The 57,671-nt window shown below is 43.4% G+C and carries 51 protein-coding genes and 1 tRNA gene (1 of these 52 running past the window's edge); 29 read left to right on the plus strand and 23 right to left on the minus strand.

Annotated elements, in window-relative coordinates; translation table 11 throughout:
• Positions 1–351: 351 nt before the first annotated feature.
• Both B0E43_RS01055 and B0E43_RS01060 read right to left on the minus strand, forming a co-directional pair.
• Positions 352–427 (minus strand) — tRNA-His (locus B0E43_RS01055).
• 77 nt (positions 428–504) lie between these two features.
• Positions 505–1,848: a dihydroorotase gene (locus tag B0E43_RS01060; RefSeq protein ID WP_077346213.1), complete on the minus strand. Its 1,344-nt coding sequence runs from the start codon at positions 1,846–1,848 to the stop codon at positions 505–507.
• 47 nt (positions 1,849–1,895) lie between these two features.
• Between B0E43_RS01060 and B0E43_RS01065 the strand changes: the two genes are divergently transcribed.
• On the plus strand, positions 1,896–3,257 hold the full coding sequence (locus tag B0E43_RS01065; protein ID WP_077346214.1) for a DEAD/DEAH box helicase: 1,362 nt from the start codon (positions 1,896–1,898) through the stop codon (positions 3,255–3,257).
• Positions 3,258–3,290: 33 nt separating this feature from the next.
• On the opposite strand, the gene B0E43_RS01070 is transcribed toward B0E43_RS01065, so the two are convergent.
• Positions 3,291–4,787 (minus strand): M28 family peptidase, encoded by a 1,497-nt coding sequence (locus tag B0E43_RS01070; RefSeq protein ID WP_077346215.1) that lies wholly within the window; start codon positions 4,785–4,787, stop codon positions 3,291–3,293.
• 191 nt (positions 4,788–4,978) lie between these two features.
• Here B0E43_RS01070 and gcvP point away from each other — a divergent pair, with 191 nt between their 5' ends.
• Entirely contained in the window at positions 4,979–7,876 is a 2,898-nt protein-coding gene (gene gcvP, locus B0E43_RS01075) for an aminomethyl-transferring glycine dehydrogenase (protein WP_077346216.1), read from the plus strand.
• A gap of 48 nt (positions 7,877–7,924) precedes the next feature.
• Here gcvP and lipA read toward each other — a convergent pair whose 3' ends face one another.
• Both lipA and B0E43_RS01085 read right to left on the minus strand, forming a co-directional pair.
• Entirely contained in the window at positions 7,925–8,803 is an 879-nt protein-coding gene (lipA, locus tag B0E43_RS01080) for a lipoyl synthase (protein WP_077346217.1), read from the minus strand.
• Between the two features lie 55 nt (positions 8,804–8,858).
• The gene (locus tag B0E43_RS01085; protein WP_077346218.1) at positions 8,859–9,587 is read right to left on the minus strand and encodes a hypothetical protein; all 729 of its coding nucleotides are present in this window, start codon (positions 9,585–9,587) and stop codon (positions 8,859–8,861) included.
• Between the two features lie 70 nt (positions 9,588–9,657).
• Between B0E43_RS01085 and B0E43_RS01090 the strand changes: the two genes are divergently transcribed.
• Positions 9,658–10,062 (plus strand): OsmC family protein, encoded by a 405-nt coding sequence (locus B0E43_RS01090; protein WP_077346219.1) that lies wholly within the window; start codon positions 9,658–9,660, stop codon positions 10,060–10,062.
• 52 nt (positions 10,063–10,114) lie between these two features.
• Complete coding sequence (gene sdaAA / locus B0E43_RS01095) at positions 10,115–11,023, plus strand: L-serine ammonia-lyase, iron-sulfur-dependent, subunit alpha (protein ID WP_077346220.1); 909 nt, start codon at positions 10,115–10,117, stop codon at positions 11,021–11,023.
• Here sdaAA and B0E43_RS01100 read toward each other — a convergent pair.
• The 4 genes from B0E43_RS01100 to B0E43_RS01120 form a co-directional block, all read right to left on the minus strand.
• Positions 11,012–11,470, minus strand: a complete 459-nt coding sequence (locus tag B0E43_RS01100) for a hypothetical protein (RefSeq protein WP_077346221.1) — start codon at positions 11,468–11,470, stop codon at positions 11,012–11,014. The genes sdaAA and B0E43_RS01100 overlap by 12 nt on opposite strands.
• Positions 11,471–11,693: 223 nt before the next feature.
• Positions 11,694–12,335 (minus strand): uracil phosphoribosyltransferase, encoded by a 642-nt coding sequence (gene upp / locus B0E43_RS01110; RefSeq protein ID WP_077346223.1) that lies wholly within the window; start codon positions 12,333–12,335, stop codon positions 11,694–11,696.
• 55 nt (positions 12,336–12,390) lie between these two features.
• Complete coding sequence (locus B0E43_RS01115; protein ID WP_077346224.1) at positions 12,391–13,686, minus strand: OmpA family protein; 1,296 nt, start codon at positions 13,684–13,686, stop codon at positions 12,391–12,393.
• A 123-nt stretch (positions 13,687–13,809) separates the two neighbouring features.
• Positions 13,810–15,072 (minus strand): OmpA family protein, encoded by a 1,263-nt coding sequence (locus B0E43_RS01120; protein ID WP_077346225.1) that lies wholly within the window; start codon positions 15,070–15,072, stop codon positions 13,810–13,812.
• A 173-nt stretch (positions 15,073–15,245) separates the two neighbouring features.
• On the opposite strand from B0E43_RS01120, the gene B0E43_RS01125 reads away from it, so the two are divergent.
• The 9 genes from B0E43_RS01125 to B0E43_RS01165 all read left to right on the plus strand — a co-directional run bounded on the left by B0E43_RS01125 (position 15,246) and on the right by B0E43_RS01165 (position 23,295).
• The gene (locus tag B0E43_RS01125) at positions 15,246–16,154 is read left to right on the plus strand and encodes an aminopeptidase (RefSeq protein ID WP_077346226.1); all 909 of its coding nucleotides are present in this window, start codon (positions 15,246–15,248) and stop codon (positions 16,152–16,154) included.
• A gap of 9 nt (positions 16,155–16,163) precedes the next feature.
• Positions 16,164–16,703: a hypoxanthine phosphoribosyltransferase gene (gene hpt / locus B0E43_RS01130; RefSeq protein ID WP_077346227.1), complete on the plus strand. Its 540-nt coding sequence runs from the start codon at positions 16,164–16,166 to the stop codon at positions 16,701–16,703.
• A 15-nt stretch (positions 16,704–16,718) separates the two neighbouring features.
• On the plus strand, positions 16,719–17,291 hold the full coding sequence (locus tag B0E43_RS01135; protein ID WP_077346228.1) for an adenylate kinase: 573 nt from the start codon (positions 16,719–16,721) through the stop codon (positions 17,289–17,291).
• Between the two features lie 75 nt (positions 17,292–17,366).
• A complete protein-coding gene (gene obgE / locus B0E43_RS01140; protein WP_077346229.1) occupies positions 17,367–18,359 on the plus strand; it encodes a GTPase ObgE in 993 nt (330 codons plus the stop codon).
• A gap of 77 nt (positions 18,360–18,436) precedes the next feature.
• Entirely contained in the window at positions 18,437–19,015 is a 579-nt protein-coding gene (locus tag B0E43_RS01145; RefSeq protein WP_077346230.1) for a nucleotide exchange factor GrpE, read from the plus strand.
• Between the two features lie 7 nt (positions 19,016–19,022).
• A complete protein-coding gene (gene dnaJ / locus B0E43_RS01150) occupies positions 19,023–20,126 on the plus strand; it encodes a molecular chaperone DnaJ (protein WP_077346231.1) in 1,104 nt (367 codons plus the stop codon).
• Between the two features lie 80 nt (positions 20,127–20,206).
• On the plus strand, positions 20,207–21,091 hold the full coding sequence (locus B0E43_RS01155; protein ID WP_254423337.1) for a hypothetical protein: 885 nt from the start codon (positions 20,207–20,209) through the stop codon (positions 21,089–21,091).
• 7 nt (positions 21,092–21,098) lie between these two features.
• Positions 21,099–21,992 carry an ABC transporter ATP-binding protein gene (locus B0E43_RS01160; protein WP_077346232.1) on the plus strand — a complete coding sequence of 298 codons (894 nt, stop codon included), beginning with the start codon at positions 21,099–21,101 and terminating at the stop codon, positions 21,990–21,992.
• Entirely contained in the window at positions 21,985–23,295 is a 1,311-nt protein-coding gene (locus B0E43_RS01165) for an ABC transporter permease (RefSeq protein WP_077346233.1), read from the plus strand. The genes B0E43_RS01160 and B0E43_RS01165 overlap by 8 nt, the downstream gene beginning before the upstream one ends.
• A 42-nt stretch (positions 23,296–23,337) precedes the next feature.
• Here the strand turns inward: B0E43_RS01165 and B0E43_RS01170 are convergent, their stop codons facing one another.
• A complete protein-coding gene (locus B0E43_RS01170; protein WP_077346234.1) occupies positions 23,338–23,808 on the minus strand; it encodes a Dps family protein in 471 nt (156 codons plus the stop codon).
• Between the two features lie 155 nt (positions 23,809–23,963).
• Between B0E43_RS01170 and B0E43_RS01175 the strand changes: the two genes are divergently transcribed.
• From B0E43_RS01175 to B0E43_RS01185, 3 genes are all read left to right on the plus strand, one after another.
• Positions 23,964–25,199: a HAMP domain-containing sensor histidine kinase gene (locus B0E43_RS01175; protein ID WP_077346235.1), complete on the plus strand. Its 1,236-nt coding sequence runs from the start codon at positions 23,964–23,966 to the stop codon at positions 25,197–25,199.
• 172 nt (positions 25,200–25,371) lie between these two features.
• Positions 25,372–26,952 carry a peptide chain release factor 3 gene (locus B0E43_RS01180; RefSeq protein WP_077346236.1) on the plus strand — a complete coding sequence of 527 codons (1,581 nt, stop codon included), beginning with the start codon at positions 25,372–25,374 and terminating at the stop codon, positions 26,950–26,952.
• Positions 26,953–27,062: 110 nt separating this feature from the next.
• The gene (locus B0E43_RS01185) at positions 27,063–28,220 is read left to right on the plus strand and encodes an ATP-binding protein (RefSeq protein WP_077346289.1); all 1,158 of its coding nucleotides are present in this window, start codon (positions 27,063–27,065) and stop codon (positions 28,218–28,220) included.
• Positions 28,221–28,360: 140 nt separating this feature from the next.
• Here the strand turns inward: B0E43_RS01185 and B0E43_RS01190 are convergent, their stop codons facing one another.
• Together B0E43_RS01190 and ade are read right to left on the minus strand one after the other, a co-directional pair.
• The gene (locus B0E43_RS01190; protein WP_077346237.1) at positions 28,361–29,335 is read right to left on the minus strand and encodes a metallophosphoesterase; all 975 of its coding nucleotides are present in this window, start codon (positions 29,333–29,335) and stop codon (positions 28,361–28,363) included.
• 218 nt (positions 29,336–29,553) lie between these two features.
• A complete protein-coding gene (gene ade, locus B0E43_RS01195; RefSeq protein WP_077346238.1) occupies positions 29,554–31,176 on the minus strand; it encodes an adenine deaminase in 1,623 nt (540 codons plus the stop codon).
• Positions 31,177–31,307: 131 nt separating this feature from the next.
• On the opposite strand from ade, the gene cmk reads away from it, so the two are divergent.
• The 9 genes from cmk to B0E43_RS01240 all read left to right on the plus strand — a co-directional run bounded on the left by cmk (position 31,308) and on the right by B0E43_RS01240 (position 39,071).
• Positions 31,308–32,015 carry a (d)CMP kinase gene (gene cmk, locus B0E43_RS01200; protein WP_077346239.1) on the plus strand — a complete coding sequence of 236 codons (708 nt, stop codon included), beginning with the start codon at positions 31,308–31,310 and terminating at the stop codon, positions 32,013–32,015.
• On the plus strand, positions 31,996–32,892 hold the full coding sequence (locus tag B0E43_RS01205) for a 4-hydroxy-3-methylbut-2-enyl diphosphate reductase (protein ID WP_077346240.1): 897 nt from the start codon (positions 31,996–31,998) through the stop codon (positions 32,890–32,892). Before cmk ends, B0E43_RS01205 begins: the two co-directional genes overlap by 20 nt.
• 133 nt (positions 32,893–33,025) lie before the next feature.
• Positions 33,026–34,378: a Na(+)-translocating NADH-quinone reductase subunit A gene (locus tag B0E43_RS01210; protein WP_077346241.1), complete on the plus strand. Its 1,353-nt coding sequence runs from the start codon at positions 33,026–33,028 to the stop codon at positions 34,376–34,378.
• A 5-nt stretch (positions 34,379–34,383) separates the two neighbouring features.
• Entirely contained in the window at positions 34,384–35,598 is a 1,215-nt protein-coding gene (locus tag B0E43_RS01215; RefSeq protein ID WP_077346242.1) for an NADH:ubiquinone reductase (Na(+)-transporting) subunit B, read from the plus strand.
• Positions 35,585–36,340, plus strand: coding sequence for an NADH:ubiquinone reductase (Na(+)-transporting) subunit C (gene nqrC / locus B0E43_RS01220; RefSeq protein ID WP_077346243.1), 756 nt, complete (start codon positions 35,585–35,587; stop codon positions 36,338–36,340). The genes B0E43_RS01215 and nqrC overlap by 14 nt, the downstream gene beginning before the upstream one ends.
• Positions 36,341–36,370: 30 nt before the next feature.
• Positions 36,371–37,054: an NADH:ubiquinone reductase (Na(+)-transporting) subunit D gene (locus B0E43_RS01225; RefSeq protein ID WP_077346244.1), complete on the plus strand. Its 684-nt coding sequence runs from the start codon at positions 36,371–36,373 to the stop codon at positions 37,052–37,054.
• 15 nt (positions 37,055–37,069) lie between these two features.
• The gene (nqrE, locus tag B0E43_RS01230; RefSeq protein ID WP_077346245.1) at positions 37,070–37,681 is read left to right on the plus strand and encodes an NADH:ubiquinone reductase (Na(+)-transporting) subunit E; all 612 of its coding nucleotides are present in this window, start codon (positions 37,070–37,072) and stop codon (positions 37,679–37,681) included.
• A gap of 124 nt (positions 37,682–37,805) precedes the next feature.
• Positions 37,806–38,435: a DUF1080 domain-containing protein gene (locus tag B0E43_RS01235; RefSeq protein WP_077346246.1), complete on the plus strand. Its 630-nt coding sequence runs from the start codon at positions 37,806–37,808 to the stop codon at positions 38,433–38,435.
• Between the two features lie 78 nt (positions 38,436–38,513).
• The gene (locus B0E43_RS01240) at positions 38,514–39,071 is read left to right on the plus strand and encodes a DUF502 domain-containing protein (protein ID WP_077346247.1); all 558 of its coding nucleotides are present in this window, start codon (positions 38,514–38,516) and stop codon (positions 39,069–39,071) included.
• Here the strand turns inward: B0E43_RS01240 and selD are convergent.
• The 8 genes from selD to B0E43_RS01280 all read right to left on the minus strand — a co-directional run bounded on the left by selD (position 39,068) and on the right by B0E43_RS01280 (position 52,158).
• Entirely contained in the window at positions 39,068–40,108 is a 1,041-nt protein-coding gene (gene selD, locus B0E43_RS01245) for a selenide, water dikinase SelD (RefSeq protein ID WP_077346248.1), read from the minus strand. The two genes, B0E43_RS01240 and selD, sit on opposite strands and share 4 nt — an antisense overlap.
• Entirely contained in the window at positions 40,080–41,135 is a 1,056-nt protein-coding gene (mnmH, locus tag B0E43_RS01250; protein ID WP_077346249.1) for a tRNA 2-selenouridine(34) synthase MnmH, read from the minus strand. The genes selD and mnmH overlap by 29 nt, the downstream gene beginning before the upstream one ends.
• A 68-nt stretch (positions 41,136–41,203) precedes the next feature.
• On the minus strand, positions 41,204–41,524 hold the full coding sequence (gene trxA, locus B0E43_RS01255; RefSeq protein ID WP_077346250.1) for a thioredoxin: 321 nt from the start codon (positions 41,522–41,524) through the stop codon (positions 41,204–41,206).
• 129 nt (positions 41,525–41,653) lie between these two features.
• The gene (locus B0E43_RS01260; protein WP_077346251.1) at positions 41,654–42,433 is read right to left on the minus strand and encodes a hypothetical protein; all 780 of its coding nucleotides are present in this window, start codon (positions 42,431–42,433) and stop codon (positions 41,654–41,656) included.
• 88 nt (positions 42,434–42,521) lie between these two features.
• Positions 42,522–46,814 (minus strand): DNA polymerase III subunit alpha, encoded by a 4,293-nt coding sequence (gene dnaE, locus B0E43_RS01265; protein ID WP_077346252.1) that lies wholly within the window; start codon positions 46,812–46,814, stop codon positions 42,522–42,524.
• A 132-nt stretch (positions 46,815–46,946) separates the two neighbouring features.
• The gene (locus tag B0E43_RS01270; RefSeq protein ID WP_077346253.1) at positions 46,947–48,113 is read right to left on the minus strand and encodes an ATP-binding protein; all 1,167 of its coding nucleotides are present in this window, start codon (positions 48,111–48,113) and stop codon (positions 46,947–46,949) included.
• A gap of 459 nt (positions 48,114–48,572) precedes the next feature.
• Positions 48,573–49,316: a GLPGLI family protein gene (locus B0E43_RS01275; RefSeq protein WP_077346254.1), complete on the minus strand. Its 744-nt coding sequence runs from the start codon at positions 49,314–49,316 to the stop codon at positions 48,573–48,575.
• Positions 49,317–49,344: 28 nt separating this feature from the next.
• Positions 49,345–52,158, minus strand: a complete 2,814-nt coding sequence (locus B0E43_RS01280) for an outer membrane beta-barrel protein (RefSeq protein WP_077346255.1) — start codon at positions 52,156–52,158, stop codon at positions 49,345–49,347.
• 35 nt (positions 52,159–52,193) lie between these two features.
• On the opposite strand from B0E43_RS01280, the gene B0E43_RS22890 reads away from it, so the two are divergent.
• Entirely contained in the window at positions 52,194–52,349 is a 156-nt protein-coding gene (locus B0E43_RS22890; RefSeq protein ID WP_168171873.1) for a hypothetical protein, read from the plus strand.
• A gap of 413 nt (positions 52,350–52,762) precedes the next feature.
• Here the strand turns inward: B0E43_RS22890 and rsmG are convergent, their stop codons facing one another.
• The 3 genes from rsmG to B0E43_RS01295 are packed head-to-tail and all read right to left on the minus strand — an operon-like array spanning position 52,763 to position 55,148.
• The gene (gene rsmG, locus B0E43_RS01285; protein WP_077346256.1) at positions 52,763–53,407 is read right to left on the minus strand and encodes a 16S rRNA (guanine(527)-N(7))-methyltransferase RsmG; all 645 of its coding nucleotides are present in this window, start codon (positions 53,405–53,407) and stop codon (positions 52,763–52,765) included.
• Entirely contained in the window at positions 53,407–54,018 is a 612-nt protein-coding gene (locus tag B0E43_RS01290; protein ID WP_077346257.1) for an RNA polymerase sigma factor, read from the minus strand. Before B0E43_RS01290 ends, rsmG begins: the two co-directional genes overlap by 1 nt.
• Complete coding sequence (locus B0E43_RS01295) at positions 54,009–55,148, minus strand: glycosyltransferase (RefSeq protein ID WP_077346258.1); 1,140 nt, start codon at positions 55,146–55,148, stop codon at positions 54,009–54,011. The genes B0E43_RS01290 and B0E43_RS01295 overlap by 10 nt, the downstream gene beginning before the upstream one ends.
• 120 nt (positions 55,149–55,268) lie before the next feature.
• Between B0E43_RS01295 and tgt the strand changes: the two genes are divergently transcribed.
• The 3 genes in view from tgt to B0E43_RS01310 are tightly spaced (at most 2 nt apart) and all read left to right on the plus strand, a layout consistent with a single transcriptional unit that may run on beyond the window.
• Positions 55,269–56,399, plus strand: coding sequence for a tRNA guanosine(34) transglycosylase Tgt (tgt, locus tag B0E43_RS01300; RefSeq protein WP_077346259.1), 1,131 nt, complete (start codon positions 55,269–55,271; stop codon positions 56,397–56,399).
• A gap of 2 nt (positions 56,400–56,401) precedes the next feature.
• Positions 56,402–57,475 (plus strand): LptF/LptG family permease, encoded by a 1,074-nt coding sequence (locus B0E43_RS01305; RefSeq protein ID WP_077346260.1) that lies wholly within the window; start codon positions 56,402–56,404, stop codon positions 57,473–57,475.
• Positions 57,476–57,671, plus strand: the beginning of a protein-coding gene (locus B0E43_RS01310; protein ID WP_077346261.1) for a DMT family transporter. The gene runs 722 nt beyond the window's last position; the window shows 196 of its 918 coding nt (coding positions 1–196); it begins with the start codon at positions 57,476–57,478; its stop codon lies beyond the right edge, outside the window.

The raw sequence follows: 57,671 nt of genomic DNA on the forward strand, positions 1-57,671 counted from the left end.
TAACTCATAAGGGAAAAATTGTAAGAATTTAAAAATAGAGTTTTGATTTGATAAGAAAAATTATAGGCAAAAAATAAAAGGTTATGTTTCCATAACCTTCCTTAACGTGGTTGAAAATGATCAGGAATGAATCGCTTCTCTTTGGATTTCCTCAAAAATTCTTAGCGATTCTTCAAATTTCACGAAGTAGTTGTGAACCAATCTAATATTAACAGGTTTGACCACCGGAAATTTTGGAGAGGACTTGTACAAAGTAAACATCTGAGTGTGGTTTAGTTTCGTCTCATTTTGTCAAATGTTGTGCCAACTCGCACTACTATAAAAAGCAAAACCCCTCTAAAAGAGGGGTTTGGGTGAAAGACCGGGTTCGAACCGGCGACCTCTGGATCCACAAACCAGCGCTCTAACCAGCTGAGCTACAATCACCATGTGGACTATTTGAAAAGGTTATTCTCAAATGGTCTGCAAAAGTAATAATTAAGTCCTCTTAGCGCAAGCCGGGTCTCAATTATTTCTCAAAAAAGTGATTCGCTCCCCTTTCTTTGCTTCATGAAACTTCCCTTGCTCGTACGCCAAATGACCGGATACGATCGTATGGGTGACTTTTGACCGGAAAGTATGGCCTTCAAAAGGTGACCAGCCGCATTTCGAGAGGACATTTTCTTTGGAAACAGTCCAAGGAGAATCAAGGTCTACTAATACCAGATCCGCAAAGTAATTTTCCCGGATAAATCCCCTTTCCCTGATTTGGAAGAGGATGGCCAAGTTGTGAGACATTTTTTGAGCGATTTTTCCCAAGCTGATTTTACCCTGATGGTAAAAATCGAGCATCGCTACCAAGCTGTGTTGATTTAATGGACCTCCGGATGGCGCCTTTAAATAGGAGAGTGATTTTTCCTCCAACGTATGCGGAGCATGATCGGTGGCAATAACATCGATCCGATCATCAAGCATTGCTTTGAAAATCTGGTCCCGGTCATTTGCCGTTTTTACAGCGGGATTCCATTTGATCAGGTTGCCCTTGGTTGCATAATCTTCTTCCGAAAACCACATGTGGTGAATGCAAGCCTCAGCGGTTACGCGTTTTTCTTCTAATGGAATCGAATTGTCAAACAACTCCAATTCCTTGGCTGTGCTGATATGGAGGATATGAAGTTTGGTGCCATACTTTTTGGCCATAGCGACTGCACGGCTGGACGCATCGTAGCAAGCCTCTTCCGATCTGATTTTTGGATGGAATTTGACAGGAATATCATCACCGTATATGGCCTTGAATTCCTCCAGGTTAGCTTTTATGATGTTATCATTTTCGCTGTGGATAGCGATCAGGGTTTTACATTCTTTGAAAATCTGTTCCAAAACTTCCGGATTGTCCACCAGCATATTTCCAGTCGAAGAGCCTTGAAAGATTTTTACACCGCAGACGGTTTGGGGATCCACTTTCAGGATTTCTTCCAAATTGTCGTTTGTTGCACCAAAAAAGAAAGAATAATTCGCTAGGGAAACTTCCGATGCCCGTTTGTATTTTTCCTCCAAAAGCTCAATTGTGACGGTCTGGGGATTAGTATTTGGCATCTCCATGTATGTCGTTGTTCCGCCTGCCACTCCGGCTTTGGCTTCTGTATAAATTTCCGCTTTGTGGGTCAATCCTGGCTCCCGAAAGTGAACCTGATCATCGATTACCCCGGGAAACAGGTGTTTTCCACGACCATCAATGTGAATATCAGCAAGCTCTGAGCTTAGATCCGTTCCGATTTTGGCTATCCGGCCGTCTTTGATCAAAACATCCCCCGGACTAATCCGGCCTTCATTGACTATATTTGCACCGGTGATCAGGATACTTTTCATCGTTTCTTTCTTTTTCGATTACAGAATTCTCTCCAAAAATAACAATCATGAGTGATGAGGCCCTAGGTTTTGACGCATTTAAGCTAAATAAGCAATTATTAGATGCAGTGGCTTCTGCTGGTTACACCCAGCCGACCCCGATCCAGCAAAAAGCGATTCCATTGGCTTTGGCCGGACACGATGTGTTGGGCATCGCCCAAACAGGGACTGGAAAAACAGCGGCCTATATGCTTCCGCTTTTGATGAAGGTAAAGTATGCCCAGGGATTCCATGCCCGGGCGCTTGTATTGGCTCCGACCAGGGAATTGGTGATGCAGATCGAAGAGGTCGCCAAGCAACTAGCGCAAAACACCGATCTCAGGATCGTAAGTTTATATGGAGGGCTGGGCCCAAAGACACAGATTGAAAATATCACAGCCGGGGTAGATATCATCATTTCCACTCCAGGCAGATTTATGGATTTGTACCGAAAGGGAACCATCCTACCCAAGGAAATCAAAACCATGGTTTTGGATGAGGCGGACAAAATCATGGATATGGGATTTATGCCGCAAATCCGGTCGATTTTGGAAATTATTCCCTCCAAAAGACAAAACCTGCTTTTTTCTGCCACTTTTAGTGCTAGGGTTGAAGTGTTGTCAACGGAGTTTTTAGAATTTCCAGAAAAAGTAGAAGTGACTCCTTCTGCCACCACGGCGGAAACGATCGCACAGGTCAAGTACCATGTGCCCAATATCAAAACCAAGATCAATTTGCTGGCTCATTTACTCGAAAACGAGGAGATCAACCGAGCGATAATTTTTACCCGAAGCCGGAAAAATGCTGAATCGGTGTTTAGCTTTTTGGATCGGAAACACATGGGTGAGATTCGTGTCATCCACGCCAATAAAGGTCAAAATACCCGAATCAATTCAATGGAAGATTTCAAGGGAGGTGAAGTGAGAATCTTGGTAGCCACCGACGTAGCTTCCCGTGGATTGGACGTGACGATGGTTTCTCACGTGATTAACTTTGATGTGCCTTTGATCTATGAGGATTATGTGCATCGAATTGGTCGAACAGGAAGAGCTGAAAATGAAGGAAAGGCGATCACCTTCGTCAACCCGGCTGAACTTTACCATTTTGATTGCATTGAGGACATGATTCGCATGAAAGTGGAGTTGTTGCCGATACCGGGCAAAGTTGAAGTGCCTGAAACTCCCTTTGAGGAAAAGCAGGGGTACGCCAGAGAACTGGACAGATTAAAGCAGCGAGACAATCCGGACTACAAAGGCGCCTTTCATGAGAAGAAAGCAATCCCGCCAAAGGTCAATATCGGTAAGGGAGAAAAGGTCAAGGCCAAAAAACATATGAAGAAGCCTAACCGAAATCAACTGAAAACCAAGAATCAGAAGAATAGAGGCAAATAAAAAAGGATCCCGATTTTTCGGGATCCTTTTTTATTATCTATCAGTTCGGGTGTTGCTTCCGTCCACCGGAGTTCGGTTTTCACGGTTGGCAAGGTCCCAAGCCGTGTGGAAGATCAAGTGGGCGCGCTTGTTCATCAGCGGGAATTCGATTTTGTCCACCGTATCGGTTACTTGGTGGTAGTCATCATGTACACCATTGAAGAAGAAAATCACCGGGATATTGTGCTTGGCGAAGTTGTAGTGATCCGATCTGTAGTAGAATCTGTTTGGGTCGTCTGCAGCATCGTATCGGTAATCCAGCACCAAGTTGGTATAAGTGATGTTGTTGTATTCGTTGATTTTCTTCAGTTGTGAAGAAAGCATCTCAGAGCCGATCACATAGACGTAATCTTTGTTGGCTTCTTTTTGGTATTCGTAATCGATACGACCGACCATGTCAATGTTGATGTTGTTCACCGTATTTGCCAATGGGTACACAGGATTCTCTGAATAATACTCAGAACCCAAAAGCCCTTTTTCTTCACCTGTTACATTCAGGAAAAGAATGCTTCTTCTTGGCTTGATTCCGTCTTTTGCCGCCAAGGCGAAAGCCTCAGCAATTTCCATGACAGAAACAGTACCCGAACCGTCGTCATCGGCACCGTTGAACGCGTCGCCTTCGCTGCTCACACCCACGTGGTCATAGTGAGAGGAGATAACCAATACTTCTTCTTTTTTGTCAGTTCCTTCCAAAAAGCCCATCACGTTGAAAGCTTCAACCGGAGTTTTGGTTTTTACTACTTGGTAGCTTGCTTTTTGGGGAGCGATAGTTTCAGGAGTAGCTTTTGCAGCTTCTTTCAAGGTTTCCACGGGAGCTCCGAAAAGCTGTCCCATTTTGTCAGAACTAACCATGAAGATTGGTCTTTGCTTGGTCTCCACATCAAATCCGATTCTGCCTTTTCCAGCCAAAGTTTTATACCTGTTGGCAATCCGGTCAAAATTGGCCTGGCCTTCCATGCTCACGATGACAATTCCGGCAGCGCCTGCATCCATCACTTTAGTGACCAAGTCATTGCTTCGTACACCGACGGCCCAAAGGCCAACCAGCTTTCCTTTGACATCTACTTTTGCAAGATTTTCATCTGTCACCAGTCCAAGGAAAACCAGCTCAGCTTTTGCAGCTTTGGCCATATTTCCATCACCGATAAATACAAAGTCCTGGTTTTCAACCAACTTTGCTTTGCCAACCTGTAAAATTACTTTGGTGAAATTAGTGCTTACCAAAGGAACAGCCTGGAAATAGCTACCATTTACCGGGGCAGCCAAACCAATGCTTTTATAAAAGTCAGCCAGATAATTGGCTGCAATTTTTCCTTCTTCTGATCCAGTGTCACGACCTTTCATGTCATCTGATGCCAGATAGGTCAGGTGTTTGGTCAAATCTTCCACACTGATCGTATTCGCATACTTCACCTGAGCAGGAGCCTGAGCAAAGCTTGGCAGAGCCAAACCAATAGCCAAAGCACTGCTTAGAATTAATCCTTTATTCATAAAATTTTACGTTTAGGGCCCTAAACTAGACAATTTTTTAACCTGCATAAAAACCGTTCGTAAAGAAGGAAGGTTTTAGGGGAAATTATTCAGCATCAGCAAAGTCTTTTCCTCTAAGAAATAGTACCTTTGCGCTCGAAAAAACAGGATGTTTTCAAACCCAAATACGTCACTCTTCCCAAACGTACTTTATGAAGATCAATCTTTCTAATGCTGTCAAATTTGAGAGCAGACACAATGGCCCGACAGAGGCGGAAATCGCGGAGATGTTGGAGAAAATCGGAGCCTCTTCTCTGGAGGAATTAATCAGTCAAACGGTGCCTGAATCCATTCGATTGGAGCGCCCTCTTGATTTGCCGAAGGCCAAACTTGAATCTGAGTTTTTGCATGATTTCAAAAAACTTGCATCCAAAAACAAAGTGTTCAAATCCTTTATCGGTTTGGGATACTTTGACACTATCGTACCTGGTGTTGTTCTTAGAAACGTTTTGGAAAATCCGGGATGGTATACTGCTTACACTCCTTATCAAGCTGAAATCGCCCAGGGCAGATTGGAAGCTTTGATCAATTTCCAGACTGTAGTTATGGAATTGACTGGAATGGAGCTCGCAAATGCTTCACTTTTGGACGAAGGAACCGCAGCTGCCGAAGCCATGAATATGCTTCATGCTGTAAAGCCAAGGGAGAAGAAAAGCGCAAACAAGTTTTTTGTAGACGAAAAAACCTTCCCTCAAACCAAAGCTGTATTAGTTACACGAGCAGAGCCGGTTGGGATCGAATTGGTGTTTGGATCACTTTCCGATTTGGATTTGACTGATCCTGAACTTTATGGGGTGATGATCCAATATCCGAATGCAGACGGAGCAGTGTCTGATTATTCAGCATTGGTGGCCAGCGCAAAGGAAAATAAGGTATTGACGGCATTTGCTTCAGACCTATTGGCATTGACGATTTTGACTTCTCCCGGAGAAATGGGTGCGGATGTAGTTATCGGTTCCGCACAGCGGTTTGGAGTGCCAATGGGTTATGGTGGACCTCATGCTGGATTTTTTGCAACCAAAGAAGAATTCAAAAGACAAATCCCGGGAAGAATCATCGGCGTGTCCATTGACCGTGCCGGAAATAAGGCTTACCGAATGGCCCTTCAAACCCGTGAGCAGCATATCAAGCGTGAAAAAGCTACCTCAAATATCTGTACCGCACAGGTGCTTTTGAGTGTGATGGCCAGCTTTTATGCTGTTTATCATGGACCAAAAGGATTGAAAAATATCGCATTAAGAGCTCATGGTTTGGCACAATTGACTGCTGAGGCCTTGAAAAAAGTAGGTTTGAATGTTGCAGATCAATCCTTCTTCGATACCATTCAGATCAAGATGAATGAGGTAACCAGAGAACGGGTCCGTGGACTCGCATTGGGTGCCAAAATGAACTTCAGATACGAATCTGATTCGGTTTTCATTTCTTTTGACGAAACCAAAACCCTGGAAGATGTCAAAACTATTGTGAACCTCTTTGCCACTGAAGAAGGAAAGCATACGCTTGATTTAGATCTGTTGGTGGAAAATCTTCAGCTGGATTTGCCGGAGGCTTTAACCAGAAAATCAGAATACCTGACCCATCCGGTATTTAACAATTACCACAGCGAGCACGAAATGCTTCGCTACATCAAGCGATTGGAAAACAAGGATCTTTCATTGGTTCATTCCATGATTTCTTTGGGATCCTGTACTATGAAGCTGAATGCGACTGCGGAAATGATCCCGGTGACCTGGCCAGAATTTGGACAGCTTCACCCTTTTGCGCCAATGGATCAGACATTGGGCTATCAGGAGCTTTTCACCAACCTTAGAACTTGGCTGACTGAAATCACAGGTTTTGCGGATACCTCTTTGCAGCCAAACTCTGGCGCACAGGGAGAATATGCGGGTCTGATGGTGATTAGAGCCTTTCACATGAGCCGTGGCGAAGGGCATAGAAATGTGTCGCTGATCCCAACTTCTGCTCACGGAACCAATCCAGCTTCCGCTGTAATGGCCGGAATGAAAGTGGTTTTGGTTAAATGTGACGAAAAAGGAAATATTGATATTGAGGATCTGAAGGTCAGAGCAGCGGAGCATGCAGAAGACCTTTCTTGCCTGATGGTGACTTATCCGTCGACCCATGGGGTATTTGAGGAAGGTATCCGCGAAATCTGTGCAATTATCCACCAGTATGGAGGACAAGTCTATATGGATGGAGCCAATATGAATGCTCAGGTGGGTTTGACAGCTCCTGGTTTTATAGGTGCGGATGTTTGCCACCTCAATCTGCATAAGACCTTCTGTATTCCTCATGGTGGTGGTGGACCTGGCATGGGACCGATCTGTGTGGCAAGCCATTTGGCGCCTTTCCTTCCGGGAAATCCACTGGTGAAAACAGGCGGTGAGCACGCAGTTTCTTCCATCTCATCTGCTCCTTACGGAAGTGCAAGCATTCTGCCGATTTCCTATGCATACATTGCCATGATGGGTGGAGACGGTTTGACAAATGCAACCAAAATGGCCATCCTAAATGCCAACTACATTAAGGAAAGACTGAGTGGACATTTTCCACTTCTTTATACCGGTTCCAAAGGTCGCGCAGCTCACGAAATGATTGTGGATTGCCGTGGTTTCAAAGAAGTAGGAGTTGAGGTAGAGGATATCGCTAAGCGATTGATGGATTATGGATACCATGCACCAACTGTATCCTTCCCTGTTGCAGGCACTTTGATGATCGAACCAACGGAATCTGAGACCAAAGCTGAACTGGATAAGTTCTGTGATGCGTTGCTGTCTATCCGTGCGGAGATCCAAGAAATTGAAGATGGAAAAGCAGACAAGGTGGAAAACGTATTGAAAAATGCGCCTCACACGGCTGCAATGGTTCTTACCGGTGAGTGGACGATGCCATATTCCAGAGAAAAAGCCGTGTTCCCAATTGCCTTTGTGAAGGAAAGTAAATTCTGGCCAACTGTAAGAAGAATTGATTCTGCTTATGGAGATAGAAATCTCGTTTGTAGCTGCATACCAGTTGAAGAATATGCTGCCAATGAGGCCGAAATGGCCTAATGAAAATGAGTTTAACAAAAAAAGGCTGCCAATTGGCAGCCTTTTTTGTTAGACGTTAACATGTCTTTCGGCATGGTACGAGGATCTGACCAAAGGTCCTGATTCCACGTATTTCAGGCCTCTTTTTAGACCTTCTTCCTTGTAGAGTGCGAATAAATCCGGATGGATAAACTCTGCCACTTCGATATGCATTTTGGTAGGCTGGAGGTATTGTCCTAAAGTCAGGATATCGCAACCGTGTGCAGCAAGATCATCCATTGCTTTATAGACTTCCTCTTTGGTTTCACCGAGACCAAGCATGATTCCGGTTTTGGTTCTTTTTCCAAACTCCTTTGTCAATTTGATCTGCTCAAGTGATCTTTCATATTTGGCTTGAGGACGAACTCTTCTGTAAAGACTTCCGACAGTTTCCATATTGTGAGAAACTACTTCCTGCCCACCGCTGATCATTCTGTAAAGTGCATCCCAATTGGATTTGACATCAGGAATGAGCGTTTCGATGGTCGTTTCAGAGGAAAGTTCCTTGGTCTGTACCACCGTTTGATACCAGATTTCGGCTCCTCGGTCTCTCAATTCATCCCGGTTTACAGAAGTAATTACGGCATGCTTTACACCCATAAGTTTGATGGCTTCGGCCACTCTTCTTGGCTCATCGGTATCGTATTCCGGTGGTCTTCCTGTTGCCACTGCACAGAAAGAACAGGATCGGGTACAGACATTCCCCAAAATCATGAATGTGGCTGTTCCTGCCCCCCAGCATTCCCCCATATTTGGGCAATTTCCACTTTCGCAGATCGTGTGGAGTTTATGTTCGTCAACGAGTTTTCTGACTTTGGCGTATTCTTTTCCCACAGGAAGCTTCACTCTAAGCCAATCTGGCTTTTTGCGACGGGTGGCCTCCTCGGATATTACGGGTAATTCAATCATCACATTCGGATTTGTTGCAAAGGTAATTCAGGCAGGTTCAAAAACCCAATTCCGATTACTTTCGGAAGCCGTAGAAGAAGGTGAAATAGGCAGATTGGAAAATCTGATTATTTTCGGTGGTGGGAATCAGTGGAATTTCTTTGTTATAACCTTCTAGCATGTAGCCCAGTTCCACGCCGGTTGCACTGCTTCTGAATACTCCAAATTCGAACATCAGCGCTGCTTTTAAAGTTGCACCGATTGCAACATCTGACTGTCCAATGCCTTCAAAAAGTCTTCCGGTTCCCAAAATATTAAATCTGCTTTGGTGTATTTCGGGGTCATATTGTTCGGTTACTGTTTCTACACGGTTGACTGCATATTCGATGTAATAAGGAGCTATCAATCCGATAGTTGGCCCCACAGCTGCCAATGCAGTTACCTGGACGCCTTGGTTTGGAGCTTTTTTAAACAACACTAATTCACGTCCATAATGTGGGCGGATTGCATACAGGTAATTTGATTTACCAAAAATGTAGCTGTTTCCAAGAACCGTGTTATACCTTGCTTCTTTAGGATTTTTTACGTTGGAAAGTTCGATACCCCAAAATGAAAACTGGGAATCATCGATTCTGGTACCTGCTTTGAAAACAAATCCACCGATCAGGCCTCCATTAGTATTTTTATTCAAACCGAATAGATATTCTTTATCGTATTCGTAATTGCCAACATCTTCTCTTTGAGAAAATGCTTCCAGGGAAAAAAGGAAGAAAAATACGGGTAAGATTATTTTCAGTCTGCTCATTCGAATTGGTCGAAAATATTGCTCTATTTTTGAATTTAAGTATTTAACTGAATTTTAAAAGTAAGAGTTTATGCCCACTATAAAAAGTTCGTATTTGGGGAATTTGAGGACTCATTCAGAGCATCTTCAATCTGGCACCAAAATCCTCACAGATGCGCCTGTGGACAATAATGGAAAGGGAGAGGCTTTTTCTCCTACCGACTTGGTGTCTAGTGCTTTGGGAAGCTGCATGGTAACTATCATGGGGATAGTGGCTGAACGGGAAGGAGTGTCTTTGGAAGGCCTCAGTTGGGAAGTGACCAAAGTTATGCAGGCTTCTCCAAGAAAAATCCAGGAAATTGTAGTGGATTTCAATTGGGAAAAACCTAGAGGAGATTCAGCTTTGATCCAAAAGCTAAAAAACGCAGCCCGAACCTGCCCTGTCGCATTGAGTCTGGACCCAGCAATCCAACAAACGATAAATTTCAACTTCTGAGCGGAACGATTTATCCGCTTGGTTCCTTTTACTATTATAAACCCAAGTATTTATGTGCTACCTGTTTGAAAGTTTTAAAGGCTGGAAAGACTATTGTGAAACCCAAAACATTGGCCTGGTACAATCTGTGATTGAATATGAGGTAGAGCAGAAGAATTCTTCAGAGGAGAAAATCTGGTCTGGCCTTCAGAATGCCTACACGGTGATGAAAGAGGCTGTAAAAACCGGGTTGGAAGATGAAATGACTTCTCGATCTGGCATGATAAACAACGGTGCCAAGAAGGTTTTCAACCATCCCTTGACAGTACTTTCTCCAGAATTCCAAAAATTGATTTCACGGGCACTTGCTGCTAAAGAAGTGAATTCCTGCATGGGAAGAGTGGTCGCAGCACCGACAGCTGGTGCATCAGGGATTTTACCCGGCACTATGGTCACTTTGCAGGAAATTCATGGATTGGCCGAGGAGAAGATTTTGGAAGGCTTATTGGTAGGAGCAGGAATTGCCTTGATTATTGAGGAAAAAGCAAGTTTGGCAGGTGCTGTGGGAGGATGCCAAGCGGAAACCGGATCTGCAGCTGCTATGGCTGCTGGGGCAATTGTTTATTGTCTTGGAGGCACGATTGACCAAGTTTTCAATGCGGTGGCCATCACGATCCAGTGTATGCTTGGGTTGGTGTGTGATCCGGTCGCAGGATTGGTGGAAGTGCCTTGTGTGGTGAGAAATGCCAGTGCAGCGGCCATTGCTTTCAGTTCGGCTCAAATCGCATTGGCGAATGTAAATGCAGTAATTCCAGTGGACGAATGCATAGAGGCAATGGGAGAAATCGGTGCTTCGATGGAAAGCCGGTATAAGGAAACTGCTATGGGAGGCTTGGCCGCCACGTTGACAGGTCAAGAAATAGCCAAACGGGTTTTGATTCAGGACATCGAGATATTACCGGACGAAAACTTACCCGAGTAATTTGTCGAAAAATGGGATTTTGAGAATCTGGTCAATACTTAATCCGAAGACCACCGCCCAAAAAACTGCACTCCAAAGCATGTGGAAGTAGATTTTTCTTTTTTTGGTACCAAAAGAAACAAGTATTAGTGTCCCGCCGATTGGAGTGAGGAAAAGCGGACTGAAAAACGCTATACCGATTTCACCGTATTTTGCCCAAAGGCGAACTATGGATCTATTTTTTTTGGTAAATACAGGGCTTTTCTTTTTTATCCTAAGAGCCAAAATTCTTTTGAACTGGTTTCCGAGGAGTGTAAAAATAAAAACGCTAGTCATCATTCCTGAAACTGTTACCAAAATGATTTTCCAAATGCTGTATCCGGCTGCGGAGCCTAATACCGGTCCAGCAATGAATTTGAGCATGCTTAGTAAGTAGATTCCAAAGAAGGTAATCAATGACTCGTTCATAGCAGGGAAATCAGATAAGCAGCATAAGTTAGAAGAAGTATCATCCCTTCCACTTTCGATATACGCATTTTTGTATTCATCAGGGGGAAAAGCAGGAAGGAAATTCCAAACATCCAAAGGTAGTCAAAGACCAAATAAGCCTCAGAAATTTGAATAGGCTTTGTTATTACCAAATAGAAGAATCCCAAGCCTTAAAGCCAATAAAAAATAAACCATCATCAGGCTAAAGTTTTTCCCCGAAAGCCAAATCACCAGCATCACCTAATCCAGGGACAATGTATGATTGGGCATTGAGGGATTTATCGACTGAGCCAATCCACAATTTATAAGGGACAATAATCCGCTCTTTGAGGTATTCTATTCCCTCAGGTGAGGCAATAGCCGCTGCGATATGAATTATTTCAGGAGTACCGTGGGTCAGGATAGTTTCAATGGACCGGATAAAAGATTTCCCGGTTGCAAGCATTGGGTCTGCCAGAATCAGGGTTTTGCCTTTTATGCTTGGGCTAGCGTGATATCCCAGATTGATTTTTATCTCACCTTCCCCTTCTTCTCGAAATGCTCCTATAAAACCGCTTTCTGCTTTATCAAAGAAATTGAGAAAGCCATTGTAGAAAGGGAGTGATGCGCGGAGAACAGCAAAAATCACAGGATTGACAGAAGGAATCCTGACGGATGTTATGGCTAGCGGGGTTTGGACTTCCTTTGTTTGGTATGGAAATGATTTGGATATTTCATAAGCCATGATTTCCCCGACCCGTTCCAGATTTTTCCGAAATCTTAATCTGTCCCCTTGGACAGAAACATCCCGGAGGTCAGCTATAAATTGATTGCCAATTGAGTCAAATTCTGCTAAAACAAACATACTGTAATTATAAAGAAAAAGCCCGGCTGTTTAAAACCGGGCTAGATAATAGGCGCTATTTGATTTCAAAGCTCGTTCTCCTCGCAAGTTGGCGTGCATCGGCTGAAGATTTATCCACGCTGGTGTCCTCTCCGTAACCTTTGTAGGATATCCTGGAAGGTTCAATTCCTGCTTCAATCAGAAGTTCATAGACGGCTTTTGCTCTCTTTTCAGAGAGTTGGATATTATAATCTTCACCTCCCAGTTCATCAGCATATCCTTTTACTTCGAGTTTTAGTCCAGGGTTTTTCTGTAGGAAATTTGAAACATAAGAAGCTGCTGAAATTGAATAGGCCAAAGGCTTGGAACTGTCAAAACCAAAATAAACATTGACATAGCCTTCATCAATTGCCTTGCGAAGGAAATCTGCCTGGTCTCTGATTTCCTCAATTGGACAGCCCCCAGTCGAGCTTGGACCTGGAAAAAAAGGACACTTATCCAAGTGATCTGGGGTGCCGTCTTTGTCAGAATCTAGCGTGATTCCGCTAAAATTGACTCTCGCACCGACTTGAGTATTTGGTTCTTTGTCGAGGTAATCAGCCACACTATCGCCATCCGAATCTTTCAACATGTCTTTAATTCCATTGATTGACTCCGCCAATTCTGTTTTTGTGGCATACTTGTCAGCAGCAATGTACCAGTCGGCATGTTGTTCGGCTTTTCCGAGATAAAAATTCAACCCTAAAGTACCGGTCCACCAAGTTCCGGTGGCGTGGACGTAGGGGTTTGCTGGAGGATCAGGTTGGACAAGGGCATTGAATGCATTGCCGTCAAATGTATAAGTCTGTCTGCCATTCACATTAACAGTAATGTCACCGGATATAGCAATCCTTTTACTAAGACTGTATAGTGTTGTGAGTCCTGAGGTTATTATGTAATAAAAATCCGGCTCAACGTAGCTGTAAATGGCTGGATCCTGGAACTTCATTTTTCCTCCTCCTGCTCCTAGATGACCAAGGAGAGTAAAATTTCTGGAGAAAGATTCAAAATTTAGCATTCGGCCAAAGTTAGCAACACCTTGGGCTGTAACATTAAGATAGTTGGTTCTAAATTCAGGGCTTTCCCCATTTACTTCTGAAAATTTTCCGAACCCCAAATTTCCCTTGAATCCGAAATATTCATTAAACATATATCGAGCGCCAAAATCGGCATGTCCTAAATTCAGGGTGGGTGAAAGGTAACCAGGAGTCAATGGTCCCATTGATTTATTAAATCCGCCATTGACTTCGAGGGACCATTTGTTAAACTCTTTTTGGGCATAGGTACTGTATCCTGCGCCAAGTAGGAGCAAGAGGAAAGCGTATTTTTTCATTGAGGAATAGTTGGGTGAAAATGGGATGATTTGCCAAAAGTATAAATTATGCACCTATTTCCCAGTCTAGTCAAAAAAAAAGCCCGATCAATCGATCGGGCTTTTGTATTAGTTTGATTATTCTTATTTGATTTCGAAGCTTGCTCTTCTTGCCATTTGACGGGCGTCAGCAGAAGCTTTGTCTACAGAAGTATCTTCACCATATCCTTTGAAGGTAAGTCTAGAAGCATCTACTCCAGAAGCAACCAACAAGTCATAAACTGCTTTTGCTCTGGATTCAGATAATTTCATATTGTAATCTTCAGGACCCAATTCGTCAGCAAAACCTTTTATTTCAACCTTAACACCTGGGTTTTTCTTCATGAAATTCGCTACATATTGAGCGGAGCTTACTGAATATCCAAGTGGCTTATCACTGTCGAAAGCGTAGTAGACGTTTACATAGCCATCGTTAATTGCCTTTTTCAGATAATCAACCTCATCAACAACAACTGTTGTAGGACAGCCGCTTGTAGAAGATGGACCTGGCTGGAATGGACACTTGTCCACGTGGTCAGGAGTTCCGTCACCGTCAGAATCAAGGGTAACACCTGCTGAATTTACTCTAGCTCCAACTGGAGTGTTTGGTTCTTTATCCAGATAATCTGGAACACCATCACCGTCAGAGTCTTTCAGCATATCTTTTATTCCATTGATTTGAGACGCAAGTTCTTCTTTGGTAGCGTACTTGTCAGCGGCGATATACCAATCAGCATGCTGCTCAGCTTTACCCAAGTAGAAGTTCAATCCGATAGTTCCAGTCCACCAAGTGCCGTTTGCACCGTATGGATAAGTTTCTGAAGAACCACCATCAAAAGAAACAGACTGACGACCATTAAGAATAGTGGAAATGTCGGCAACCAAGGCTACCTTGTTTCCCAATTTTACCTGTGGGGTAATTCCAAAGATGAAATTGTAAACATTGTCATCGAAATCGCTGAAAGTATTTTCTTCAGGATTTACCAACCCAAAACCAGCGCCACCGTGAAGTAGCAAACCTAATGTTCTGGTGAAAGATTCGAAATTCATCATGCGGCCGATATTGGCAACACCTTGAAGATCAAATCGGTTGTACTTGGTTTCAAATGATGGGCCTTCCCCATCTACAGATTTGAAAGTTCCGAGACCATAGTCCAATTTCAGACCGAATTTTTCATTGGCCATGTATCGAACGCCAAAATCCACATGGCCAAGATTCAAGGTTGGAGAAAGAAAACCGGTAGTTAAAGGAGCCATCGGTTTATTGAAGCCACCAGTAGCCTCAATGGACCACTTGTTAAATTCCTGAGCATTAGCAGTTAAAGCTAAAGCGCCAGCCATAAGGGATGAGAGTATAAATTTTTTCATGACAAAAAATTTTTGTTCAAATTTTAAGTGATTGATAGATGTGATTACAAATTTATAAACTTTTAATTTACTGCAAATCTAGACGATTTATTTAAATCCCAATCTTAGGATTAAAATTTATCCCGACTTTTTAAATTTTAGACAAGATATTTAATAACACAATCAATGCCAAAATGAAATTTTTGTTTGAATTATTGTCTAAACATAGTGTTTCTGGGGATGAATCCGAAATTTCACGATTTATTCATGATTATGTTCAGAAACGGGCTCCGACCTGGAAAGTTCAGCCTCAAATATATTTTGGAGATGATTTTCATGATTGTCTTCTTTTAAAGTTTGGAGTGCCCAGAACGGGTGTTTTTGCCCATATTGATACAATTGGGTTTATGGCGAGATATCAAAATCAACTAATTCCGGTGGGAGGGCCTGAGATTTCTGAAGGGATTCGGTTGGTTGGAAAGGATACAAAGGGGGAGATTTTGTGCAGACTTTTGGGTGATGATGAAGCATGTTTCCATGATTTTCCTCGAGCCATTGAACGTGGAACCCGGCTTTCCTTTGAACAAAATATCAGAATAGATGAAGAGTTTATTCAAGCCGCTTACTTAGATAATCGCTTGGGGGTTTATAATGCTTTAAAACAATGTGAAACCCTTGAAAATGGGTGGGTTATATTTTCAACCTACGAAGAACACGGAGGTGGGAGTATACCATTTTTACTTAAGTTTATTCAAGAAACAGCACCAATAAAGCAGGCCTTAATTTCTGATATAACATGGATTACAGAAGGTGTTGAATACCATAAAGGAGTGGTAATTTCTATAAGAGATAAATTCATTCCTAGGAAGACTTTTTTAAACAATTTGATAGGAATTGCTGAAAAAAGCGGAATTCCTTTCCAGTTGGAAGTCGAAGCATTTGGGGGAAGTGATGGACGGGAGGTCCATTTTTCTCCCTATCCAATTGATTGGTGTTTTATAGGTGCCGCAGAAGATTTCGTTCATACTCCTGATGAAAAAGTCTCCCTTTTGGATTTAGATTCAATGATCAAGATGTATCGATTCCTGTTGGAGAACCTTTAATTTGAGGATATGAAAAAATTGAGAATACGGGATCTAAACTTTGAATTGTTTATTTCAGAAGGAAAAATCAAGGAAAGGATTGCCCAAATTGCGAAAGAAATCACGCTGAAATTCCAAGGACAAGATCTTGTTTTACTTGGGATATTAAATGGGTCTTTCATTGTAATGGCAGATTTGGCCAGGGAAATTGACCTTTCGGTAAGCTGCGAATTTTTGAAGATTTCTTCGTATTCCGGTACTGACAGTACTGGTGAAGTAAAGTCACTGATTGGACTTTCTGCTGACCTGGAAGGAAAAAATGTCCTCATTGTGGAAGATATTGTTGATACTGGAATTAGCATGAATTACCTCCTTTCCGAGCTTTCAAGGCACAATCCAAGGTGTCTTCAGATTGCTACTTTGCTTTTTAAGAAGCAGGCTTTTAGGTTTAATTACGGTTTGGATTATGTGGGTTTTGAAATTCCCAATAAATTTGTCGTTGGCTACGGCTTGGATTACGATGGCTTAGGAAGGAATCTTCCTGATCTGTATCAACTCAGTACAACTTAAAAAACGACTTCTGGAATGCTGAATATAGTGTTATTTGGTCCTCCGGGTGCGGGTAAAGGCACCCAAAGTGAAAGGCTTATTCAAAAATACGGACTCACTCACCTTTCGACAGGGGATCTTTTCAGAAAACACTTGGGAGAGGGAACCGATCTGGGAAAACTTGCCCGAACATACATGGACAAGGGGCATTTGGTGCCTGATCAGGTAGTGATCAGTATGGTTGAGGATAAAATCAACAGCACCAAGGAAAGCAAGGGCTTTATTTTTGATGGATTTCCTAGAACTACAGCGCAGGCGGAAGCCTTGGATACAATGCTTGGAAATAACCAAATGAAAATTTCAGGAATGATCGCCTTGGATGTCCCAAAGGAAGTTCTAAAAGAAAGAATCAAAGAAAGAGGAAAAACCTCCAATCGTGTCGATGATCAGGATGAAGAAAAAATTAATACCCGGATCAAAGTGTACCTTGATGAGACTTTGCCAGTAGCCAAATACTACGAAAATCAGGGTAAATTCAAACATGTCAATGGTGTAGGAGAGATCGAAGAGATTTTTCAGGAGATATCGGAAGTGATTGATAGCTACTGATTCAGCACAAATACCTAATTTTGCAAACCAAGACTTGGCTAAGCTTTCGGGCTTAGCCTTTTTCTTTCATAAAAAATGGCAGATTCCAACTTCATTGATTACGTAAAATTCTGTTCTCGATCCGGTGCCGGTGGAGCAGGTTCTGTTCACTTTAGACGTGAAAAGCATGTTCCAAAAGGTGGTCCTGATGGTGGCGATGGAGGTCGTGGAGGGCATATAATCCTGCGGGGGAATTCCCAACACTGGACACTTTTACACCTAAAGTATAAAAAACACGTCATCGCAGACTCAGGAAAAGGCGGCGAAGGCGGTAGAAGAACCGGTGCTGACGGAAAGGATATAATTCTCGATGTCCCTCTCGGTACAGTAGCCAAAGATGCCGAAACCGGTGAAAAGCGTTTTGAGATCACGGAAGACGGCCAGGAAGTTATTTTGACTTCAGGTGGTAGAGGAGGCCAAGGCAATGACCATTTTAAGACTGCAACCAATCAGGCACCTCATTTTGCCCAACCTGGGGAGTCTGGAATCGAAGAATGGATTATTCTGGAATTGAAGCTTTTGGCAGATGTCGGATTGGTCGGTTTTCCAAATGCCGGAAAGTCAACTTTACTTTCTTCGATTTCTGCAGCAAGACCAGAGATCGGCGATTATCCATTTACAACACTTGTACCAAATCTAGGCGTAGTAGATTATCGTGGCGATAAATCATTCGTAATGGCTGATATTCCCGGAATCATCGAGGGGGCAGCTGAAGGTAAAGGGCTGGGGATTCGCTTTTTAAGACATATTGAGCGAAACTCTATTTTGCTTTTCTTGATCCCGGCGGATGCGCCAAATATTCAAGACCAATATCGGATTTTGCTCGGAGAGCTGGAGAAATATAACCCTGAATTATTGGATAAAAAACGGCTGTTGGCCATTTCCAAGTCAGATATGCTAGATGCTGATTTGATGAAAGAAATGGAACAAGAGGTTCCCAAGGACCTACCGTATGTCTTTATTTCTTCTGTGAGCCAGTACAACTTGGATAAGCTCAAGGACCTTATCTGGCAGGCGATTCACGCTTGACCAGTGTCACTTTGGCAGAAAAAAAGTTCTGGCAAAGTCATTGATATCCTCCCCCATACCAACTATTGCCAATTTCTATGAAAAATAAAGAACAAGTGGATCAAGAATTAAATCAAGTGGATCAAGAATTAAATAAGGAATCCGACGAACAACTTCTGGAAGCGATGCCGCAAAATGAAGGAGAGACTTCTATGGACGCCGAAATCAAAGAGGCTAAGCTTGAGGCTGAAGTGGCTGAACTAAAAGAAAAATACCTCAGACTTTATTCAGATTTCGAAAATTTCAGAAAACGAACTTCTAAAGAGCGTATTGATCTGATAAAAACTGCTTCTGAGGATGTCTTGAAGGACTTGATTCCAGTAGTTGATGATTTTGAAAGAGCTTTCAAAGCCTTAGAATCTGAAACAGATCTTGTGAAAATAAGAGAAGGTAACCAGTTGATTTTCCATAAGCTTGTCAGAATTCTTGAAACCAAAGGGCTGAAATCCATGGAAGATTTAGCAGGAAAGCCTTTTGATCCCGATACCCAAGAAGCAATTACTTCAATCCCTGCACCTTCCGAAGAATTGAAAGGAGCTGTTATCGATGTAGTCGAGAAAGGCTACACGTTGGGTGATAAAGTCGTGAGATACGCCAAGGTTGTAACCGGAGCATAAAAATATTATGGCAAAAAGAGATTACTACGAGGTACTTGGTGTAACCAAATCCGCAAGTGCAGAGGAAATTAAGAAGGCTTATCGCAAGCTTGCCATTCAATTTCACCCTGATAAAAATCCGGACAATCCCGAAGCTGAAGATAAATTCAAAGAGGCTGCTGAAGCCTATGAGGTACTAAGCAATCCTGAAAAGAAGGCACGCTACGACCAATTTGGTCATCAGGGGCTTGGAGGAAATGGAGGCTTCAGTGGAGGTGGAATGAACATGGAAGATATTTTTTCCCAATTCGGAGACATCTTCGGTGGAGGTGGATTCGGATCGTTCTTTGGTGGAGGCGGTGGCAGACGCACCAAAAAAGGAACCAACCTTCGTGTCAAACTTAAACTCAACCTTCAGGAAATTGCCAATGGAGTTGAGAAAAAAATCAAGGTGAAACGTCACATTGTGGCACCCGGAGTTTCTTTCAAATCCTGCGGAACCTGTCAGGGATCAGGTCAGGTCAAGAAAGTTGTGAATACAATGCTGGGCCAGATGGTCTCAGCAAGTACTTGTGCCGTTTGCGGCGGTAGCGGACAAATCGTCGATAAAAAACCTGCCGATGCTGACTCAAGAGGCTTGATTATTAAGGAGGAGGTTATCTCTATCAATATTCCAGGTGGTGTTGGTGAAGGAATGCAGCTCAGCATGTCCGGAAAAGGGAACGAGATTCCAGGAGGAATTCCCGGTGACTTGCTTATCGTAATCGAGGAAGCGGAGGAGGATGTTCTTCAGCGCGAAGGAAACAATGTGATTTTTGATTTGCATGTTTCTTTCATCGATGCGGCACTCGGGGCTTCTGTAGAAGTGCCTACCATTGACGGGAAAGTGAAAATCAAGATTGACCCCGGAACACAAAGCGGTAAAATGCTTCGTCTGAAAGGCAAAGGCATTAAAGATATCAATGGCTACACCCGAGGAGACCAATTGATCATGGTCAACATCTGGACGCCAACCGAGCTATCCAGAGAGGAAAGAAATATATTGGAATCCTTAAGAAATTCGGAAAATTTTAAACCTGATCCAGGGAAGCAAGACAAATCCTTCTTTGATAAAATGAGGGAGTTTTTCTAAAAGAAATTTAGCCGGAAGTGATTCCGGCTTTTTTTATATTTTTAAAAAACCTTTTCAAAGTCGCCCCGTAACCTTACCGTATGCTGAAAAAACTGTGTCTGCTCATATTCTGGATCATGGTGGGGGCAATTCCCGGTCAGGCGCAATTTGTGAAAGAGTATAAGGTGACAGAGCGGAAAGGCTATGAAATTGTCTACCTCAATTTCTCTTCATATAAAAGCCTCACTCAGCTCAAGAGAGTCATTTCCGCTGATCCGATTTATATCCACGGTCATTTGCTTAAGTCCAACATTCTTCCGGATTTCAAATATTCTGTCCATGACAACATGTTGGATACCAGGCTGGTCCATAAAAATGTGGAGTCTGACAACTTAGGTAAAAGCATAACTTCCAAACTTTTTTCGGACGATACGGATTTTGACCATTCTTGGGATTTGGGACTTGGTTCCAATTTCCTTTACCATTTGGAGTTTAATCTCGGTGTTGGAAGAGCTGATTTTGATCTCGCCCAGATCGCGGTTTCCAAGCTGAAAGTAAAAAGCGCCAGTGCGGATGTGATGATCCATTATGGCACAGAAGTTCCCAACCAAGTGGAAATGGATACGCTTTTGGTCACCTTGAATATGGGGACAGTGGAAGTGCAAAATGCCAACTTTACCAATGCCCGCAAAATGATCATTGAGGTGAACTATGGTAAAATAAACCTCAACTATGGCGATGGATTATCAGGCAAATGCCAAGTGATCGCAGCTGTAAGTGGGGGCAGTATTCACCTTAAACTTCCTCCAGATTCGAATCCTGTCAAAATCAGGATGAAAACCACTCCCATGTGCCGAACCGTTTTCCCGAAATACCTTAAATCAATTGATAAGGAAACTTACATCACGAGGGGATACAAAGCCTCAGACCCCAGATTGTTGGAGTTGATTTTGGACGTGGGTGTGGGTTCGATTACCATCGAATAAATCAGGAATGCTTCAGATTGATCAAATAAATAAATCTTACGAAAATCACAGGGCACTTACAGACGTGTCCCTTTTTGTGCCAAAAGGTGTAATTTTTGGACTATTAGGGCCAAATGGTGCCGGGAAAACCACCCTGATTCGAATCATCAACCAGATCATCGAGCAGGACAGTGGAACAGTCCAACTGGACGGCCGCAAGCTTTCTCCCGATGATATTCGCAAAATCGGGTATTTGCCTGAGGAGCGGGGTCTTTACAAAAAGATGAAGGTCTGGGATCAGCTGGTTTATTTTTCCAGGCTCAAAGGATTGAGTGAAAACGATGCTAAAATCCAAATCAAAAGCTGGCTCGAAAAGCTGGAAATCGGTTCTTGGAGAGATAAAAAAATTGAGGACTTGTCTAAAGGGATGGCCCAGAAGATCCAGTTTATCTCGACTGTAGTTCACCAACCTTCGCTGTTGATATTGGATGAACCATTCTCCGGATTTGACCCTGTTAATGCAGAAATTATCAAAAATGAAATTTTGGAATTGCGGGATAAAGGTACCACAGTGATCCTGAGTACACACCGAATGGAGTCAGTGGAACTGCTTTGTGACCAAGTTGCGATGATCAACAGATCCCGGAAAATTCTCGATGGGACCATCCGGGAAGTGAAAATGAGTTTTAGACCTGAGGTTTTTCAGGTAGCAATTTCTGACCTCAAAAAGGATTTGCCGCAGGAGTGGATTCCAAAATTCGCAAATGATGCTTGGGAATTCACTTTGCCACTTTCAGGTAAAACTCCAAATCAGCTTTTGTCTGAATTAATGGACTTTGGGGAAGTGAACCTTTTTAGGGAGCAAATTCCCAGCATGGAGGAGATTTTTATTCATCAGGTAAAAGCAGCACAAAATGGGTAAAATTTTACTTGTCATTCAGCGGGAGTATTTAGCCAGGGTCAAAAAGAAATCTTTTTTGATCGCAACAATTTTGACTCCCTTGATTTTCCCTGCGATCATGGGTGTGTTCGTGTGGATTGCGTTGGAAGAAAAGGGAAATCAATCTCTTCGAATCATCGAAGTGATCGATGAAACCGATCTGTTTTTCATGGAAAGCTCAGAGCAATATGCGTTTACATCATCGGTAGAGGATCCTGAAGAAGCCAAAAAAATGGTGCAGGATGGGGAGCGCTACGGCTTTTTGCACATACCCAAACTTGATTTGAAAAATCCAAAAGGAATTCAGTTTTACGGTGTGGAAAATCCCAGTTTGACCCTAATGGGGTATCTGGAAAGTGCTTTGAAACAGAAAATTGAGGATCAAAAACTTTACGATCAGGGAATAGATCCCAAAGTGCTGAAGGAAATCCGGACGGATGTTTCGATTCAATCCATCACATTAGGCGATGAGGGTGAGGAAAAAATCAATGACGCCAATGTCAATTATGCCATCGGATTTCTTGCAGGAATTCTGATTTACATTTTCATTTTCGTCTATGGAAACCAGATCATGCAAGGTGTCATTGAGGAAAAATCTACCCGAATCGTTGAAATTCTGGTTTCTTCGCTCAAGCCTTTCCAGTTGATGATGGGGAAAATTGTAGGAATTGGGGCAGTCGGATTGACACAGTTTTTGATTTGGGTAGTTCTGATCGGAACTCTTTCGTCCATTGTGATGGGAGTATTGGGAATGCAGATGCCACAGCAGCAAGCCATGGAAATGGCAAACCCTGAATTTGCTCAAGCTGCACCGGATTCCGGTGAATTAGCATCAATTCTTCAGGTGATTAACGGGATCGATTTCGTTACCTTGGTAGTGAGTTTTATCATCTATTTTCTTGGAGGTTACCTGCTATACGGGGCATTATTTGCGGCAATCGGATCTGCTGTTGACGCACCTTCGGATGCGCAGCAGTTTATGTTTCCAATTACAATTCCCTTGATAGTGGCGTATATGGGCCTTTTTGTTTTTATCCTTCAAGAACCGAATAGTACTACGTCTTTTTGGCTGTCGATCATCCCACTGACTTCACCAATTGCCATGATGGGCAGGATCAGCTATGGAGTTCCATTTTGGGAACTGGCACTATCGATGGGCCTTTTGATGGCTGGTTTTTTGATTACAACCTGGCTTGCCGGAAAAATTTACCGAATCGGTATCCTGATGCATGGCACTAAACCTACCTATAAGATCCTCTGGAAATGGGTAAAAAGCAGTCAATAAAAAAAATCCCGGCCATTTCTGATTTGACCGGGATTTTTGTTTTTATCTGAGGTATGCTGAGAGCATCCAGACGACTTTTTCTTTCTCAGTGATGTAGTCACTCATCAGCGAGGCACTGCCTTCATCTCCGTGCTCATTGGCGGATTCAAGGGTTTTCCTTTCCAAAGTCAACAATTCGTTCAAGTTGTCACGGACGATTTCCACCATTTTTTTGGAGTCCTTTACCTCTTTGGCTTCTTTGATGCTCGAATTTTCAAGGTACTCGCTGTAGGTAGAATAAGGTCTTGCGCCAAGTGTCAGGATTCGCTCCGCCACTGCATCGATTCCTGCATTTGCCACTGTGTACAATTCCTCAAACTTCGCATGAAGTTCAAAGAAATTGGGACCTGAAACGTTCCAATGGAAGTTTCTCAAATTTTGGTAGTAAACCTGATAGTTGGCCAGCAGCTCATTGAGCATTTTTACAAGTGTCTTGGATTCCTTGATTTCTAACCCGATGTCGTTTGTTTTCATGTGATTGTTATTTGCCGCTTAATTGTTTTTTCCTGAATGAATTGACCTAAATTTACTAAATACCGGAAGGAGAAGCTAACTGATAAAATCTATTCCTGACTCATACTATCAATGATGTTTGGGAGTTAATACTCCTGAAAACCACCTCAAGCTGAATGAAAAACCGATTCCAGGACATTACTTCCATCGATTTTTATCAAAACAAAAAGCAAGTCAAATGGCTGGTTTTCCTGGTTTCCTTTTTGATCGGTTCCGGTTCGATTTGGTACACCAATTTGCTTGTTGATGAATTGAGGGAGCGGGAAAGCAGACAGATCCAGCTTTTGTCCTCGGCCTTGGAATATGCCGCCACCACTTCAGAAAACCTCACTTTTATTAATCAGGAAATCATCCAACAGAATTATTCCATTCCCATTATCATGGTCGATTCGGAGGGGAATCCCATCGAATTCAGGAATATCAAATTCAAAAACAAGGCTGATGGCCAGGATTCACTCAAAACTCTGGACAAGGAACTTTTGGAAATGCAGGAAGAATACGAACCAATCTATCTGCAGGAAGCTGACATTCGGGTCTTTTACCGCAATTCGGAGCTTTTGACCAATCTTCGCTATTATCCCTATGTCCAACTAGCGGTCATTTTGGTGTTTGGAGCATTGGCTTATGCGCTCTTTAACCAAAGTAAAATTGCCGAGCAAAACCGCGTTTGGGCAGGACTGACAAAAGAAACTGCACATCAGTTGGGAACCCCGATCGCCTCACTGATGGCCTGGATTGATTACCTCAGAAATTCTCCCGTTTGGGAAGAAAATAAAGAAATCATCCAGGAAATGGACAAAGATGTGGTGAAACTCCGCATGGTGACCGAGCGATTCAGTAGTATTGGCAGCAAACCGATGATCCAGCCTGAAAACCTCTATCAGGTAATCGAAGAGACGATCAATTATCTCCGTCCTCGGATTTCTACCAAAGTGGAACTCCTCATCAATACCGACTCAAGGGACCTCGACGCCTTGATGAATAAACCTCTTTTTGAGTGGGTTATTGAGAATATCTGCAAAAATGCAGTCGACGCCATGAGGGGAAAAGGGAAGATTACAATAAGCGTGTTGCAGGACAGTGACAAGTTTGTGATCGTGGATATTACAGATACAGGAAAAGGAATTGAAAAGCGAAATTTCAAAAAGGTCTTCAACCCGGGATTTTCCACCCGGCAACGGGGCTGGGGTTTGGGACTAACCTTGGCCAAACGGATCGTAGAGGGCTACCACGGTGGAAAGATTTTTGTAAAAAACTCCGAAATCGGCAAAGGAACAACTTTCAGGATCATGCTTTTGGGTAATCTGGAGGATGCCTCGCAGTTTGTGACGGAGGGGATTTTGGAATATTGATATTTATGATTTTTGAATTACGATTTACGAGGTTTTGAAGAACCTCACCTCATTAATCCCCGAAGGTTCAGGCTTTAGAATAAATGATTGAAGTTAGGTTGGACGTCGTAAATCGTAAATCTGAATTCGTAAATCCATTTTCCTTACCTTTGCCCCCTGAAATTCAAAACCCATGAGTTTGACCGAAGAGATCAAAAAACGCAGAACCTTTGCCATCATTGCCCACCCAGATGCCGGAAAGACCACTTTGACAGAAAAATTACTCCTTTTTGGAGGAGCAATCCAGACTGCAGGAGCCGTCAAATCCAACAAAATAGACACCGCTACCAAGTCTGACTGGATGGAAATCGAGAAGCAAAGAGGGATCTCTGTGGCGACATCCGTGATGGGTTTTGAATACAAAAACATCAAGATCAACCTCTTGGATACGCCTGGTCACCAGGATTTTGCTGAGGATACCTATAGGACCCTGACTGCTGTGGATTCCGTGATCATGGTCATCGACTGTGTGAAAGGCGTCGAAATCCAGACCGAAAAACTGATGGAAGTCTGCCGGATGCGAAATACACCGGTGATTTGCTTTATCAATAAGCTCGACCGAGAAGGCCGTGATCCTTACGATCTACTCGATGAAGTAGAGACAAAGCTGGGAATCAACGTTCGTCCGCTTTCTTGGCCGATTGGTATGGGCAAAGGATTCAAAGGAGTTTACAATCTGTTTGATCAGCAACTCAACCTATTTACTCCATCCCAACGGAAACTGAGCGATGACCGACAGGTTTTTGAAAATCTGAATGATCCCCAGTTGGATGGGTTGATCGGGCCTGGCAATGCCAAGCAGCTTCGTGAAGACGTGGATCTGATCGAAGGAGTATATCCTGATTTTGACGTCAATGAATATTTGGAAGGAAAAATCGCCCCTGTTTTCTTTGGGTCTGCCGTGAATAATTTCGGTATCAATGAAATGCTGGACACGTTTATCAAGATAGCTCCTGCTCCAAAAAGTCGGGAAACTGATGTGCGAGAAGTCAAACCTGAGGAATCCAAGTTTTCCGGATTTGTCTTTAAGATCCACGCCAATATGGACCCCAATCACAGAAACCGAATCGCTTTCCTGAGAATCTGCTCAGGGAAATTTGAGCGGAATAAGCCATACAATCACGTGCGGGGACCTAAGCCTTTGCGTTTTTCCAACGTGACTCAGTTTATGGCTCAGGACAAAGAAATCATTGATGAAGCTTTTCCCGGAGATATTGTCGGGCTTTACGATACGGGAAACCTAAAAATTGGGGATACCTTGACAGAAGGAGAAAACATGGTTTTCACCGGAATTCCAAGCTTTTCTCCGGAGATCTTCCGCGAGGTGATCAACAAGGACGCGATGAAAACAAAGCAGCTGGAAAAAGGGCTTAAGCAATTGATGGAGGAGGGCGTCGCGCAGCTTTTTACCTTTGATATCGGTTCCCGAAAAGTGGTAGGAACCGTCGGCCAACTTCAGTTTGAGGTGATTCAGTTCCGTCTGAAAAACGAATACAACGCCACGGTGGAGTTTCACCCGATGAACCTCTACAAAGCCTGCTGGATTAGCAGTACCGACAAAAAGCAGCTCGACGAGTTTGTCCGTTCAAAAAGCCGCTACATCGCCAGAGATCGGAATGACAAGCTGGTTTTTATGGCCGAGTCGAAGTCCTGGCTTCAGATGGTGCAGGACAACTACCCGGATATCGAGTTTCACTTTACTTCGGAGTATTAAGCAAAAACCCTCCAAGAGTTTCAAACTCTTGGAGGGTTTTATTTAAAAGCATTTTCCATAAAACTGGAAAAATATGGAATATGATTCCATATTTTTCCATATTTTTAAAAATGATTTCCAGGAAAGCTGAAGATAAGCTACTTGAACTGGCTACTTATTTTAAGGTAGTGGCCGTTGTTGGGCCACGTCAAACCGGCAAGACTACCTTAGTCAGGTCCATTTTCTCGCATAAACCTTACGTCTCATTAGAAGACCCGGATCAGCGTGAATTTGCATTAGAGGACCCCAGAGGCTTTTTGGCTGGACTTCCCAATGGAGCAATTTTGGATGAAGTGCAGCGAACTCCAGAATTATTCTCCTATCTGCAAGGAGTGGTTGATCCCAATCCCCAAACTGGTCAGTTTATCCTGACGGGATCTAATAATTTTTTATTACAGCAATCCATTACGCAAAGTCTGGCAGGAAGAGTTGGTTATTTGCAACTGCTCCCTTTCTCTTTGGTAGAGCTTTATTCGGGACAAAAAGAAATTCCTTCAGAAAATCAGTTGATGATCAAAGGTGGTTATCCTCCACTTTATGAACCCGGAATTCCACCCGATCTATGGTTTCCAAATTATCTTAGAACGTACATCGAGCGTGATGTAAGGCAAGTGAAGAACATCACAGATTTGATCGTTTTTGAACGGTTCATACGACTGCTGGCTGGGAGAGTGGGACAAGAATTGAATATGGCTGGACTTAGTAATGAAGTGGGAGTGGATAACAAAACCATTCAATCCTGGATCGGAATTTTAGAAAGTAGTTTTTTGATTTATCTCTTGAGACCACATTTTCAAAATTTCAACAAAGTCATTGTCAAACGGCCCAAGATTTATTTCTTGGATACGGGTCTCGTTAGTTTTCTGTTAGGTATCAGCACAGAAAAGCAATTGGATTTTCACCCATTGAGGGGAGCAATTTTTGAAAACTTGGTGGTATCAGAATTGATTAAAGAAAGGACAAATCAAGCCAAAGAAGTCAACCTGTTTTTCTGGAGAGACAAGACTGGTCATGAAATTGACGTACTGATGGACAATGGAAGTGAATTATTTCCAATCGAAATCAAATCAGGGAAAACCATTAATTCGGATTATTTCAAAAACCTGAAATTCTGGATGAGATTGAGTGGGCAAAACAGGGGACTTGTTTTATTTACAGGAATCCAAACCCAATCCCGAACTGAAGGGATAGATGTTGAGAACTGGAAGGAATTTTTATTCAAAAAATAGAAACTCCCCTCTTTATGGCCGAATCGAAGTCCTGGCTTCAGATGGTGCAGGACAACTACCCGGATATCGAGTTTCACTTTACTTCGGAGTATTAAGCAAAAACCCTCCAAGAGTTTCAAACTCTTGGAGGGTTTAAACTTTTAACCTATTCCCGAATTTCCGGCATTTTGGAGTTTTAGCCGCTCGTCTTCCCATCCATGGTCGATATACTCCCAGGAAAAATTTTCCCCTTGTACTTTGATTTGGACAAAGCCTTCCTTGGTGTTGTGTCTTCTGCCTTTCCACCCATTTCCTGCGATGGATCCTCCGGTGAGAAACTCAAACCGGTCATTGACCATGCCGTATTCCTTCCAGTGGATGTGCCCTTGCAGCACCAACTTTAAGTTGTGGTTTTCCAGCAAGCGAAAAACCTCCTGAGAATTTTCCACTCCAACATTTCCTTTTTGCCCTTTTAATTGCCAATGCGTGCTGAGTACCGGAATGTGTGTGGTGACGACTATGGGGGTATTTTGAGAAGTGTTTTTTAGGTCCTCGGCCAGCCAATCCAATTGCTCTGCCTGGAATACTCCTTTATACCCTTTTTCCTCCGTGACGTCGAGGGAATTTAGTACAATGAAATGCCAGCCTTTGTGGTCGAAGGAATAGTAAGTCTTTCCAAAATATCTTTCCCACATCCCATATTTATAATCCGGGTGATCAGCGCCCTCCGGGCTTTCTTCATAGATCGCAAACAAATCATGGTTTCCGATGCAATTGTATGTCGGCATGTTAAATCCCTTGCTCATTTTCTCATAGAGGTCAAAGAGCATTTCACTTCGGGCATAATCCCCACGCATCACATCATAGACTAGATCTCCTCCCGTAATTACAAAATCAGGGTTCAATTCATTCACCTTGTTGATTGCCATCTGAAAACCCAATGGAGCGTTCATTTCGGGTTTGAGGTGAATGTCAGTCAGAAAGGAAAATTCAAAGGAGGTGTCGTTGGAATCTTCTTTTTGTTCTCCCCTTGGCCTTTGGGGCGATAAGGATAAAAATGGCATGCCAGCCACAGCTATTCCTGATGCCTGTATAAATTTTCTCCGGCTCAGATTTCCTGGATTTTCTTTTGCCATGGTTCGCTCGATTTTAGTGGTGGCCTTCTAAGTTCTACCTTCAGCTATTCAATAAAAGACCACTCTCTCGCCCATTATTTTTTGCCAGTTGGTCTTTAAGGTCGAATCAAAGACCTGGCTGCAAATGGTGCAGGACACAACCCGGATATAGAGTTTCGTTTCACTTCGGAGTTTTAAAAAGATAACCCTCCAAGAGTTTTGAACTCTTGGAGGGTTTTTCATAAAAACACCTCAACAAACCCAAACTTCTTCCCATCAAACAATCCCTTGTCACTCAGCTTCAGATCCGGGATTACCAGCAAAGCCATAAAGCTAAGGGTCATAAAAGGTGAGTTTAACGTGGCGCCCATCTCTTTGGCCATCCGGTCGATGCTCGTGTAAGCGGCCGCGACCTCGTAGCCATCGGATGCGGACATGATGCCGCCGACGGGGAGCGGAAGGATTTCTTCACGATCTCCGGAGACAGCCGATACGCCACCTTTGGCTTCGATGATCAGATTGACCGCTTTACAGATGGATTCATCGTCGATTCCCACTGCAATAATATTGTGGGAATCATGGCCGACGGAAGAGGCGATTGCTCCCGTTTTTAGGCCAAAGTTTTTGATAAATGCCACAGCAGGAGGGGTGTCCTGATAGCGGTTAACCACCGTGATTTTGAGAATGGCTTTTTCGGGATTGGATTCGGCAAAGCCATTTTTTACCAAAATTTCACCTTGGATTTCCGGTGTGATCAGCTGCCCATCGAGCGCTTCAATTACTCGAACTTTCGAGCCTTTTGATTTCAATTGGAAATCTTCCGGCTTTTTGAGGGATGTATGGAAATTGTTGATGACCTCATTTTTGACTCGATGGATTAGAGACTTTCCATTTTCGGCCACTTTTTGTCCACCAATGTATGTGGCTAATACGTCAAATTTTTCCAGGTCTTTGACCAAAATAAAATCCGCAGGATCGCCGACTCTCAGCTGCCCGACCGGAAGTGAATAATGGAAAATCGGATTAAGGCAAGACGCCCGAAGTACATCAAACAGGTCTTTCCCTTTGGCCACTGCACGGGCAGCAAGCTCATTAATATGACTTATGGCGAGATTGTCCGGGTGCTTGTCGTCCGAGCAGAACATAATCATCTCGGGATATTCGTCTATCAGATCGATCAGTGCTTCGAAGTTTTTGGCCGCGGAACCTTCGCGAATGGAGATCTTCATGCCAAGCTTGATCTTGCCGAGAGCTTCATCGTAAGTAAAGCATTCATGATCTGTGCTTGGGCCTGCGCTTACATACTTTTCTGCCAATTCTCCTTTTAGTCCGGGAGCATGGCCGTCTATTGGCTTGCCGTATTTCTTAGCGATTCGTATTTTTTCCATTACTATCGGATCTCGATTGACAGTACCCGGCCAGTTCATCATTTCGGCGAGGTAATGGATTTCTGGCCGGCTCATCAGGTTTTCGATGTCGGTGGCATCGATTTCTCCTCCGGCAGTCTCAAAAAGTGTCGCCGGTACGCAGGAAGGTGCACCAAAATAAAACTTGAACGGGACCTGCTTGCCATTTTCGATCATGTATTCCACTCCCGCCATGCCGCAGACATTGGCGATTTCATGTGGATCGGAAATGGTAGCTACAGTGCCATGGACAACTGCCAATCGTGCAAATTCCGACGGAACAAGCATTGAACTTTCCACATGAACATGCGCATCGATAAAGCCGGGCATCAAAAAAGGAAGTCCATCCAATTTCTGGATTTCTTGGATTTTAAGAATTTTCCCATTGGAGATTTCGAGTGATGCTGGATAAATTTTTCGGTTGGGAATGTCCACTAAGTTTCCTGAGATTTTCATAGTCGGCTGTTCAAAAATCAATGAATGTCAAGACGATTAACAATCCTGATATTCAGGTTTTGGGGGAAGGATTGGATTAAAACTACTATATTTGCCCAAAATTAAGCAGCAAACCAATCCGGGTTTTTTTAATGGGGAAAATCGTCGTTGCCATAGATGGTTACTCAGGTTGTGGGAAAAGTTCTACAGCCAAAGCAGTAGCCAAAGATTTAGGGTTTACCTACATCGATTCCGGAGCGATGTATCGTGCAGCCACCCTGCATTTTTTGAACAATTACCTGTCTCCCTCCAATCCCCACGATGTCGATAATGGGCTGAAATCTCTGGAGATTTCTTTTCACCTAAACCCTGAAACCAATAAGCAGGAAACCTACCTTAATGGTCTCAATGTGGAGGATGAAATCCGAACCATGCGGGTATCGGAGCGCGTTAGTGAAATAGCGACAATCAAGGAAATCAGAAAGGAACTTGTGGCTCAGCAAAAGCGCCTGGGCAAGAAAAAAGGTGTCGTCATGGACGGCAGGGATATCGGATCGGTTGTATTTCCCGACGCGGAACTTAAAGTGTTCATGACTGCGGATCTGGAAACAAGAGCAATCAGAAGGCAGCAGGAATTACTTGAAAAGGGTGATTTGGTTGAGCTGGAAGTGATCAAGGCCAATTTGGCTGAGCGGGATCGGATTGATTCATCAAGAGCTGAAAGTCCGCTGAAAAAAGTATCGGATGCTGTAGAAATAGACACAAGTAATCTCACATTTGAAGGACAGGTGGCAATGATCGTCCAACTGGCAAAAGAAGTGATCGAAAAAGAAAAAGCTTATGCAGGTAACCATAGATAAAAATTCAGGCTACTGTTTCGGAGTCGAGTTTGCCATTAAAATGGCCGAGGATGAAATGGAGAACAGCGAGCAGCTGTATTGTCTGGGCGACATCGTTCACAACGATATGGAGGTCAGCCGACTGAGAGCAAAGGGCCTGGTAGTAATCGATCGTGATCAGCTTCAGGAATTGACAAATTGCAAAGTGCTGATCCGAGCTCATGGAGAACCGCCCGAGACCTACAAAACGGCGATTGAAAACAACATCGAGCTCATTGATGCTTCCTGTCCGGTAGTATTGAAACTCCAGCATCGAGTGAAAAATGCCTTTGACAAAATGGAGCGAGAAAATGGGCAGATTGTCATTTACGGAAAAAAAGGCCACGCAGAAGTTATCGGTTTGACCGGGCAGACATTGGAAAAAGCAGTGGTAGTAATGGAAGACTCTGATCTGGAAAAGATCGATTACAATCGTCCGGTGACGCTTTTCAGCCAAACCACCAAAAGCACAAAAGGCTTTTACCAGCTTTCCCAAAAAATTGAAGACCGAATCAAAACGGCCAAAGGGGAGCTCAATGAGGTGGACTTCAATGCAAATGATTCAATTTGTAGACAAGTATCTAATAGAGAACCCCAATTGCAGAGATTTGCCCTTGATAATGATGTGATCCTTTTCGTTTCCGGAAAAAAGAGTTCCAACGGAAAGGCCCTGTATCAAGTCTGTCTGGGCGAAAATCCAAGAAGTTATTTCATCGAAAACGAAACCGAGTTGGATCCTGAGTGGTTTCAAACTGGGGATAAAGTTGGCATTTGTGGTGCTACTTCTACTCCTATGTGGCTCATGGAGCAAGTCAAGACCTTTGTGGAAGGGTTGGAAGAAAATCAACTACATGCCTGAAATCAAGTTCGAAATTCAACGCCTGTACTCGGTATTAAAAGTTCGAACAATTAATGTGATATAAGCTCCATTTCAAAAAGGTTTTTCTTTAGATTTGGGGCGTTTTTCAAAAGCTCATAGTTCAAAAACTGATATGTCTAAAATAGTGAAGCTTAAGAAAGGTTTTGACATCAAAATGGTAGGAAAGGCCTCGCAGGAGATCGCCAATTTTGCCCCGGCTCAGACTTTCGCCATTAAGCCAACAGACTTCGTAGGATTTCAGCGTCCGAAAGTCCTTGTCAATGAAGGAGATACCGTAAAAGCAGGTACTCCGATCCTGATCGACAAAGCCCTGGATCAGGTCATCTACGCAGCGCCTGTTTCAGGTGAGATCGTTGAGATCAAAAGAGGGGACAAGCGAAAGCTTCTCGAAATCAAAATCCTGGCTGACAAAACCATCACCCACCTCAACTTTGGAAAAATCGACTTAAACCAAGACAGAGATGCCTTGGCTGCAAAGTTGGCTTCCACCGGAGTTTGGCCAAACATCATCCAGAGGCCTTTCGGAATTGTGGCAAACCCTGCCGACACTCCTAAGGCTATTTTCGTTTCAGCCTTTGATACTCACCCTTTGGCTCCGGATTATGGATTCACCCTGCAAGGTGAGGAGAAGTATTTCCAAGCTGGTATTGATGCTCTGGCAAAACTTACCAAAGGAAAAGTTCACCTCAACGTCGACGCCTCCAAACCTGTCCCGGGAGTATTCTCAGGTGTGAAAAACGCTCAGATCAACCAGTTTTCAGGCCCTCACCCTGCCGGAAACGTTGGGGTTCAGATTCACCACATTGACGCAGTCAATAAAGGTGAAATAGCCTGGACAGTAAGCCCTGTTGGAGTAGTTCAAATTGGAAAAGCTGTTTTGGAAGGCATTTATGATGCTTCCAAAACAATTGCTGTAACCGGTTCCGAACTGACCAAAGCAGCTTATGTAAAAACTTTCGTAGGAGCAAATGTTTCCTCTTTTGTAAAAGGAAACCTCAATTCAGGACATGTGAGAGTAATTTCCGGTAACGTCCTGACTGGTGAAAAAATCAACCTTGAAGGTTTCCTTGGTTTTTATCACAACCAAATCACAGTAATCCCCGAAGGTGATTATTATGAGTTTCTTGGCTGGGCAAAACCTACAGCATCCAAACTCAGCTATCATCGCGCACTTGGCCTATTGTCTTTCCTGACTCCAAATAAAGAGTTTGTTCTTGACTCCAATTGCAGAGGCGAAGAACGTGCATTTGTACAGACTGGAGTATTTGAGTCTGTGACTCCAATGGATATCCTTCCGGTTTATTTATTGAAAGCCATCATGGCAGAAGATTTCGATGAAATGGAGGAATTGGGAATCTATGAGATCGTAGAAGAGGATTTGGCACTTTGCGAATTTGTGGACGTGTCCAAGCATCCTGTGCAGGAATTGGTAAGAAAAGGTATAGAATTAATCCAATACAGTTAATCCAAATGAAGTTTCTAAGAGATTTAATGGACAAGCAGCGCCCTCTTTTTGAAAAGGGAGGAAAGCTTGAGAAGTTTTATTATGCATTCGAGGCGGGAGAAACTTTCCTTTTCTCCCCAAATCATACTACAGGAATCAAAGGTGCCCAAGTAAAGGATGCCATTGACCTGAAGCGAATGATGATCACCGTGGTGATTGCCATGATTCCATGTTTGTTGTTCGGTATTTATAATACCGGTCACCAAAGCCTTTTGGCAACAGGTGAAACAGCTGGCTTGTGGGAAAATTTCGGTGACAAGGCAATACTTGGCCTTACGCTAGTTCTTCCTATAATCATCGTCGCCTATGCTGCCGGAGGTTTGGTGGAGGCGGTTTTCGCTGTGATTAGAAAGCACCCGATCAACGAAGGTTTCCTGGTGACAGGGATGTTGATTCCTTTGGTGATTCCTGCTTCTACGCCGTTATGGCAAGTCGCCTTGGCTACTATTTTCGCTGTGGTAATTGCAAAAGAAGTATTTGGAGGGACCGGAATGAACATTCTGAACGTGGCCATGACTGCAAGAGCATTCTTGTACTTTGCCTATCCGGCTCAGATTTCAGGTGATCAAGTTTGGACTTATTTGGGTGAAAAAACTGCTGTAGACGGATTTTCCGGTGCGACAGCACTTTCTGTTGTTTACGATGCAGGAGTTCAAAAAATAAATGCTGTGGAGGCATTAAACAACCATAACTCGGTTTTGGGAGATGGTTTATTCAGCTTCACAAACATGTTTATGGGCTGGATCCCTGGTTCAATCGGAGAAACTTCCACCTTGATGTGTCTGATTGGAGCTGCAATTCTTATAGGTACAGGAGTAGGAAGCTGGAAAATTATCGTTTCCGGATTTGCAGGCGCTTATGTTATGGGTTTGGTAATGAACCTTACGGCAGTCAATGAATACATGGCTTTGCCAGCTGAATACCATTGGGTAATGGGTGGTCTGGCTTTCGGTATTGTTTTTATGGCTACTGACCCTGTGTCTGCCGCTCAGACCGAAACAGGAAAGTGGATATATGGGTTTTTGATTGGCGTATTCACCATCATCATCCGGGTTACCAATCCAGCGTATCCTGAGGGAATTATGCTTGCCGTTCTGTTTATGAACGTCGTAGCACCATTGATCGATTATTATGTAGTAAAGGCAAATAAAACAAGGAGGCTACAACGTGCAACAGTCTAATACCTATATCATCGTATACTCTGCTGTTTTGACTATCATCCTGGGGCTTTTGCTCTCAGGTTCGGCTCAGGTATTGGGCCCATGGCAACAGGAAGCTATCGCTTTGGATAAGAAAAAGCAGATTATGGGAGCAGTAATCAGTGCTGAAGAAATCGCTGTAATGACTCCTGAACAGGTTAATCAGTTTTATTCAAATAATATAGCATCCACAGTAGTGGATATCAACGGTGAGGAAATTACCGAAGGTGGCGTCACCGCTGAAAAAGTTGAAGTTGCTAAGGATTACAAAAAGCCTGCAGATCAAAGAGCCTATCCGGTATATATCTTTCATGCAGAGGGTAATCCTAACGAAGTGAAATCCTATATTTTCCCACTTTATGGAGCAGGACTTTGGGATGCTATTTGGGGTTATATTGCATTGGATACAGATATGAACACTATTGGTGGGATTACCTTGGCACACGCTGCTGAAACTCCAGGATTGGGCGCAAGAATCACTGAAGGTGAAGTACAGGCAAGATATGTTGGCAAACAAATCTTTGATGAATCCGGCGAACTGGTTGCCGTTCAAATGATGAAAGGCGAAGGCAAAGACTACTCTTCTGACCTGCATAAAGTAGACGGGATGTCAGGCGCAACTATCACCGGTAATGGTGTGAATAATATGCTCAAGGCATATTTGAGCCACTATGAAGCCTACATCAAGGCGAAGTCGTCACAATCAGCTGTTGCTGGTCTTTAAATCATTTTCAACTCACCTAATTAAAATAAAATGAGTGCTGAAACATTAGAAAAGGTATTGGTTAAAAAGCCTGCGGAGCAGCTATTTTCCAAACGAAGAAAGAAATTAATCACTGATCCATTGGTGGATGAAAACCCGGTAACTGTTCAGGTCTTGGGGATTTGTTCTTCTTTGGCCGTGACCACGCAGATGCAGCCGACATTGGTTATGGCAATTTCTGTAATTTTCGTAGTTGCGTTGTCCAACTATGTCATCTCAATAATGAGAAATACAATCCCTTCCAGGATTCGAATTATCGTTCAATTGGCAGTAGTTGCGACATTGGTAACTATCGTAAGTGAAATCCTGAAAGCTTTTGCATACGATATGTACAAGGAATTGTCTGTATTCATCGGTTTGATTATTACAAACTGTATTGTAATGGGTCGGTTAGAGGCTTTTGCCATGGGGAATAAGCCCTATGATTCCTTGCTTGACGGATTTGGTTCTGCTTTGGGATATTCATGGATTATTTTGACGGTTGCCTTCTTCAGAGAGCTTTGGGGTTCAGGATCTGTATTCGGGATCCAAGTATTCGACTTCATTTCCGGTCTTATCGGTGATGACTTCACTTTGGCTACCAATGGCCTGATGGTTACACCTGTAGGGGCGTTTATCATTCTAGGTTTAATTGTTTGGGTACAACGTACCAAAACAGGTTATGTTGAACATTAATTAACTTCCTAAAAAATGGAATTATTTAGCTTAGGTATTCGGTCGATCTTTATCGACAATATGATTTTCGCTTACTTCCTGGGAATGTGCTCATTTCTGGCAGTTTCTAAGAAGGTAAGTACAGCAATGGGGCTCGGTGCTGCGGTAGTATTCGTTCTTGGGGTTACTGTTCCTTTGAATTGGATTCTAAATGAGTTTGTCCTGAAAGAAGGAGCACTAACTTGGATCTCAGCGGGATTGGCAACAATTGATTTGTCATTCCTGAGATTTATCATGTTCATCGCTATTATTGCAGGTTTTACCCAGTTGGTAGAGATGGTTGTCGAAAAGTTCGCTCCTGCCCTTTATGGACAGTTGGGGATCTTCCTTCCTTTGATTGCGGTAAACTGTGCGATCCTTGGGGGTTGTCTTTTCATGGCACAAAGAGATTATACGCTTGCTGAATCAGCCGTTTACGGATTTGGTTCTGGCTTTGGGTTTATGTTGGCAATCGTTCTTTTGGCAGCTATCCGCGAGAGATTGAAATATTCTCACGTACCGAATGGTTTGAAAGGATTGGGTATTACCATGCTTTTGACAGGATTGATGGGAATTGCCTTCATGTCTTTCATGGGAATCGACTTGTAATAGAAAATTCCTTTAAGAAAGAAGCTCTGAAGTACTACTTTGGAGCTTTTTTCTTTTTAGCGGTAGAAGCCTTTCACCCCAGAGTTTTTATCTTAAAGTCTCGTAAACCTCGAACCCAAAAACTATGAAAAAATTATTTGCATTACTTGTCCTTTGCTCCATCTCCCTTGCCGCTTTTCCCCAAAAAGGAGAATGGGTAGAACTTTTCAATGGGAAAAATCTGGATGGATGGAAACTAACAACTGATAGCCCTTCTTCCTTTACCGTTGAAGATGGTGTGATCAAAGTGGCTGGCCCCCGCGCCCACGCATTTTATGATGGGCCGGTAGGCAACCATGATTTCAAAAATTTCGAAATGAAAGTGGAGGTAAAGACCATGCCAAAGGCCAATTCAGGCATCTTCATCCATACAAAATATCAGGAAACCGGCTGGCCTGGGATTGGATACGAAATCCAGGTAAACCAAAGCCACGGTGATTGGAGAAAGACAGGAAGTGTATATTCCTTTCAAGATGTGAAAGAGGTATTTGTGAAAGACGGCGAATGGTATACAGAGGAAGTCATTGTGAAAGATGGCAAGATCACTGTCAAAGTAAACGGAAAAACGATCAATGAATACACAGAAGCTGAGGATACAAAAAGAGCAGGAAACCTGGGTGATAAAAAACTCAGCTCCGGTACTGTTGCCTTGCAAGCCCACGATCCCGCGAGTGTGATCTACTATCGAAGTGTTAAGGTGAAGCTATTGGATTAAAATTCCTTGTTTTAGATTAGAATGCCTGATCTTTTCGATTAGGCATTTTTTTTGACCAATTGAATCAAACCACCTGACATGAAATTTACCTATAACCGAGTTCTTTCCTACTTTTTTAGAGGACTTCTCGTTCTCACACCCTTGGCTGTCACATCTTATGTCATTTATGCCATTTTCATTTTTTTGGATGGGCTGATTCCTGTTCCTTTTCCTGGAATCGGAATTTTGATGGTTCTTGGCCTGATCACTTTTGTCGGCTACCTGGCAAGTCTATTCTTTACCAAGCCGCTCTTTGAATGGTTTGAAAGAGGAGTTTTCAAGATCCCCCTAGTCAACTTGCTTTATACCAGTATCAAAGATTTGATGGGTGCATTTGTGGGAGATAAGAAAAAATTCAGTTCTCCTGTCATTGTCCAAATCAGTGACACGATGGCAAGACTCGGATTTCTTACCCAGGAGGATTTGAGTGTCATTGAGGAACCGGAGTTTGTTGCGGTATATTTTCCCCACAGTTACAATGTTTCCGGTAATGTTTTCCTCGTAAAAAGGGATCGTGTCAAGCCGCTGAAAGGCGTGAAAAGTTCGGACGTGATGAAGTTCATGGTTTCCGGCGGAGTGTCACCTTTGGAGCATTAAATCACTTCCACCATAAATTCTCCTTTGGCCTTAAACCGGCCTATTTCCCAAATAGGTTGATTTTCGAGTTTCATTGTCTCTTCAAACCAAGCTTTGTTTTCCTCAGCTACGGCGATTAATAAACCACCGCTAGTTTGTGGGTCGCAAAGCTTCACCAGATCCATCCCCACCACACCTTTGATTTTGGTGTTGTAGGCGTTCCAGTTTCGATAGGTGTTGTCTGGAAAAATGAACTGATTGATGTATTCTTGGATGCCTTCGATCAGAGGAAGGTTCCCGATTTCTATTTCCGCAGATAGTCCAGCTCCCTCGGCCATCTCGATCAAATGCCCCAAAAGTCCAAATCCTGTTACATCTGTCATGGCATGGACTTCTTCGTGATTACCCAAGATCGTTCCTACGGAATTCAATTTACAGGCTGTGTCAAGTAGATTGAGGTAATCCTGATCTTTGATTTTTTGCCTTTTCAGCGCAGTTGCCAAAACTCCGATTCCAAGAGGCTTGGTTAGAAAAAGTAAATCTCCAGGCTTTCCTCCTTTATTGGTTTTGATTTTTCTTGGGTGGATGATTCCATTTACAGAAAGCCCGAAAATCGGATCTTTTGCTGCAATGGAGTGCCCGCCTGCCAGCTCGATCCCGGCGAGTTTACAGATGCTTTTGGCACCTTCCAGCACTTTTGCCGCCAATTCCGGAGCGATTTTTTCTACCGGCCAGCTCAAAATAGCATTCGCGAAAACCGGTTTTCCACCCATTGCATAAACATCCGAAATGGCATTGGCAGCTGCAATTCTTCCAAAATCATAAGGGTCATCTACTATTGGAGTAAAAAAATCCACCGTATTGATCACCGCCAAATCATCCGAAACCTGATATACTGCAGCGTCGTCTTTGTGGGAATTTCCCACCAAAAGATTCGGGTCATTTTGGGAAAAGGAACCACTTGAACTCAGGATTTGATCCAGGATGGCTGGGGCGATTTTGCAGCCGCAGCCTGATCCTTCACTCCATTCAGTGAGTCTGGTAGGTTGATTTTCCATGGTATTGGGATTTCGATTTAAGTAAAAGGTCTACTTGCTCTTCAAGTGTTTTGCCACCTAGGTCCAGAATTTTAGTCTTGCCCTCTTCATGTCTGGAAAGGTCAAACTCGTAGGTTTTGTCGTAATAGATCATCAGGTTGGAAATCCAGGAATGATAGTCTTTGGCCAGAATGGCCTCGATCGCCAGCTGGGTTCTGAGTCCTCCAAGCCGCTTTTGCAGTCGCTTAACTGCTAAAATTAACGCTTCCTCAGGGAGGATTCCGTACTCTTCGGCAATATGTGTGATCCGTTCTTCTGGTGATTTTTGGATATCAAAGAGCAGGCATTTTGTCATTTGTTCATAAAAACCATCCGGAAGAATAATCCTCCCGATTTTACGGCTTTCGTTTTCCACCCACAGGGGAAGTTGGGAATCCATCAGCCTGAGTTGCTCCGCCATTAGATTTTCAAACTGCTCCACAGTAGGCTGAGGAGGAAGACCAATAGATCCAAAGGAAGATCCCCGGTGATTGGCAAGCCCTTCGAGATCGAATACTTGCTCGCCTTTCTCCTGAAGTTTTTTTAGCAAAACGGTTTTTCCAACCCCGGTTTTTCCTCCCAAAACGATAAGGGTTCGGTCTTTTCTGACTTCAGCAAAAGTAAAAGTCCGGTAAGTTTTATATCCTCCCTTTAGCCTGTAAACTTCAAATCCAACCATGCTAAGCAGCCAAGACAATATTTGACTTCTCATTCCTCCCCGCCAGCAATAAACAATGATTTTTTTCTCCGGAAATTGAGTTCGGGCCTTTTTGAGGATTTCATGAAACCTCGGGCCGACGAGTTCAAATCCTTTGATGGTGGCTTCTTCGGAGCCCTTTTCCTTGTATAGTGTGCCGACTACTTTGCGTTCCTCATTGTTCAGAATCGGAAGATTATATGCGCTTGGAATATGGCTTTGGGCAAACTCACCCTCACTTCGCGCATCGAGCATGGGGATTTGCCCGCGAAGCTTCCACAACTCTTCTAATGAGATCAGTTTTTCGGCCATTTGGGCATGAAGATAAAAAAAGCCGCAAAGATTTCTTTACGGCTTTCTGATCTAAGTGTAATTAAGAATTAAAGTTGTGCGTCCAGCTTTTGAGCCAAAACAGCTTTAGGAACTGCTCCGATTTGCTTGTCAACGATCTGTCCGCCTTTGAAGAAAAGCAGGGTAGGTATTGAGCGGATTCCGAAAGCTTGCGCTACGGATGGATTAGAATCCACATCCACTTTACCGATTACTGCTTTGCCTTCATATTCTGATGCCAGTTGCTCCACTACGGGACCGATCATTTTACATGGTCCACACCATTCTGCCCAGAAGTCAACCAAAACCGGCTGATCTCCAGAGATGATATCCTCAAAGTTAGCATCAGTGATTTCTATTGCTTTTCCCATTTTATTCTTTGATTAATTGATTTCTAATTTTCAAATATATCAGCAAAAGTGGATTAGCAGGCAATAAGTTCCGGGGCCTTGGAAATATTTGTCTATGAGCGATTGAAGAAATCAAAAACCTTCTTTGGATCAATAATATTCAAAGGTTTTTCGCTCTGTTGGAACTGTTCCTAGGTACAGGTAATTGGTAATTTCTTCTATCAGATTTCCATTTTCATCATACCCATACTCAAAAGCAGGTCTAAATTCAGGTCCCAGAAGCTGCAGGGATTTAGCAATAAGGAAGTTGCGACCATCATAATCATAGCGGTACCGATAAAATGGCTCTGTCATTCCACTTTGACGGTAATGTTCTTCCATGATTTGGGTTGATTGTCCTGTTTCATAATAATATTCATGAAGATCAAAAAGAGTTTCTGTTCCTCTTCGATAGGAAATTTTTCTTCCATGTTGATCAAATTTGTAATGTGCGTATTGGGAATAATTGCCGTCTCTTCCCTGCATGACGTTGATCGTTTGATCATTATTTTCATAGAATCTTTTGAAATAATGAACAAAGACAAATCCCTCAGGTCCGGGGATATAGACAACTGTCTGATCTAGTTTTCCATCTGCCAGATATTCATTTAAATAAACTCCGGCGGTATCCTGATCCGGAATTGTAACTCGCAAGAGTTCCCGTCCTTGAGTATCGTAATAAAAATCAGTACGATATTGAAGAGTCTCGGGACCATAATAAAATGACTCACTTTTTAATTTGCCATCAGGAGTATCTAAAGGGCCGCTTAGTACATTTCTAAGGAGAATTAGCTGTTCATCTGTAGGTTCTTGAACAGATGGATCCTCCAGATCAGAGCATCCGGCCAAAAAACTGAAACAGATCAAAATAAAAATTCTGAATAACTTCATAATTAAGCGTTTGACTATTAACGGTTAATTAAGGTAGTTATTTTACAAAAACAAAAAGGGAAACAAAATTGCTTCCCTTTCTTAGTTTTCAAACTACTTTGTAAATCACTTCAGGGATTTTCTTGAGTTCTTTGATCATTTCGGCACTCGGATCGATGGTGAATTTCTTGGAAAAAAGCTCCAGAGCGATGTTTTCCTTTCTGTCGATGATATCAATGTAAAGTTTCGCGTCCCCTTTGTATTTGGCAGTGATGGCTTCGAGCTTTTCCATCAAATCCAGAGTCAAATTGTCCAGATCAATGTTCACACGAAGTCCTTTGATCATTTTTCCCCGCACTTCGCTAAGCAGCATCATGCTGATGATTTTGAATTCCACTTCATTTTCATTCCCCCATTTTCTGGCTTCCACTTTTCCGGTCAAAAACACAAACCAGCCTGTCATAAAGTACTCTTTGAAGCGTACATAGTCATCTCCAAATAAAAAGAATGTGAACGAGCCATGGTAATCCTCTAGAGTCAAAGTGCCAAATGGCTTCCCTGTTTTGGTGGTGCGATGTGCAAAACTTGATACCGAGCCTGCTAGTTTCAATTCGTTTTTGCCTCTGAGACTTTCGAGGTCTGCCAAAGCAGTCAGAGGCGTATTGGTAAATGAGTCGATTTCGAGTTTGTATTGGTCCAAAGGGTGGCCGGAGATAAAGAGGCCGACCACTTCTTTTTCGATATTCAGCTGCTGAATCTGGGAGAAAGGCTCCATCGGTGGTACCGTCGGAGTCGGGATTTCCATATTTCCGATTCCACCTCCAAAAAGACTTACTTGGGCACTGTCTTCCTCCTGTTGCACTTTTTGGGCGTATTTCGTGGCTTTTTCGATTAGCGAAATGTCATTTTCAGGAGCTTCCAGGTACTGCCTTCTGTGATGTTCTTTGAAGCAATCAAAGGCTCCTGCCATGGCCAGTGCTTCCATGGTTTTTTTGTTGAGAGCTCGGGAATTGACTCTCTTTGCAAAGTCGAAGATGTTCTTGTAAGGGCCTTTTTTCTCCCGCTCTTTGATAATCTCGTCCACAGCAGCAGATCCTGCACCTTTGATAGCAGCCAATCCAAAGCGGATTTCTCCAGCTTGATTTACCGTAAATCCGCCCTTGGATTCGTTCACATCCGGCCCCGCGACTTTGATTCCCATCCGCTTGCATTCTTCCATGAAAAAGGTCACTTGCGTGATGTCATTCATGTTGTTGCTCAGCACCGAAGCCATGTATTCTGCCGGATAGTGGGCTTTGAGGTAGGCTGTCTGGTAGGCAATCCAGGCGTAGCAGGTCGAGTGGGATTTGTTGAAAGCGTAGGAGGCAAATGCCTCCCAGTCTTTCCAGATCTTTTCCAGTTTTTTTGCATCATGGCCTTTGGCAGAAGCCTGCTCTACGAACTTTGGCTTCATTTTGTCCAAAACATCTTTCTGCTTTTTACCCATCGCCTTTCTCAAAACGTCGGCCTCCCCCTTGGTAAATCCCGCCAGTTTTTGGGACAAAAGCATCACCTGTTCCTGGTAAACCGTGATTCCGTAGGTTTCTTCCAGGTACTCCTTCATATCTTCCAGATCGTAGGTGATTGGCTCGGTTCCGTGTTTTCTTCGCACGAAAGATGGGATATATTCCAAAGGCCCTGGGCGATAGAGGGCGTTCATGGCGATCAAATCGGCAAAAACTGTCGGTTTCAATTCACGCATGTATTTCTGCATCCCGGCAGATTCATATTGGAAGATTCCGACCGTCTCACCTCTCTGGAAAAGCTCGTAAGTCTTGACATCATCGATGGGAAACACATCGGCATCCAGCTGGATACCGTGTCTTTCCTTCACGATTTTGATGGCATCTTTGATTAACGTAAGGGTTTTAAGGCCCAAAAAGTCCATCTTGAGCAATCCGGCGGCTTCCACAACTGAGTTGTCAAACTGAGTACAAACCATGTCTGAGTCCTTGGCCAGAGCCACCGGGACAAAGTTGGTGATGTCGCTCGGAGTGATGATCACCCCACAGGCGTGGATACCAAGATTCCGCACCGAACCCTCCAGCATGGCGGCTTGATTGATGGTTTTGGCGGACTCATCCTGGCCTTTGGAGATCCGAATCAATTCATCCGCTTTGGCAATCATTTCACCTTGGCCATTCAGTTTTTCGGAAATTGCAGCGCGATTTCCTTGCAAAGCAAAAAGTGCTTTCAGTTTAATATCCGGTACCAGATTGGCTAATCTGCCTGCTTCTGCCAAGGGAAGATTCAATACTCTTGCAGTGTCCCGGATGGCGGACTTGGCCGCCATCGTACCGTAGGTGATAATTTGAGCGACTTGATTGGATCCATATTTTTTGATCACATAATCGATCACTGACTGACGGCCTTCATCGTCAAAGTCAATGTCAATATCGGGCATGGATACCCGGTCAGGATTTAGGAATCTCTCAAATAGCAGGTTGTACTCAATCGGATCAATGTTAGTGATGCCGGTGCAATAGGCTACTGCAGATCCTGCGGCAGATCCACGGCCAGGCCCCACAGAAACCCCCATTTTTCGGGCTTCTACGATGAAGTCCTGTACGATCAGGAAGTAACCCGGGTAGCCGGTTTTTTCTACGGTCGCAAGCTCAAAGTCCAGGCGTTCCTGTATCTCTGGTGTAATTTCCTTGTAGCGTTTTTTGGCACCTTCATAGGTCAGGTGGCGTAAGTAAGCATTTTCTCCGCGCTTGCCTCCGTCAACGGTATCTTCTGGATGGATGAATTCGGCTGGAATGTCAAATTTGGGCAGCAAAACTTCCCGAGCCAGCTTGTAAGCCTCGATTTTGTCTACAATCTCTTGGGTACAAATGATCGCTTCGGGAAGATCGGCGAAGAGTTTTTTCATTTCCTCGGGGGATTTGAGATAAAACTCATCGTTTGGAAAGCCGTATCGGAATTCCCTGCCGCGCTTCCCGATGTATTTTTTGGGTTTTTCAACCAGTTCGCCGTCTTTCACGCAGAGCAAAATATCATGCGCTTTGGCATCGGCTTTATCATTGTAGTAGGTGTTGTTGGCAGCGAAATACTTCACATCGTATTTCAGGGCAAAATCCAACAATACTTCATTGACTTTTTCCTCTTCTGGAATTCCGTGGCGATTGAGTTCTACATAAAAGTCCTCACCGAATTGCTCTTTCCACCAGACAAAAGCCTCTTCGGCCTGAGTTTCTCCCACGTTCAGGATCAGAAATGGGATTTCGCCCCAAAGCCCACCAGTGGTAGCAATCAGATCGCCTTTGTATTGGACCAAGAGTTCTTTGTCTATTCTCGGCACATAGTAAAAACCCTCAATATTGGCGTAGGAGGCCAGTTTTGCCAGATTGTGGTAGCCGGCTTTGTTTTTTGCGAGTAAGACTGTTTGATAGCCGTCGTCCTTGTTGGATTTGTTTTTCCGGTCTCTGTTGAGGTTAAATTCGCATCCCAAAATCGGCTTAAGGTCTTTTCCCATAGCTTCTTTTACAAAGTGAAAAGCCCCCATCATGTTCCCGTGATCGGTCATGGCGATGGCAGTCATCCCAAGCTCTTTTGCCCTGGCCAACATCGCCGGAATATCAGAGGTTGCCTGCAAAACCGAATACTGGCTGTGGACATGCAAATGGGTAAACGAGACATTGGCAAGATCTGTAATGTCCGCCTTACCGGCTTGCTTCAGGATGTCCTTTGCGGCAGATTTATTCTCATCTTTTGCTTGTGCAAAATTGGCTTCGGCAAGCTTAGGAGCTTGGTAGATTACTTCTTCAAGCGTGATTCCTGCTTCTGGTTTTTGAATTCCCTGAGTGATCAATCCAAAGAAACAGCGCGCGGTTGCATCCACATCATAGGCTGCATCGTGTGCATCTCCGAATCCTTTGTCAAAAAGCTTTTGATGTAATTCGGTCAGCGTCGGCCATTTGTATTTTCCGCCTTTTCCCCCGGGAAGTGCACAAAATTCTGTGGAAATGTCCTTGGTGTCCAGTTCTTTCTTTTCGCCCAAAGGCATGACCAATGCAGCCCTCAGGTATTCCGACCCCACGACATTGATATCAAAACCGATGTTGTGGCCGACCAGGTATTTTGCCTGGATGACGTCTTCACGAAAGACCTGAAGTATTTCTTTCAGGTCATGGCCTTCTGCTAAAGCCCGCTTGGTAGAGATTCCGTGGACTTTTTCGGCATTGTAGGGGATGGTAAAACCCTCCGGCCGTATGATGTAATTGTGATTGGAAAGGAGCTTTCCTTTGGCATCGTGAAGCTGCCAGGCAAGCTGAACGAGACGCGGCCAATTGTCCACATCGGACATGGGTGCATTGTAGTCCCGGGGCAAGCCGGTGGTCTCGGTATCAAAAATGATGTACATACTTCTAGGGGAAATGAGGCTTCAAATTAGGGCTTATCCGTGAAAGCCGCCAAGGTAATGGAGGTAATTGTCGGAGAATTTGCAGTTCGTTTTTGGGAAGTTTCGCTAATCACTTAAGCCAGTGAATGGAACTTAAAATTTTGGAAAATCCCGCCACGAAATCACTTGACCATGAGACCGTTTTTGATTGAGGTCGCCGGCATAGATCAAGCCTTTAGCAGTCAGCTGAATGTCCGAGATTTGCTCAAATTTCGCCAAACCCTTGAAGTTCTCTGTAAGGATTGTTTCGCTGGCTTTGATTTCGAAGACGTCCAAGGTCAATCCCTGATCCAACAGTAAATCCACTTCATCACCGTGATTGTCTCTCCAAAACCAAGGACTTTGATTTTGGTAGGTATGATGCATTTGCTTGTGAAATTCGGCTACTACCATGTTTTCAAACAAAGCTCCTTTGACCGGATGGGTCAGCAGAGTTTCCCGGTTTTTGATTTTTAGCAGAAAAGCCAAGAGTCCGGTATCGTAGAAATAGAGCTTGGGAGTTTTGACCACCCGCTTGCTGAAGTTTTTATGATAGGGATAAAGTTGGAAGGTAATGTAGCTGGATTCCAAAGCGGAAAGCCAGGATTTGGCCGTAGGCTGGCTGATTCCCGCTTCATTGGCCAAAGCACTCAGATTCAAAAGCTGACCTGCACGGGCCGCACAGAGATTCAGAAAGTTTTGAAACTGCCTCAAATCCTTCACAGTCATGAGTTCGGTGACATCCCGATTCACATAGGTCTGGACATAGTTGGAATAGAATACTCCCGGAGAGATCTTTCGGTCATAGAGTGCGGGGTAGAATCCGTGAAGCAATTGCTCAAAAGGGTCTTGAGCAAGCAAATTCGCATCCTTCAGCTCCTGAATGTCCAATGGGAACAACTTGAAAAGGGCTACTCTTCCGGCCAGACTTTGTGTGATTCGCTCCATGAGATGAAAATTTTGGGAGCCGGAAAGGATAAACCCACCCATCCGGTCAGGTCGGCTGTCCACCAAGGTTTGTAAGTAGGAAAATAGTGCCGGAGCCTGTTGGACTTCATCAAAGATCATTTGGTCATTGTATTCCGCCAAAAATCCATTTGGGTCTTTCTGAGCAAAATCACGGGCATCGGGATTCTCCAGACTGACGTAGCGGTAGTCTGGAAAAAGTGTCTTCGACAAAGTCGTCTTACCAGACTGTCTTGGTCCGGTCAGTGCCAGAATCGGGTATTTGCTTTGGTATTCCCGTATAGCCTTGTAAATGTGTCTATTGATTACATTCATCTGCCACAAAGGAACGATCTATTTTGAAATTGTACAAGCTTTATTTTGAAATTGTACAGACTTTATTTTGAAATTGTACAAGCTATATTTTGGAATTGTACAGACTTTACTTTGAAATTGTACGGTATTTATTTTGGGATTGTACAAGTTATTTTCCTGTATTCGATGGTTACGAGGAGATAGCTTTTTTTCAATCTAGAAATCTAGGTAAGTAAAGCGGGATTTACTTTCCCGAACGAATTCTAAATCATCTGAAAAGACCAGATGGTTTTCATGGGGTATTACCTGATTTTGAGTTTAATTCTTGCCACTTATTTCCAAAAGGATTTCTCCTTTTGGATGGGTGAATGTCTAAGGCAATCTTCTAATTTTTCAATCTTTTAATTTTAAGGAGATGGTATATTTTCTGGCAATTTTCCAACCTTCTAATTTTCGACCTTTGTACTCTCTGCAACCTTCTCAATATCTTAATCCCCACATCCAAGCTCGCTTGCTTTCGATGGAGGTCTTGATAAACTCCCTGACCAAGTCCTGATATTCAGTGCCCGATACTTCCCTTCCTTTCATTTTTTTTGGCAGAGCGATGATTTCTTCCGGTTCGCCAAATGTGATTTTCTCGGCTTCGACGATCAGCATTCCGTCGTTGATGTCATAGGCTAAAATCAAACCCGGTAGGCCGAATTGCTCTTCGGGGCCGACGGAAACGGGTATATCTGAGGCAAACCAAGCCGTGATCTTTTGGCCTCTGATACTGTCTTCACTCACGGCTTTCATACACATGTGCCCGAGAATGTCCCGTATTTCGTTCATTACCCTCCATTTTGGAGCGTTTAGGCTATCACGGACTATGTAAGTTTTGCCCATTTGATCCATGTACTTCAGATAGGTTTGATCTTTGAGATTGTTTTCAATGAAGTAGTCTGCCACTTGATAGGAGTAGCTACGTACTTCATAGGGTTCGCCGAAAGTGTAGAAACTTTTTTCTGGCCAAAACTGGAGTTTCATCCGGGTACTGTAGCCTTCAGGACTACCCCAAGTAAGTAGAATTCTGTCCTTTTCCTGCTCGGTAAGGTGGGGCAGGCTTGAATAGATTTTGTCATAGAAAATTTTGTAACGGTATTCTACCTCACCCACGATATTTTGGGCTCTAAGTCCTGTGCTTATCAGGATCAGTACAATGGTTTTTAGGAATTTTGATTTCATTGTGATTAAGGTCGGCTGCTAGTTTAAATTATCTTCTATTTTTCACTTCTACTCCCCGCATGTTGTAAGTCACTCCGAGTAGGAAATATCTGGACAAAGTCTCAATTCTGCCAGTGGAAACGTAGTTTTGCCCTGCAAACTGACTGATGGTTTGGTTTTTCTTGAAGACATCATAGGCAGAAAGTCTGACTTCCCATTTTTTTTCTTTGCCGAGTAGTTTGTAAACGAATGCGTTGAGAATAGGCACTTTCTGGTCAAATCCAAAACTTTCGTTTTTATATCTATTGTGGTTGAATTTTACATCAAAGTAAAAGTCTTTGGGGAGTTTGATGTTCATATTAGTATAAACACTCCAGTTTACGATATCCTGGTTTTGGGACGGGTTTTGTTCGTAGTTGGTTTTGCTCAGGCGGTACGATCCCCCGGCATAAAGGCTGAGCCATTCTAATAGTGTCAGGTCTAAATTTGTTCCAAAGTTATGGCTGTATGTATTTGTCTCCGTTTCAATGGAATTGATAAGGGTGAAGCTTTTAGAATAGGATGGATTTGCCGATAGGTAGGCGTTAACTTTGGTTTTTATGATGGGAAAACCAAAACCGAGATAGGGAAAGTAACGCTGTCCTCCGGACACATTTCCTGCTTTGTAGGTAGTGACATAGGTTTCTGGATCTATAGTCTGGTTTTGTACGACTTGATTCTGGTAGAATGTAGAATTGAATGAGAACTGGAGATTTATAAAAGTCGCAGGATCATACATGTTGTATCCGGTATTGAAAGAATGGGACACTTGTGGCTCAAGATCAGGATTTCCTTCACGGATATAGAGCGGATTGGAAATGTCCTTGTACGGCTGGAGGTCTGCGATACTTGGCGGAGTCACGCCCATGGCATAGCTTGCATTGATTCGCTTGTTGCCTTTCATGGTTTTCCAGTAGGATACATTGGGGGTGAAATTAAGGTAGTTTTTGTCCACTGTGCCAAGGATCTCACTGCCTTCTATCACTGAAAATTGCCCGTTGAGTTGGTAGTCGGATGCGGCTAATCCCACGCTTAGGTTAGAGCCTTTATTCGCATATCGGAAACTGGTTCCAAACCTGTTGTAGGTAATTTTGTTGTCAAAAAATCGGCTGAGTTCAGGATTTAGCTCTCTAATGTCACTTTGCTCCACATCGTATACCTGTCGGTTTGTTTCGCTCGTAGATTGGCTGAAATTGTAGAAAGTCTCCCAGAAGAAAATATTCTTGATGGGTTCGACATAGAGTAAGCTTGACTTGATCACGTTCGAGCCATTCAAGGCCTGGATCACTTGATCCAAGCTTTGGAAATAGGTGTTCGGGTCCGTTGAATCCATCATTTCGGCTACGGCTTTTTGGATGCCATCCTGGTCTGCCTTGCTCCAAGTATCACTGATGCTGGCAGCAAAATTCCGCCCATTTTTTTTGAATTTATGCCTGTAGATTGCCGTGCCTTGAAAGGCTCCTGACCATTTGTCTGATTGGTTGTTTCGGTCCAATTGGCTTTGCACTATGCTGTTGCTTATCAGCTCCTGATGGCTGAGCAATGAGGTACTGAGTGTACTTAGCCTTCCTTTCGCGTTTATGGTGATCGTGTTGGTGCTGTCTAATTCATTTTGAAATCGAAGATTTGCCCGATGGTGACCTGCTACGTTGTTTTGTATGCTTTGGTCAGTGGAAGTGAAGGAAGTATTGTCCTGTAGAAAGTTGGTTCTGCTATTGACGCTCTCCAGGATTTGGTCACTGCGGCTATAGAAATAGTTGCTACTGAAGTCCTTTTTGCCTTTCAGGTAGTTGTAGTTGACGCCAATAGCCTGATTGTTGGAAAAACCTGAGTTGAGATTATTGAAAGGGATTTCGAAGGATTCCTCATTGTCACCTCCCCCAAAAACGATATAATTTCCTCCACTTCCATCAAAACCAAAATCTCCTGTATCTCCCCATTGGAAAGCACTGCTGCCTCTAAACTCTTGCAGGTCATCCCAGCTCAAGCCGGATTGGTTGACATTGTTGCCATAGCCGATGACTGAAAATTGGTTTTCTTTATCAAACTTATTGTATGAGGCATTTGCAGTCCATCTTTCATCTGTACCCCCCGCCGCGGAAACTTTGCCAAAACCTCCTTTTTTTGCTTCTTCCTTTAGCTCCACATTCAAGGTTTTTTCCTTCACTCCATCTTCCACTCCGGTGAGTTTGGACTGTTCTGACTTGTCATCATATAGCTGAAGCTTGCTTATTGATTCGGCATTTAGGTTTTGCGTGGCCATTTTGGTATTTCCTCCAAAAAAGCGCCTTCCATCTACTGTTACCTTCTGCACTTGTTCTCCTTGGGCAATTATATTTCCATCCTTGTCGATCTGCATGCCGGGAAGCTTGCGGAGTAATTCTTCCAAAGTCGCACCTGGCGGTACTTTAAATTTGCTGGCATCGTATTCCAGGGTGTCACCACGCATCATCAAAGGTGCTTTGGCGGCTTTCACCACCACCTCATAAAGTTCCTGAAGGATGGGCTCTAAGTAAATCTCCTCCACCTCCAAAACATCTGTTTCGGGCAGAACCAGTTCCTTTTGGACGGGTAGATAGCCCATATAGGTGGCTTTGATGAGCAGTGGTTGCCGATCTACGTTTTTGAATAGGTATTCTCCGGCTTTATTAGTCAAAGTATAAGCCACAAGGGCAGAATCTTTTGGACTAAGGAGAAGTACAGAGGTGTAGTCAAGCGGGACGTTGGTGGTGTCTTTCACTGTTCCCCGAATAGTAAGTTTGGATTGGGCTTGCGAAGCAAAAGTGATAGCAAGCAAAAGAAGGAATGAAAGGAAAAATTTCATTTTTTTCAGTGTTATATTTTTCAACTATAAAATCAATGACTAAAACTAGACTCGATTCCAAAATCATTACCACTGCATTTTTGCCAAAGATGACAAGGTCAAGATTGAATGGAAAGTGGATGAATCTGGCTAAGTTGAAAATGTGGGGGCTTTACTTTTGCAACCCTTTCATGGCCTTGATCATATACTAACCCTTTAAGCGCGACTTCAAAAAAATGAGGTCATTCACTTCCTTATTCTTTGCCCAATGCTTGACGAATTCAAAAATTCTTTCAATCAAGTAGTGTCTTTCGATAAAACCGGAAATCACCAAACGATTATTCTGACAAACGTTTTAACGTCGTTATATTATTAATTATTTTTTAAAAATAGCGTAACTATTTTGTTAAAAAATCTTAGTGAGGTAGTTGGTGTGGGTGAACTGTGGAAAAATCATTTTCGGAAATGGCTGCAAAAAGAAAAACCAGCGAATATCCTAACCTCAAAAATGCCATAGGCGCTATAAATCCTAGCTCAAAAAAACCGAGCAATGCATGGGTGGAGAAATAATCTAATTTCTTACTGGTTGGATTTTTATGCTGCTGAAATTCAGGAAAATAAATTTTTACCGTTTATCCTCCCAAGGCATGTAGACCACCTTTTTGGTCTCGAAAAAGTCTTCCTTAAAATAGTCACTTAGATGATAGACGACGTAGGACTTGTCCAGTTCTTCCATTTCCTCGTCTACATCTCCGCCTTTGAGATAAAGAATTCCGTTTTGGAATTCGTTGATGTCTTCCTTCTTGATTTTTCCTTTGACCCAAGGATAAAAATTTGCCATTCGGGTGACTGCCCGGCTGATTACAAAATCGTATTTCCGGACCAGTTCCTCTGCCCGTGCCTGTTGGGCTTCGACATTGCTTAATTTCAGTTGCTTGGTTACGTCTTTGACAACCGTTATCTTTTTGCCAATAGAATCCACCAAATGAAAGTGGGTGTCTGGAAAAAGAATCGCTAATGGAATCCCGGGAAATCCGCCGCCTGTACCGATATCCAGGACTTTGGTGCCAGGGGCAAATTCCATCACTTTGGCAATCCCCAAAGAATGAAGCACATGGTGGACATAAAACTGATCCATGTCCTTCCTACTGATCACGTTGATCTTGGAATTCCAATCTTCGAAGAGCTCCTGAAGTCGGTCAAATTGTACGATTTGAGTTTCGCTCAGATCGGGAAAATAAGATAGGATCAGTGTAGTCCCGGGATTCATCAGATGTGGTGTTCTTTGCCGGAGGCGATTTCGTAAAGCAATTCACGGGATCGGTGAAGTTGGGCCTTTACTGTACCAAGCGGTTTGTCCAGCTCTTGGGCAATTTCCTCATAGGAAAGCTCGTCAAAGTAGCGCAGTTGAACCAGCTTGCGGTATTTAGCAGGAAGTTTATCCACGAAAATCCTAACCATATCGATTCGCTGGGAACGGATAAACTGATCCTGAGGATTGTTGTCATCGTCTTCGACGTCGATATTGACCGAATTTCCACTGTCATCCGAAAGCGTATTGTTCAAGCTCATGGTTTTGAGCTTCTTCTTCCGGATAAAGTCAATCGTATTGTTGGTGGCAATTCTGAAAAGCCAGGTGCTGAACGTATAGTCTTTTTTGAAGCGCTCCAGATTTCGGAAGGCTTTGGCAAAAGCCTCCATGGTCAGATCCTCGGCATCGTCAGCATCTCGAATCATCTTTAGGATCATGAAATAAACGGCCTTTTTGTACCGCTTCATCAGGGTAGCGTAAGCCTGCTGGTCTTTTTCCATGACGGCTCTGTCGATCAGATCAAAATCCTCGAGTGCCTTGTTTGAAAAACCGCGTTCGTTTATTTCCATTGGATGTCTTTTGACTGGTAAGATACTGATCCCAAAACCCAAAAATAGCCCAAATACATAAAATCATTCAGAAGGACATTCATGGGTGGGGTAGAACCGTGAAGCTTTTTGGAAGCGGAATTGAAAATCCGGAGGACCAAAAAGGATCTCATTAAAATAATACCCAAAACGATCGAAAATTGTTCCCATTGTAACCCGACTCCGAAATAAATCAGCAAACCGAGTCCCCCAATCCAGAAGAGGCCATGAGATAGCGGAAATAATCCGATTTTTCGCTTGTCTTCACTCCTGTAATATTGTCCGGCATGCAGGTGCCGTTTTTTCTGGACCAAGTACTCCTTCCAAGTTTCTTTTGGGATCGATATCGTGGAGGCTTCCGGGTCAAGGACAGTGGAGGTGTTTCTGCCTGTGGCATATTGATTGACAAAAAGGTCATCGTCACCGCCCTCTAGATGCCAGATTCCTTTAAACCCTTTTGCTTCCATAAAGAAACTTTTGCGGTAACAAAGATTTCTGCCTACCCCCATAAAAGGCGCATTCCAAAGTCCAAAAGAGAAATAAAAGAGGGCAGTCAAAAAGGTTTCAAACTGAATCCACCTATTCAAAAGACTCGATTTTATTTCATATCCAGAATAGCCCAGCGCAAAGGTTTTCCCTTCTTGTCTTACAGGTAAGGTCATTTTTCGAATCCATTGGTCACTTGTGGGCATGCAGTCTGCGTCAGTTAAAAGAATGACGTCATTTTTGGCCACTTTGATACCAAGGGTCAGCGCAAATTTTTTGGGAGTGACGTGTTTGGGTGTGTATTTGACTGTGACAGATCGGAGTTTTGGGTAGATTTCCATCATTTCCTCAAGCAAACGTTTGGTCCGATCGGTGCTTCGATCATTGACAATCATTACGTCAAATTTGGGGTAGTCTTGCTCAAATAACTTGGGAATGAGGGTCTTGAGGTTTTGAAATTCGTTGTGAGCTGCGACAAGAACAGTCACTCCCTCCTCAGGGTTTTGGTTTTTCGAAGACTTGTTAAATGATTTAAACCAGGCGGTTCGTCCGAAAATCATCAGGAGATAAACTAACTGGATGATAACGCCGATGCCAAAGAAAAACCAGAGTAAAAATAGGCCCATAGGTCGATTTTGCTGGGCAAATATAAAATCTATTTCAGCAAGTCATTTAAGAATAAGTGGATATTTTTGCAGGCCAAACTGGGCAAATTGTAGGAGAGTTCTACAAGCTCTGATTTCATTATGAAGTTTACTCTAGGACAAAAGGACGTTAAAACCAAAGCCCGTACGGGTACACTGATCACAGACCACGGAGAAATTCAAACTCCGATTTTTATGCCCGTGGGCACAGCAGGCACTGTCAAAGCAGTCCATCAGCGTGAACTCAAAGAGGATATCAAAGCCCAGATTATTCTGGGAAATACTTACCATCTCTATTTAAGACCGGGTCTTGATATTTTGGAAAAGGCCGGAGGGCTCCATAAGTTCAACGGGTGGGATCGGCCGATTCTAACCGATTCTGGCGGATATCAGGTGTTTTCCCTTGCAGGAACCCGTAAGATCAAAGAAGAAGGTGTGATGTTCAAATCTCACATCGACGGGTCAAAGCATCACTTTACCCCGGAGAATGTGATGGATATCCAGCGTACTATTGGGGCAGATATCATCATGGCTTTTGACGAATGTACCCCTTACCCATGCGAATATGGTTACGCTCGAAATTCGATGGAGATGACTCACCGCTGGCTGGATCGCTGCATTCAGCGTGTTGATTCTACTGTGGGAAAATATGGTTTCAGCCAGACACTTTTCCCGATTGTTCAGGGTTCAGTTTATAAGGATTTGCGAAAGCAAAGTGCTGAGTTTATCGCTTCCAGGGAGCGAGATGGAAATGCGATCGGAGGACTTTCAGTGGGTGAACCTGCCGAAATGATGTATGAAATGACCGAATTGGTCACAGATATCCTTCCATCGGACAAGCCCCGCTACCTGATGGGAGTTGGGACTCCGGCGAATATTTTGGAGTGCATTGCTCTGGGTGTAGACATGTTTGACTGTGTGATGCCTACCCGAAATGCGCGCAACGGGATGCTGTTCACTTCTGAAGGGATCATCAATATCCGAAATGAAAAATGGAAAGACGATTTTAGTCCGATTGATCCGATCCTTGGCAACTATGCGAGTACCTTTTATTCCAAAGCTTATCTTCGGCACCTGACAGTTTCCAAAGAGATCTTGGCAGCTCAGATTGCCAGTATTCATAATCTCAGTTTTTACCTTTGGCTGGTAGGTCAGGCCAGAGAACATATCCTGGCTGGCGATTTTGCCGTTTGGAAAGATCAGATGGTAAAAAAAGTAAGCATCCGGCTTTAAGCATGAAGATTCTCGACAAGCTGATCATCAAGGAATTTCTGAAGACCTACTTTTTTGTGGTGGTCATGCTTATTCTGATTGTCTTGGTTTTGGATTTTACGGAAAAGAACGATACCTATATCCGTAATTCTGTTCCCGCCTATGAAATTCTCAAATACATGGGGAATTACGGGCTATACCTAAATAACCTCCTGACTCCGATTACGGTATTCATTGCGGTGATTTTTATTACTTCCAAAATGGCCGGAAGAACCGAGATAATAGCGATTTTGAGCTCTGGAGTCAGTTTCATGCGAATGTTGAGGCCATTTATGCTTGCAGCGGCAATGATCGGGGCAATCAGTTTTTTGATGAATGGATGGATTTTGCCAGGTGCCACAGCAGGAGTGACCCAATTTAAAATCACCTATTTGGATAAAGGGAAGGCATCCACTGATCCAAATATTCACATCAAAGTGGGTCCGGACACTTATGCATTTCTGACCCGTTATTATAAAATCAGCAATACCGGATACAGTTTTACTCTGGAGGAAATCCGGGATGGACAGCTCCTTGCAAAGCTTTCTTCGGATCGAATTGAATGGGATACGACCAAGAACGTCTGGAGATTGGTGAATTGGCGGCTTAGGAAAATCCATGAAAAGGGAGAGGAATATACCGTAGGAGTGGAATTGGATACCGTTTTGTCCATTACTCCGGCCGATTTTGATTTACCGGATAATCACCATGAAACACTCAAACTGCCTGAATTGAGTCGGCAGATCAAAATTTTGGAAGATCGAGGTGCCGATAATGTGAATTTTTACCGGATCGAGCGATATGTGAGGTTTATGTCACCTTTTGCGGCTTTGATCCTTACTTTTATCGGTGTGATCATGTCTGCAAGGAAATCCCGGGGTGGTTCCGGGTTTCAGATTGCCATGGGTTTTTTGTTGGCTTTTGTTTATATCCTGCTGTTTATTCTTTCCCGAACATTCGCCGAAGGGGGATCTCAGTATCCCATTTTGTCTGTTTGGCTTCCGAACATTGTCTTTGGAGTTACTGGCCTAATCCTTTATAAAACTGTTCCCCGATAAATGACCGGGAAGGCAACGATCCGGGATTATCTTATGCTCCATTTCATTGTTTTGATCTGGGGCTTTACTGCGATTTTGGGCCTTCTGATCAGCCTTCCTTCCTTGGAATTGGTGTTTTATAGAACTTTGATAGCGACTGTCGGAGTGGCATTGGTGATGGTGTTTCGCAAAAAGTCGATGGTGGTAACCTTTCCCG

This window comes from Algoriphagus sp. A40 (assembly GCF_002002735.1).
In the GTDB taxonomy this organism is placed as follows: domain Bacteria; phylum Bacteroidota; class Bacteroidia; order Cytophagales; family Cyclobacteriaceae; genus Algoriphagus.

What these genes read in the sequence shown, in the direction of transcription:
- B0E43_RS01165 (WP_077346233.1), top strand. Translation starts at nt 21,985, where the DNA reads ATGGGTAAAATTTTACTTGTCATTCAGCGGGAGTATTTAGCCAGGGTC.
- B0E43_RS01115 (WP_077346224.1), bottom strand. Translation starts at nt 13,686, where the DNA reads ATGAAAAAATACGCTTTCCTCTTGCTCCTACTTGGCGCAGGATACAGT.
- B0E43_RS01100 (WP_077346221.1), bottom strand. Translation starts at nt 11,470, where the DNA reads ATGAACGAGTCATTGATTACCTTCTTTGGAATCTACTTACTAAGCATG.
- B0E43_RS01190 (WP_077346237.1), bottom strand. Translation starts at nt 29,335, where the DNA reads ATGGCAAAAGAAAATCCAGGAAATCTGAGCCGGAGAAAATTTATACAG.
- selD (WP_077346248.1), bottom strand. Translation starts at nt 40,108, where the DNA reads ATGGAAAATCAACCTACCAGACTCACTGAATGGAGTGAAGGATCAGGC.
- lipA (WP_077346217.1), bottom strand. Translation starts at nt 8,803, where the DNA reads ATGATTGAATTACCCGTAATATCCGAGGAGGCCACCCGTCGCAAAAAG.
- dnaJ (WP_077346231.1), top strand. Translation starts at nt 19,023, where the DNA reads ATGGCAAAAAGAGATTACTACGAGGTACTTGGTGTAACCAAATCCGCA.
- B0E43_RS01170 (WP_077346234.1), bottom strand. Translation starts at nt 23,808, where the DNA reads ATGAAAACAAACGACATCGGGTTAGAAATCAAGGAATCCAAGACACTT.
- gcvP (WP_077346216.1), top strand. Translation starts at nt 4,979, where the DNA reads ATGAAGATCAATCTTTCTAATGCTGTCAAATTTGAGAGCAGACACAAT.
- hpt (WP_077346227.1), top strand. Translation starts at nt 16,164, where the DNA reads ATGAAAAAATTGAGAATACGGGATCTAAACTTTGAATTGTTTATTTCA.
- B0E43_RS01210 (WP_077346241.1), top strand. Translation starts at nt 33,026, where the DNA reads ATGTCTAAAATAGTGAAGCTTAAGAAAGGTTTTGACATCAAAATGGTA.
- ade (WP_077346238.1), bottom strand. Translation starts at nt 31,176, where the DNA reads ATGAAAATCTCAGGAAACTTAGTGGACATTCCCAACCGAAAAATTTAT.
- B0E43_RS01160 (WP_077346232.1), top strand. Translation starts at nt 21,099, where the DNA reads ATGCTTCAGATTGATCAAATAAATAAATCTTACGAAAATCACAGGGCA.
- mnmH (WP_077346249.1), bottom strand. Translation starts at nt 41,135, where the DNA reads ATGGCCGAAAAACTGATCTCATTAGAAGAGTTGTGGAAGCTTCGCGGG.
- tgt (WP_077346259.1), top strand. Translation starts at nt 55,269, where the DNA reads ATGAAGTTTACTCTAGGACAAAAGGACGTTAAAACCAAAGCCCGTACG.
- B0E43_RS01180 (WP_077346236.1), top strand. Translation starts at nt 25,372, where the DNA reads ATGAGTTTGACCGAAGAGATCAAAAAACGCAGAACCTTTGCCATCATT.
- B0E43_RS01290 (WP_077346257.1), bottom strand. Translation starts at nt 54,018, where the DNA reads ATGGAAATAAACGAACGCGGTTTTTCAAACAAGGCACTCGAGGATTTT.
- B0E43_RS01090 (WP_077346219.1), top strand. Translation starts at nt 9,658, where the DNA reads ATGCCCACTATAAAAAGTTCGTATTTGGGGAATTTGAGGACTCATTCA.
- B0E43_RS01155 (WP_254423337.1), top strand. Translation starts at nt 20,207, where the DNA reads ATGCTGAAAAAACTGTGTCTGCTCATATTCTGGATCATGGTGGGGGCA.
- B0E43_RS01270 (WP_077346253.1), bottom strand. Translation starts at nt 48,113, where the DNA reads ATGAATGTAATCAATAGACACATTTACAAGGCTATACGGGAATACCAA.
- rsmG (WP_077346256.1), bottom strand. Translation starts at nt 53,407, where the DNA reads ATGAATCCCGGGACTACACTGATCCTATCTTATTTTCCCGATCTGAGC.
- B0E43_RS01235 (WP_077346246.1), top strand. Translation starts at nt 37,806, where the DNA reads ATGAAAAAATTATTTGCATTACTTGTCCTTTGCTCCATCTCCCTTGCC.
- B0E43_RS01125 (WP_077346226.1), top strand. Translation starts at nt 15,246, where the DNA reads ATGAAATTTTTGTTTGAATTATTGTCTAAACATAGTGTTTCTGGGGAT.
- B0E43_RS01065 (WP_077346214.1), top strand. Translation starts at nt 1,896, where the DNA reads ATGAGTGATGAGGCCCTAGGTTTTGACGCATTTAAGCTAAATAAGCAA.
- B0E43_RS01225 (WP_077346244.1), top strand. Translation starts at nt 36,371, where the DNA reads ATGAGTGCTGAAACATTAGAAAAGGTATTGGTTAAAAAGCCTGCGGAG.
- B0E43_RS01305 (WP_077346260.1), top strand. Translation starts at nt 56,402, where the DNA reads ATGAAGATTCTCGACAAGCTGATCATCAAGGAATTTCTGAAGACCTAC.
- cmk (WP_077346239.1), top strand. Translation starts at nt 31,308, where the DNA reads ATGGGGAAAATCGTCGTTGCCATAGATGGTTACTCAGGTTGTGGGAAA.
- B0E43_RS01085 (WP_077346218.1), bottom strand. Translation starts at nt 9,587, where the DNA reads ATGAGCAGACTGAAAATAATCTTACCCGTATTTTTCTTCCTTTTTTCC.
- B0E43_RS01185 (WP_077346289.1), top strand. Translation starts at nt 27,063, where the DNA reads ATGATTTCCAGGAAAGCTGAAGATAAGCTACTTGAACTGGCTACTTAT.
- B0E43_RS01280 (WP_077346255.1), bottom strand. Translation starts at nt 52,158, where the DNA reads ATGAAATTTTTCCTTTCATTCCTTCTTTTGCTTGCTATCACTTTTGCT.
- B0E43_RS01295 (WP_077346258.1), bottom strand. Translation starts at nt 55,148, where the DNA reads ATGGGCCTATTTTTACTCTGGTTTTTCTTTGGCATCGGCGTTATCATC.
- sdaAA (WP_077346220.1), top strand. Translation starts at nt 10,115, where the DNA reads ATGTGCTACCTGTTTGAAAGTTTTAAAGGCTGGAAAGACTATTGTGAA.
- B0E43_RS01070 (WP_077346215.1), bottom strand. Translation starts at nt 4,787, where the DNA reads ATGAATAAAGGATTAATTCTAAGCAGTGCTTTGGCTATTGGTTTGGCT.
- B0E43_RS01205 (WP_077346240.1), top strand. Translation starts at nt 31,996, where the DNA reads ATGCAGGTAACCATAGATAAAAATTCAGGCTACTGTTTCGGAGTCGAG.
- nqrE (WP_077346245.1), top strand. Translation starts at nt 37,070, where the DNA reads ATGGAATTATTTAGCTTAGGTATTCGGTCGATCTTTATCGACAATATG.
- upp (WP_077346223.1), bottom strand. Translation starts at nt 12,335, where the DNA reads ATGTTTGTTTTAGCAGAATTTGACTCAATTGGCAATCAATTTATAGCT.
- B0E43_RS01145 (WP_077346230.1), top strand. Translation starts at nt 18,437, where the DNA reads ATGAAAAATAAAGAACAAGTGGATCAAGAATTAAATCAAGTGGATCAA.
- obgE (WP_077346229.1), top strand. Translation starts at nt 17,367, where the DNA reads ATGGCAGATTCCAACTTCATTGATTACGTAAAATTCTGTTCTCGATCC.
- trxA (WP_077346250.1), bottom strand. Translation starts at nt 41,524, where the DNA reads ATGGGAAAAGCAATAGAAATCACTGATGCTAACTTTGAGGATATCATC.
- B0E43_RS01120 (WP_077346225.1), bottom strand. Translation starts at nt 15,072, where the DNA reads ATGAAAAAATTTATACTCTCATCCCTTATGGCTGGCGCTTTAGCTTTA.
- B0E43_RS01240 (WP_077346247.1), top strand. Translation starts at nt 38,514, where the DNA reads ATGAAATTTACCTATAACCGAGTTCTTTCCTACTTTTTTAGAGGACTT.
- dnaE (WP_077346252.1), bottom strand. Translation starts at nt 46,814, where the DNA reads ATGTACATCATTTTTGATACCGAGACCACCGGCTTGCCCCGGGACTAC.
- B0E43_RS22890 (WP_168171873.1), top strand. Translation starts at nt 52,194, where the DNA reads ATGACTAAAACTAGACTCGATTCCAAAATCATTACCACTGCATTTTTG.
- B0E43_RS01260 (WP_077346251.1), bottom strand. Translation starts at nt 42,433, where the DNA reads ATGAAGTTATTCAGAATTTTTATTTTGATCTGTTTCAGTTTTTTGGCC.
- B0E43_RS01275 (WP_077346254.1), bottom strand. Translation starts at nt 49,316, where the DNA reads ATGAAATCAAAATTCCTAAAAACCATTGTACTGATCCTGATAAGCACA.
- B0E43_RS01135 (WP_077346228.1), top strand. Translation starts at nt 16,719, where the DNA reads ATGCTGAATATAGTGTTATTTGGTCCTCCGGGTGCGGGTAAAGGCACC.
- B0E43_RS01215 (WP_077346242.1), top strand. Translation starts at nt 34,384, where the DNA reads ATGAAGTTTCTAAGAGATTTAATGGACAAGCAGCGCCCTCTTTTTGAA.
- B0E43_RS01175 (WP_077346235.1), top strand. Translation starts at nt 23,964, where the DNA reads ATGAAAAACCGATTCCAGGACATTACTTCCATCGATTTTTATCAAAAC.
- B0E43_RS01060 (WP_077346213.1), bottom strand. Translation starts at nt 1,848, where the DNA reads ATGAAAAGTATCCTGATCACCGGTGCAAATATAGTCAATGAAGGCCGG.